Annotated in this window: 59 protein-coding genes (2 of these 59 cut by a window edge); 19 read left to right on the top strand and 40 right to left on the bottom strand. The window is 64.9% G+C overall.

From position 1 onward, the window contains the following. The 11 genes from DFS21_RS21235 to DFS21_RS21185 all read right to left on the bottom strand — a co-directional run. Window positions 1–20, bottom strand: the start of a protein-coding gene (locus tag DFS21_RS21235) for a SctK family type III secretion system sorting platform protein (protein WP_256591480.1). The gene continues 595 nt to the left of window position 1, outside the view; 20 of the gene's 615 nt are visible here — the first part of the coding sequence; the start codon lies at window positions 18–20; its stop codon lies off the left edge, out of view. A gap of 2 nt (window positions 21–22) precedes the next feature. Continuing rightward, window positions 23–757 carry a type III secretion system inner membrane ring lipoprotein SctJ gene (gene sctJ, locus DFS21_RS21230; protein ID WP_110700858.1) on the bottom strand — a complete coding sequence of 245 codons (735 nt, stop codon included), beginning with the start codon at window positions 755–757 and terminating at the stop codon, window positions 23–25. A 7-nt stretch (window positions 758–764) separates the two neighbouring features. Next, complete coding sequence (sctI, locus tag DFS21_RS21225) at window positions 765–1,103, bottom strand: type III secretion system inner rod subunit SctI (RefSeq protein WP_111533041.1); 339 nt, start codon at window positions 1,101–1,103, stop codon at window positions 765–767. Then, on the bottom strand, window positions 1,100–1,330 hold the full coding sequence (locus DFS21_RS26665; RefSeq protein WP_110700862.1) for a hypothetical protein: 231 nt from the start codon (window positions 1,328–1,330) through the stop codon (window positions 1,100–1,102). Before DFS21_RS26665 ends, sctI begins: the two co-directional genes overlap by 4 nt. Next, window positions 1,327–1,665 (bottom strand): YscG family type III secretion system chaperone, encoded by a 339-nt coding sequence (locus DFS21_RS21215; protein WP_256591477.1) that lies wholly within the window; start codon window positions 1,663–1,665, stop codon window positions 1,327–1,329. The genes DFS21_RS26665 and DFS21_RS21215 overlap by 4 nt, the downstream gene beginning before the upstream one ends. Before the next feature lie 14 nt (window positions 1,666–1,679). Continuing rightward, the gene (locus DFS21_RS21210; protein WP_110700866.1) at window positions 1,680–1,961 is read right to left on the bottom strand and encodes an EscF/YscF/HrpA family type III secretion system needle major subunit; all 282 of its coding nucleotides are present in this window, start codon (window positions 1,959–1,961) and stop codon (window positions 1,680–1,682) included. Beyond that, entirely contained in the window at window positions 1,951–2,148 is a 198-nt protein-coding gene (locus DFS21_RS21205) for an EscE/YscE/SsaE family type III secretion system needle protein co-chaperone (RefSeq protein ID WP_110700868.1), read from the bottom strand. The genes DFS21_RS21210 and DFS21_RS21205 overlap by 11 nt, the downstream gene beginning before the upstream one ends. Beyond that, entirely contained in the window at window positions 2,138–3,040 is a 903-nt protein-coding gene (locus DFS21_RS21200) for an FHA domain-containing protein (protein WP_110700871.1), read from the bottom strand. The genes DFS21_RS21205 and DFS21_RS21200 overlap by 11 nt, the downstream gene beginning before the upstream one ends. A 1-nt stretch (window position 3,041) precedes the next feature. Beyond that, on the bottom strand, window positions 3,042–4,607 hold the full coding sequence (sctC, locus tag DFS21_RS21195; protein ID WP_111533040.1) for a type III secretion system outer membrane ring subunit SctC: 1,566 nt from the start codon (window positions 4,605–4,607) through the stop codon (window positions 3,042–3,044). Next, window positions 4,595–4,978 (bottom strand): CesT family type III secretion system chaperone, encoded by a 384-nt coding sequence (locus DFS21_RS27400; RefSeq protein ID WP_371926905.1) that lies wholly within the window; start codon window positions 4,976–4,978, stop codon window positions 4,595–4,597. The genes sctC and DFS21_RS27400 overlap by 13 nt, the downstream gene beginning before the upstream one ends. A 79-nt stretch (window positions 4,979–5,057) precedes the next feature. Further along, window positions 5,058–5,924, bottom strand: a complete 867-nt coding sequence (locus DFS21_RS21185) for a helix-turn-helix transcriptional regulator (RefSeq protein ID WP_146230425.1) — start codon at window positions 5,922–5,924, stop codon at window positions 5,058–5,060. A gap of 270 nt (window positions 5,925–6,194) precedes the next feature. Here DFS21_RS21185 and DFS21_RS21180 point away from each other — a divergent pair, with 270 nt between their 5' ends. Continuing rightward, window positions 6,195–6,563, top strand: a complete 369-nt coding sequence (locus tag DFS21_RS21180) for a CesT family type III secretion system chaperone (protein WP_111533039.1) — start codon at window positions 6,195–6,197, stop codon at window positions 6,561–6,563. 7 nt (window positions 6,564–6,570) lie between these two features. Here the strand turns inward: DFS21_RS21180 and DFS21_RS21175 are convergent, their stop codons facing one another. The 6 genes from DFS21_RS21175 to DFS21_RS21150 all read right to left on the bottom strand — a co-directional run bounded on the left by DFS21_RS21175 (window position 6,571) and on the right by DFS21_RS21150 (window position 12,035). Beyond that, on the bottom strand, window positions 6,571–7,155 hold the full coding sequence (locus DFS21_RS21175; protein WP_110700881.1) for a DinB family protein: 585 nt from the start codon (window positions 7,153–7,155) through the stop codon (window positions 6,571–6,573). An 11-nt stretch (window positions 7,156–7,166) separates the two neighbouring features. Further along, entirely contained in the window at window positions 7,167–8,267 is a 1,101-nt protein-coding gene (gene zapE / locus DFS21_RS21170) for a cell division protein ZapE (RefSeq protein WP_110701006.1), read from the bottom strand. A 95-nt stretch (window positions 8,268–8,362) separates the two neighbouring features. After that, window positions 8,363–9,511, bottom strand: a complete 1,149-nt coding sequence (locus DFS21_RS21165; RefSeq protein WP_110700884.1) for a PQQ-dependent sugar dehydrogenase — start codon at window positions 9,509–9,511, stop codon at window positions 8,363–8,365. Window positions 9,512–9,532: 21 nt separating this feature from the next. Beyond that, window positions 9,533–9,853 carry a hypothetical protein gene (locus DFS21_RS21160; RefSeq protein WP_111533038.1) on the bottom strand — a complete coding sequence of 107 codons (321 nt, stop codon included), beginning with the start codon at window positions 9,851–9,853 and terminating at the stop codon, window positions 9,533–9,535. 122 nt (window positions 9,854–9,975) lie between these two features. Continuing rightward, window positions 9,976–10,932: an agmatinase gene (gene speB / locus DFS21_RS21155; protein WP_110700888.1), complete on the bottom strand. Its 957-nt coding sequence runs from the start codon at window positions 10,930–10,932 to the stop codon at window positions 9,976–9,978. Between the two features lie 23 nt (window positions 10,933–10,955). Then, window positions 10,956–12,035, bottom strand: coding sequence for an extracellular solute-binding protein (locus DFS21_RS21150; protein WP_110700890.1), 1,080 nt, complete (start codon window positions 12,033–12,035; stop codon window positions 10,956–10,958). Between the two features lie 102 nt (window positions 12,036–12,137). On the opposite strand from DFS21_RS21150, the gene DFS21_RS21145 reads away from it, so the two are divergent. After that, a complete protein-coding gene (locus DFS21_RS21145) occupies window positions 12,138–13,034 on the top strand; it encodes a LysR family transcriptional regulator (RefSeq protein ID WP_111533037.1) in 897 nt (298 codons plus the stop codon). Between the two features lie 86 nt (window positions 13,035–13,120). Further along, window positions 13,121–13,591: an LEA type 2 family protein gene (locus DFS21_RS21140; protein WP_111533036.1), complete on the top strand. Its 471-nt coding sequence runs from the start codon at window positions 13,121–13,123 to the stop codon at window positions 13,589–13,591. A 25-nt stretch (window positions 13,592–13,616) separates the two neighbouring features. Here the strand turns inward: DFS21_RS21140 and DFS21_RS21135 are convergent, their stop codons facing one another. After that, window positions 13,617–14,558 carry a carbon-nitrogen hydrolase family protein gene (locus tag DFS21_RS21135; protein WP_110700896.1) on the bottom strand — a complete coding sequence of 314 codons (942 nt, stop codon included), beginning with the start codon at window positions 14,556–14,558 and terminating at the stop codon, window positions 13,617–13,619. A gap of 67 nt (window positions 14,559–14,625) precedes the next feature. Further along, window positions 14,626–14,889: a hypothetical protein gene (locus DFS21_RS21130; RefSeq protein WP_023630897.1), complete on the bottom strand. Its 264-nt coding sequence runs from the start codon at window positions 14,887–14,889 to the stop codon at window positions 14,626–14,628. 130 nt (window positions 14,890–15,019) lie between these two features. Between DFS21_RS21130 and DFS21_RS21125 the strand changes: the two genes are divergently transcribed. Beyond that, a complete protein-coding gene (locus tag DFS21_RS21125) occupies window positions 15,020–15,340 on the top strand; it encodes a YqjD family protein (protein WP_110700898.1) in 321 nt (106 codons plus the stop codon). Window position 15,341: 1 nt separating this feature from the next. Here DFS21_RS21125 and DFS21_RS21120 read toward each other — a convergent pair whose 3' ends face one another. Then, the gene (locus DFS21_RS21120; protein WP_046854995.1) at window positions 15,342–15,959 is read right to left on the bottom strand and encodes a tRNA-(ms[2]io[6]A)-hydroxylase; all 618 of its coding nucleotides are present in this window, start codon (window positions 15,957–15,959) and stop codon (window positions 15,342–15,344) included. A gap of 157 nt (window positions 15,960–16,116) precedes the next feature. On the opposite strand from DFS21_RS21120, the gene DFS21_RS21115 reads away from it, so the two are divergent. Further along, window positions 16,117–16,980 carry a universal stress protein gene (locus DFS21_RS21115; RefSeq protein WP_111533035.1) on the top strand — a complete coding sequence of 288 codons (864 nt, stop codon included), beginning with the start codon at window positions 16,117–16,119 and terminating at the stop codon, window positions 16,978–16,980. Between the two features lie 65 nt (window positions 16,981–17,045). Next, on the top strand, window positions 17,046–17,912 hold the full coding sequence (locus DFS21_RS21110; protein WP_046854993.1) for a LysR family transcriptional regulator: 867 nt from the start codon (window positions 17,046–17,048) through the stop codon (window positions 17,910–17,912). On the opposite strand, the gene DFS21_RS21105 is transcribed toward DFS21_RS21110, so the two are convergent. The 5 genes from DFS21_RS21105 to DFS21_RS21085 all read right to left on the bottom strand — a co-directional run bounded on the left by DFS21_RS21105 (window position 17,886) and on the right by DFS21_RS21085 (window position 21,890). Beyond that, window positions 17,886–19,043, bottom strand: a complete 1,158-nt coding sequence (locus DFS21_RS21105) for an HPP family protein (RefSeq protein WP_111533034.1) — start codon at window positions 19,041–19,043, stop codon at window positions 17,886–17,888. The two genes, DFS21_RS21110 and DFS21_RS21105, sit on opposite strands and share 27 nt — an antisense overlap. Before the next feature lie 239 nt (window positions 19,044–19,282). Next, complete coding sequence (locus tag DFS21_RS21100) at window positions 19,283–20,602, bottom strand: sensor histidine kinase (RefSeq protein WP_111533033.1); 1,320 nt, start codon at window positions 20,600–20,602, stop codon at window positions 19,283–19,285. Beyond that, window positions 20,599–21,267 carry a response regulator transcription factor gene (locus DFS21_RS21095; RefSeq protein WP_102683274.1) on the bottom strand — a complete coding sequence of 223 codons (669 nt, stop codon included), beginning with the start codon at window positions 21,265–21,267 and terminating at the stop codon, window positions 20,599–20,601. Before DFS21_RS21095 ends, DFS21_RS21100 begins: the two co-directional genes overlap by 4 nt. Then, window positions 21,268–21,582, bottom strand: a complete 315-nt coding sequence (locus DFS21_RS21090) for a PepSY domain-containing protein (RefSeq protein WP_023632694.1) — start codon at window positions 21,580–21,582, stop codon at window positions 21,268–21,270. Next, window positions 21,582–21,890, bottom strand: a complete 309-nt coding sequence (locus tag DFS21_RS21085) for a PepSY domain-containing protein (RefSeq protein WP_046854989.1) — start codon at window positions 21,888–21,890, stop codon at window positions 21,582–21,584. Before DFS21_RS21085 ends, DFS21_RS21090 begins: the two co-directional genes overlap by 1 nt. A 194-nt stretch (window positions 21,891–22,084) precedes the next feature. Here DFS21_RS21085 and DFS21_RS21080 point away from each other — a divergent pair, with 194 nt between their 5' ends. Beyond that, window positions 22,085–23,164, top strand: coding sequence for a patatin-like phospholipase family protein (locus tag DFS21_RS21080; protein ID WP_111533032.1), 1,080 nt, complete (start codon window positions 22,085–22,087; stop codon window positions 23,162–23,164). A 53-nt stretch (window positions 23,165–23,217) separates the two neighbouring features. Next, on the top strand, window positions 23,218–23,574 hold the full coding sequence (gene queD, locus DFS21_RS21075) for a 6-carboxytetrahydropterin synthase QueD (protein WP_023630589.1): 357 nt from the start codon (window positions 23,218–23,220) through the stop codon (window positions 23,572–23,574). A 45-nt stretch (window positions 23,575–23,619) separates the two neighbouring features. Here the strand turns inward: queD and DFS21_RS21070 are convergent, their stop codons facing one another. After that, window positions 23,620–24,102, bottom strand: coding sequence for a DUF1289 domain-containing protein (locus DFS21_RS21070; RefSeq protein ID WP_110700908.1), 483 nt, complete (start codon window positions 24,100–24,102; stop codon window positions 23,620–23,622). Window positions 24,103–24,509: 407 nt separating this feature from the next. Between DFS21_RS21070 and acnB the strand changes: the two genes are divergently transcribed. Next, on the top strand, window positions 24,510–27,119 hold the full coding sequence (gene acnB, locus DFS21_RS21065) for a bifunctional aconitate hydratase 2/2-methylisocitrate dehydratase (RefSeq protein ID WP_110700910.1): 2,610 nt from the start codon (window positions 24,510–24,512) through the stop codon (window positions 27,117–27,119). A gap of 130 nt (window positions 27,120–27,249) precedes the next feature. On the opposite strand, the gene prpD is transcribed toward acnB, so the two are convergent. The 6 genes from prpD to DFS21_RS21035 all read right to left on the bottom strand — a co-directional run bounded on the left by prpD (window position 27,250) and on the right by DFS21_RS21035 (window position 35,689). Continuing rightward, entirely contained in the window at window positions 27,250–28,734 is a 1,485-nt protein-coding gene (gene prpD, locus DFS21_RS21060) for a 2-methylcitrate dehydratase (protein WP_111533031.1), read from the bottom strand. Between the two features lie 68 nt (window positions 28,735–28,802). Further along, on the bottom strand, window positions 28,803–29,993 hold the full coding sequence (prpF, locus tag DFS21_RS21055) for a 2-methylaconitate cis-trans isomerase PrpF (protein ID WP_111533030.1): 1,191 nt from the start codon (window positions 29,991–29,993) through the stop codon (window positions 28,803–28,805). Window positions 29,994–30,101: 108 nt separating this feature from the next. Then, window positions 30,102–32,690 (bottom strand): Fe/S-dependent 2-methylisocitrate dehydratase AcnD, encoded by a 2,589-nt coding sequence (gene acnD / locus DFS21_RS21050; protein ID WP_110700916.1) that lies wholly within the window; start codon window positions 32,688–32,690, stop codon window positions 30,102–30,104. 153 nt (window positions 32,691–32,843) lie between these two features. Beyond that, window positions 32,844–33,971, bottom strand: coding sequence for a 2-methylcitrate synthase (gene prpC / locus DFS21_RS21045; RefSeq protein WP_110700918.1), 1,128 nt, complete (start codon window positions 33,969–33,971; stop codon window positions 32,844–32,846). Between the two features lie 114 nt (window positions 33,972–34,085). Further along, window positions 34,086–34,976: a methylisocitrate lyase gene (prpB, locus tag DFS21_RS21040; protein ID WP_038706441.1), complete on the bottom strand. Its 891-nt coding sequence runs from the start codon at window positions 34,974–34,976 to the stop codon at window positions 34,086–34,088. After that, window positions 34,973–35,689, bottom strand: a complete 717-nt coding sequence (locus DFS21_RS21035) for a GntR family transcriptional regulator (RefSeq protein ID WP_102683264.1) — start codon at window positions 35,687–35,689, stop codon at window positions 34,973–34,975. Before DFS21_RS21035 ends, prpB begins: the two co-directional genes overlap by 4 nt. Before the next feature lie 285 nt (window positions 35,690–35,974). On the opposite strand from DFS21_RS21035, the gene DFS21_RS21030 reads away from it, so the two are divergent. From DFS21_RS21030 to DFS21_RS21010, 5 genes are all read left to right on the top strand, one after another. After that, window positions 35,975–36,511: an ATP-dependent zinc protease gene (locus DFS21_RS21030; RefSeq protein ID WP_110700920.1), complete on the top strand. Its 537-nt coding sequence runs from the start codon at window positions 35,975–35,977 to the stop codon at window positions 36,509–36,511. Between the two features lie 5 nt (window positions 36,512–36,516). Continuing rightward, window positions 36,517–38,052: an inactive transglutaminase family protein gene (locus DFS21_RS21025; RefSeq protein ID WP_046854910.1), complete on the top strand. Its 1,536-nt coding sequence runs from the start codon at window positions 36,517–36,519 to the stop codon at window positions 38,050–38,052. Further along, a complete protein-coding gene (locus DFS21_RS21020; RefSeq protein WP_102683261.1) occupies window positions 38,052–39,032 on the top strand; it encodes an alpha-L-glutamate ligase-like protein in 981 nt (326 codons plus the stop codon). The genes DFS21_RS21025 and DFS21_RS21020 overlap by 1 nt, the downstream gene beginning before the upstream one ends. A 181-nt stretch (window positions 39,033–39,213) precedes the next feature. After that, entirely contained in the window at window positions 39,214–40,557 is a 1,344-nt protein-coding gene (gene pabB, locus DFS21_RS21015; protein ID WP_111533029.1) for an aminodeoxychorismate synthase component I, read from the top strand. 113 nt (window positions 40,558–40,670) lie between these two features. Beyond that, window positions 40,671–41,405, top strand: a complete 735-nt coding sequence (locus DFS21_RS21010; protein ID WP_110700924.1) for a phosphoadenylyl-sulfate reductase — start codon at window positions 40,671–40,673, stop codon at window positions 41,403–41,405. Between the two features lie 37 nt (window positions 41,406–41,442). Here the strand turns inward: DFS21_RS21010 and cysB are convergent, their stop codons facing one another. From cysB to DFS21_RS20995, 3 genes are all read right to left on the bottom strand, one after another. Then, complete coding sequence (gene cysB / locus DFS21_RS21005; protein ID WP_011533140.1) at window positions 41,443–42,417, bottom strand: HTH-type transcriptional regulator CysB; 975 nt, start codon at window positions 42,415–42,417, stop codon at window positions 41,443–41,445. Window positions 42,418–42,543: 126 nt separating this feature from the next. Next, on the bottom strand, window positions 42,544–43,041 hold the full coding sequence (locus DFS21_RS21000) for a universal stress protein (RefSeq protein ID WP_046854907.1): 498 nt from the start codon (window positions 43,039–43,041) through the stop codon (window positions 42,544–42,546). 95 nt (window positions 43,042–43,136) lie between these two features. Beyond that, window positions 43,137–44,099, bottom strand: a complete 963-nt coding sequence (locus tag DFS21_RS20995; RefSeq protein ID WP_110700927.1) for a putative 2-dehydropantoate 2-reductase — start codon at window positions 44,097–44,099, stop codon at window positions 43,137–43,139. Window positions 44,100–44,358: 259 nt separating this feature from the next. Between DFS21_RS20995 and DFS21_RS20990 the strand changes: the two genes are divergently transcribed. Then, the gene (locus DFS21_RS20990) at window positions 44,359–45,435 is read left to right on the top strand and encodes a 3-deoxy-7-phosphoheptulonate synthase (RefSeq protein ID WP_011533136.1); all 1,077 of its coding nucleotides are present in this window, start codon (window positions 44,359–44,361) and stop codon (window positions 45,433–45,435) included. Window positions 45,436–45,497: 62 nt separating this feature from the next. Here DFS21_RS20990 and DFS21_RS20985 read toward each other — a convergent pair whose 3' ends face one another. Continuing rightward, the gene (locus DFS21_RS20985; RefSeq protein WP_031315036.1) at window positions 45,498–45,779 is read right to left on the bottom strand and encodes a GNAT family N-acetyltransferase; all 282 of its coding nucleotides are present in this window, start codon (window positions 45,777–45,779) and stop codon (window positions 45,498–45,500) included. A 490-nt stretch (window positions 45,780–46,269) separates the two neighbouring features. Between DFS21_RS20985 and oprI the strand changes: the two genes are divergently transcribed. Further along, window positions 46,270–46,521 carry an outer membrane lipoprotei OprI gene (gene oprI, locus DFS21_RS20980; protein WP_003259780.1) on the top strand — a complete coding sequence of 84 codons (252 nt, stop codon included), beginning with the start codon at window positions 46,270–46,272 and terminating at the stop codon, window positions 46,519–46,521. 247 nt (window positions 46,522–46,768) lie between these two features. Here oprI and DFS21_RS20975 read toward each other — a convergent pair whose 3' ends face one another. From DFS21_RS20975 to DFS21_RS20965, 3 genes are all read right to left on the bottom strand, one after another. Next, window positions 46,769–47,743 (bottom strand): L,D-transpeptidase family protein, encoded by a 975-nt coding sequence (locus tag DFS21_RS20975; RefSeq protein ID WP_046854905.1) that lies wholly within the window; start codon window positions 47,741–47,743, stop codon window positions 46,769–46,771. A gap of 95 nt (window positions 47,744–47,838) precedes the next feature. Next, a complete protein-coding gene (locus DFS21_RS20970) occupies window positions 47,839–48,120 on the bottom strand; it encodes a hypothetical protein (RefSeq protein WP_102683256.1) in 282 nt (93 codons plus the stop codon). A 58-nt stretch (window positions 48,121–48,178) separates the two neighbouring features. Continuing rightward, complete coding sequence (locus DFS21_RS20965) at window positions 48,179–48,784, bottom strand: arylesterase (protein ID WP_178082047.1); 606 nt, start codon at window positions 48,782–48,784, stop codon at window positions 48,179–48,181. A 10-nt stretch (window positions 48,785–48,794) separates the two neighbouring features. Between DFS21_RS20965 and DFS21_RS20960 the strand changes: the two genes are divergently transcribed. Together DFS21_RS20960 and DFS21_RS20955 are read left to right on the top strand one after the other, a co-directional pair. Further along, window positions 48,795–49,478: an ABC transporter ATP-binding protein gene (locus DFS21_RS20960; protein WP_110700931.1), complete on the top strand. Its 684-nt coding sequence runs from the start codon at window positions 48,795–48,797 to the stop codon at window positions 49,476–49,478. Next, window positions 49,478–51,985: an ABC transporter permease gene (locus DFS21_RS20955; protein ID WP_111533028.1), complete on the top strand. Its 2,508-nt coding sequence runs from the start codon at window positions 49,478–49,480 to the stop codon at window positions 51,983–51,985. Before DFS21_RS20960 ends, DFS21_RS20955 begins: the two co-directional genes overlap by 1 nt. A gap of 19 nt (window positions 51,986–52,004) precedes the next feature. Here DFS21_RS20955 and DFS21_RS20950 read toward each other — a convergent pair whose 3' ends face one another. Then, the gene (locus DFS21_RS20950; RefSeq protein WP_111533027.1) at window positions 52,005–53,207 is read right to left on the bottom strand and encodes an MFS transporter; all 1,203 of its coding nucleotides are present in this window, start codon (window positions 53,205–53,207) and stop codon (window positions 52,005–52,007) included. Between the two features lie 233 nt (window positions 53,208–53,440). On the opposite strand from DFS21_RS20950, the gene DFS21_RS20945 reads away from it, so the two are divergent. Further along, on the top strand, window positions 53,441–53,614 hold the start of the coding sequence (locus DFS21_RS20945; protein ID WP_158539566.1) for a PLP-dependent aminotransferase family protein. Its footprint extends 1,287 nt past the window's final position; the window shows 174 of its 1,461 coding nt (coding positions 1–174); its start codon is at window positions 53,441–53,443; the stop codon falls past the right edge of the window.

The raw sequence follows: 53,614 nt of genomic DNA, 5'->3' as shown, positions 1-53,614 counted from the left end.
CGAAGCTGAAATGGGGTCATGCTCATGCCCGCTGGCGCCACCACAGGTACTGCGCGAGATTGCTCAGCACCAGCAATCCCAGCAACGCCCCGACCAGCGCCAGAAGACGCAGGCGCGACCCCTCCAGTACGTGAATCGACAATAGCGTCGCATGACGCTCGCCCGGCCACAGCTGGCGAGCCTGCGTGGAAGGCACCAGCACCACACTGATGCGGTCGTAGTCGAGGCCTTCGATGCTGTTGCTCAACAGCTGCTTCATCTGCCCGATGTACAGGTCCAGCGCCGCGTCCGCCGCATGCTTGATGAAGATCGACGCCGAAGCCGCGCGTGCCGATGCCCGCAGGCTATCGCGGGGCTCAGGCAACACCACATGCACCCGCGCCACCAGCACGCCATCGATTTCCGACAGGGTGCGCGACAGTTCCTGGGACTTCACATAGGTCAGCCGCGCGTGCTCCTCCAGTGGCGACGAGATCAGGCTGTCCCGGGGGAACACATCACTGACTGTGGAGAAGATCTCCCGTGGATAGCCCTGACGCTTGAGCGCGGCCACCGCATGGCCGATGTCAGCCTCGCCGATCAGGATCTTCACCTTGCCGTCCTTGTCCTGCGCCTTCACCGCATCGATGCCCTCGGCATCCAGCACCGCGAGCATTTCGTTGGCTTCGCGCTGGCCGAGGCCCAGGTACAGCTCGACCTTGCACCCGCCCAGCACCAGTACTGTCACAAGCAGCAAGCACTGCCATGGGTTCTTCACGGGGTACCTACTGGGCTTTCATGAGGGTTTCGATATTCTGCGTGGTGCGTCCCACGCCCTTGGCAATCAGCTCGACCTGCAGGTTGGTACGTATCAATGCCCAATGGGCATCCAGCAATGCCATCGGATCACCTACGCCCGAGACCAGGCTGGCATGCGCGCCCTGCCTGGCTTCGGCATGCTGCTGGCCGAGCTGTGCGACTTTGTGCAACACCCCCTCCTCAGGGCTGCCGGCACTGCTGGATAGCGCCTGCTCGAACTCGGCCACCTGGCGGGAGTCGACGTCCGGTGCCACCAGGGACTGCAGATCGGTGACCACACGGGTCACCTCGGCAATGCCACTCATGTGTCGCTCTCCACTGTGAAGGAATCGTTGAGCAGGTCCATCGCCATGGCGAGCACCTGCAGACGCTGTTGCTCTGCCAATGCCGGGCCCCGCCTCTGCTCCGGGGCACCTGGCGCCTGCTCGACCAGGCATGCCTGAAACGCAGCAACGTCCCGATCCGCAGGAACGGGCTGCGGGATCGAAGCTACTTGCGCACTCGTCAACAGGGACATGGTCAACCCGTTCATGCCACCACCTGGGCGCGCATACCCTCGGCAAACCGGATCAGTTCGCAATCCTCGCTCTGCGCCATGCGCTCAAGGCGCCTTTCCAGCGCCGCCATGTAGCCCAGCTGGCGCTCGCACAGCGCCAGCCACGGGCCGAGGGATGGCCAGGAGGCCTGATTGCCTTCTGCCAGGGCCTCTTCGCAGCGTCCCGCCCCCATCAGGCCGGCGATACGTATCACACAGGCGGCTTCCCTGGTTTCCGGCTGCCGGGCCAGCCAACGCGCAATCGCCATCGCTTCGTCATGGTGATGGTGCTCGACACCCAGCAAGCCCAGGCGCGCCATCAGATTGTTCACCGAGTACTCCATGCTCAGAACTTCTGCAGGATGCTGCTGATGGTGTTCTTGAGGGTCTGGCCCATGGTCGCATCGACCTGAAGCGCGTTGGACCACATGGTCGTGCGATGGCGCAAGTCGGCCAGCGCCGCGGGGTCGTCGCCATTCACGTGGAGTTTATCGATCGACTCGAGGACGGCCTTGTGGGCCTTTCGCCCCTGCGAGATCATCCCGTTGTGGATCTTCTCCAAGGTGGCTTGGGGGCCGCCGTCGTGGAATCCGGTAGGTAGGTTCGTCAATAGCGCCTCAGTTTTCATTCAGTTTCTCCAGGATATTCAAGGCCGCTTCAAGGGCCGTTCGTTCGTCGTGCAACGCTTGGAATGCCGTGGGCGGCAAGGGGCGTGACATCTGCTCGGCGCGGGCCTGCCGCGCATGCTCCAGCACCCTGTACATCCGCGCGCGTATTGGTGGGTCACGTGTTTCCTGCAACAGCTCATCCATCATTGATGGGGTGCTCCTTCAGATTGATCGAGTAGTCCCGCCCACCTTTGCGCAATGTGATCGTCTGATCATCGATCGCCAGGATGCGGATACCGGAAGGCATCAGCGCGCCCACCGGATAGCGATGGTTGTCGGTCAGCGTCACGTAGGGCACCCGCCCCAATGACACCGCTCGCAGCGGGAAATCGAGTTTCCCGGGCACAAGTGCCCTGCCCTCATCGACCAGCTTCAACAGCGGATACTCGCCGAATGTCTGCCGAAACTGGCGCTGCAGGCTCAGGACGTCCTGATACTGGCGGTCATGCAGTGCCCCGCGCAGCACCAGGGTGTCACCGCGGTCCTCCAGGGTCAGGGCCTCCTCCAGTCCCCATTCGCGCAGCAGCTGGGCCAGGCGCGTCCGGGCCTGTGGAACGGGCAGGCTGTGTGACACGACCTGGGGATCGGCTGCGTTCGCCTTGCCCTGTGCTTCGGCCTCCGGGATCAGCAGGCGTGTGAGCAGCGCCAGCAACAGCAGCAAACCGGCGCCCGGGATCATGAACCAGCCGGCCCGCAATCCGGGCCGGGGGATCGACTCGGGAAGCCGCTCGGCAAACACTTCGCCCTCCGTACAGAATGCCCAGCACAACGGGCCACAACGCTGGATGGCCAGAGCCTGCAACTCGACATCTGCCGCTAACGTCACCCCGGCCTGTGTCGGTGGTTCGGTGGTGCCCCACTCCAGCAGGCGTACCCCGCCAGGCCCGACCATCAGCACCAGGTGGATAGCGGCGATCCCTGCGTCCACCAGCACCAGATCGGCTTGCGCCGGGTCGGCGCCGATGACTACCCGGCCAGGTGCCAGGGACACCTCGGCCCCCGCATTCAGGCCACTGTAGACCCGCAGTTTCCAAGTCATTTCAAGAGCGCTCGTCACGGGCAGGACCTGACTTCAAGCCATTGCCGACACTTGCGAGCCCCGAGTCAATCAGCTTCGGCTCGATCAGGAACAACCGAACCGATCGGCGCGTGCTGCTGGACTGATAACGAAACAAGGCGCCCAGGAACGGAATGTCCCCCAACAGCGGGACCTTGCGCAGGCTTTCGCTCGACTCGTCGCGGTGGATGCCACCAATCATCAGGCTCTGCCCCAGGTCGACCCGGGCCAGCGTGTCGATGACCGTGCGACTGATGGTGGGTATACCATCGGGCCCAGTACTGTTGGGCTTCTGGCTACCGTCCTCGATATGCAGGCTCAGGCTGATTTCGGGCCGGTCCGCACTGCGGATCAGACGTGGGGTCATCTTCAACAAGGTGCCGTAGGTGATCGCCTTGAGCTCGGCGACGCGTTCGCCCAGCACCCGCACATAATAGGTTTCGCTGTGGTCTATCACCGCCAGGGTGTTTTCCTGGGTCAGCAAGGTCGGTCGCGACACCACCTGGGCGCGCCCCTCGCCCTGCATCAACGTGACCTTGGCCAGCAGCCGGTCCACGCCCCGGCTGTCGACCAGGCTGCCGGCAAGCGTGCCCTGCGCCTGGCCTGCGCTGGTGCGAATGTCGATCAACTGGTGCTTGCCGGTACCTATGCCAACCTGCCACTCCACACCCAGCTCCGCCAGGTGCTCGGCGTTGATGTCGAGGATCGTCAGCCCCACCTCGATGCGCGCCGCCGGACGGTCCAGCGCCGCCACCAAACGCCGGTACATGGGCATGCGCTCTGGGTGATCACGCACGATGATGGCATTGAGCGACGCTTCGGCCTGGACAACGGCTTGACTGGAGCCTATAGGCGCACCCTGTGCCACAGCCTGACCTTCGACCGCGCGTACATCGGCGTTCGTCAGTACCCGAGAGAGGAGCGTGGCTACCCCGGGTACCGCCACCTTCTGGTCGCGATAATCGATTTCACGGTCTTCGGCCACCGCATGCCTGAGCGCGATCACCTCGACGCTCAGGTTGCCACCGCGTTCGTCCTGCAACACAGCCTGCTTCTCCAGGGCGTTGGCGGTCTGCTCGACGCGATCAAGGTAACGCGGCGGGCCCGAAACATACACCAGCTGCCCGCCCGCCGCGGCGCGCCAGGCGAAGCGCGACGTCCAACCGCCACCCTCCTGCAGGGCGGCACGCAATTGCGGCTCGCGCACTTTGTCCAGGTGAACAAGGCGGGTCTGTAGTTCGCTGGACTTGCCGACATATAGCACCGCGCCGTCGTAGTACCAGGCCAGGTTGAACAGTACGGCGACCTGCTCGAGAAACGCCTCCGGGTCCGGCTGCTCGAACGTGGCGTTCACCTGGTCCCTGACCTTGTCGCTGACCACCACCGCCCCCTGGTAGTTGGCGGCGAAGTTGCCCAGCAGGTCACGCAGGCTCTCGCCCTGGGCAACGTAGTGGAAAGGCTCCTGGGGCCAATCCAGTGACTCGCCCTGGGCCGCAAGGCTGGCCAACAGCGCCGTCAAACCGGCGGCAAGCGACCTCAAGGCAGCCATACGCGAGCTCCCCGGTGAGTCGCGGGCACTGGATCAGCATGTTGCTCGCACAGGAGAGCGAGCAGGTCGACCTGAGCACCCAGCACGTGATCCACGATGTCGAGATCGCCCTGGGCCAGGTCTACCTGCGCTTCAAGCAGCGGCTCTCCCGCAGGTGTCAGCGCCAGTCGCTGCGGACAGTGCTGCGCCCACACCGTCAGCATGCTCATCAAGCGGCGCAAGGCTTGCGGGTCGAGGCTGGCGCCTTGGCCCACCAGTGACGACAGCGAGCTGCGAACAACCAGTTGCGTGCCTTGCGGCTCGAGCGAAAGGGCACGCCCCTCGATCCACAATTGGTAGCCACCGCGCTCATTTGCCAACCAGGGAGGCATGCCCAACCGTCGGGCCATTTGCTGCAAAAGTGTGTTCATACGGGCATCGTCCGTGCAACGGAGGGAACAGAAGAGTTTGTCAGCCACGGCGAGCATCGCTGGGGGTGCGGCCGAACCGTCGGCGATAGCTCTGGCTGAAATACGACTGGCTGGAAAAGCCGCTTTCCATGGCGATGTCGACAATGCTCATACGCGTGTTAAGCAGCAGATGGTGCGCATGGACGATCCTGCGCTCGGTGATCCAGGCCCGTGGCGAGCAGTTGTAGAAGGTGTTGAACAAACTCTTGAACGCCGTCAGGCCCAAGCCGAAGGCCTGGGCGTACTGGTCCAGGCGCCAATCACGCAGATAGTGCTGTTCCATGAATGCGTGCAGGCGATCGACATGGCGATTGCCCTGTTGCCGCAGTGCCGCCAGCAAGGTCCGCCCCTGCGCGCCGAAAATGAGCAGCAGCAACAGCTCCTCCAGGCGCAGCATCGCCAGCATCGACGACGTGCCTTCGCCCCCGAGCGCCGCCAGGCGAGTCACACATTCCTGCGCCATCGTGCAGGGTCGCAGCCGGAGGGTACTCACACCTGGCTCGTCACAGCGTTCGAGGTGGGCAAGGTCATTGCCATGACGTTTCACGAACGCCTGCACGAAATTCACATCCAGCGGCAGCCAGAGCACTTCGCATGCCTGCCATTGGCTCGCCACCAGATAGGTGCCGCGCTTGACGAACAGCAGCTCGCCTGCCTGTAGGTGAATGATGTCGTCCTTTCCGCGAAGCGTCAGCTGCCCCACCATCACCGCGTAGAAGCCTTCCTGCCCCTGGGACGCGAACCCCGCCCCGACAACATCCAACTGCCGACCTTGCACACACCAGCCCTCAACTGGAGAAATCCCTATCACGCGAGGCCCTACTTCCCGTAGGACCCTATACGCATCGTCGGACAGCAGATCGTGCAAGATTGAGATGACCTTGCAGCCCTTGCCTCCGCGATGCAGACAAGGCCACAGACTACGGCGCCTTCCCACGAATGAACGCAGGGATTGTCCTCGCCGAGAGGGAGGCTATTCGCCATCACTTGTAGGAAATTCATCAGCTCTGTAAGGCAATGCGAAGCACGCCTGTGCCGAATAGCAGCAAGCACAGCAGCTAAAAAATGGCGACCACACCCGCTATCTTGCAGGCTATGCACTGACTACCGTGGCAAGCCCTTTGATCGAGAGCTCGCCATGTCAGGCACGAACTATGACTACGCATTGACCCAGCTGTACGCTGCCCTGAAGCTGGAGCCCCCCTTGACCTTCGAGCCGGTGATCAGCCTGCGCGTGGGGTCTTTTGTGTGCAACGTTACCGAGCACCCGGCGGACCACTTGCTGATGTTCATCGAACTCCCCGTAATCGACGACATACGCTGGGGTGAACAGAACCTGTTCTGCCAGGACACCTGCAAGCCTGTGATCGGTCTCGACCCGCTCACCAACATACAAATACTGTGGAATCGCCAGCCCCTGGCGCAGCTGGACCGCGCCATGGTGCATCACCAGCTCGAGCAACTGGTGCAGGCCGCCCACGATCTGGCAGGTGATGAAACAGCCTGAACGCCGCTCAGGGCTGCCCCCAGACCTGCGCCTCGCTCCAACCCAGCGCGGCAAAATCCTCGGATCGCAGTGAGGCCTCCTCTTCGCAGAAGAATTCGTCCAACTGCGGTGGCCTGATCGCCGTATCGCTGAGCATCGCGTGCACCTGGCCGCGATGGTGGATCTGGTGCTCGAACAGGTGTGACAGCAAGCGCAAACGTTGCTCCTGTTGCACCCGGTCCGGTCGCACGATGCTCACATAGCGCCGCAACTGGTCGTCGCGCAATTGCCGGCAATAGGCGATCAGGCGCTGGTCGGCCTGGGCCTGCTGGGCCTGCAGGTCGGTGCAGGTGGCGAAGGGCTGCTCGGGTTGGAAGAAGCGCTCGCCGTCCGGATCCGGCGTTTGGCCGCGTTGCTCGCACTCCAGTGCATCCAGATAGAACCAGTCCACCGTCAACAGGTGGTTGAGGGTGGCCTTGATCGACGGGAAGAAACTGCAGCGCGGGGCGACGAACTCATCCTGGGTCAGTTGCAGGCAAGCCTTGTACAGGCGGTGGTTGGCCCAGCCATTGTTGTAGGCCTGGGTCAGCAGATGATGCGACAGCGGCTCCATGGGCAGCTCCTTCAGGCGAAGCGTTGCAGTTGCATCTCCCGTAGCCGGCTCAGGGTCCGTTGGTACGGGAACGCCAGATACCCTTGAGTGTAGAGCGCTTCCAGCGGCACCTCGGCTTCCAGGTACAACAACACCCGACGGTCGTAGCATTCGTCCACCAGGGCGATGAAGCGCCGAACGCTGTCATCCTTCGGCGCCAGTGTCGGTAACTGGCGGTCCCCGGCCTCGACGCGGGCGGCCCCGTCCTCGGTACCGCGGGCAATGCGGCCGGCCTGCTGGAGGCCACCCAGGGCCGGAATGCCGCTGACCAGGATCGCCGGAAAGCGGTCGCACAAGGCCATGAAGTCCATGGCGGCCAGCGGCTGCTCGCACAGGGCACTAAAATGGCACCAAATGGCCTGCGTACTGCGGCGCAGCACGCCGATCTGCCGGGAGCCAAGCTGCAGCGGTTGGTCGTTGCCTGGGTCGTCCGGGCTCAACTGGCCGAACACCGCCTCGAGCGCGCTCGACCGCCCCGGCTGGCCGACCCAGTAGCGCTGCTGTTGCAGGCCGGGGTGCAAGCGGTGATCCTGCTCCCCCGCCACCGCCAGCACGCGCATGTGCCGCTCGATGGCGGCGATGGCCGGCAGGAACCGCTCGCGGTTGAAGCCATCGCGGTACAACTGGCAGGGCGGCTGGTTCGAGGTGGCGACGATCACCACACCGTGATCGAACAACACCTGGAACAGACGGCCGAGGATGATCGCATCGCCGATATCGCTGACGAACAGCTCGTCGAAACACAACACCCGTATCTCCTCGGCCAGCGCCCGGGCCAGGGCCGCGAGCGGGTCGGCGGTGCCATTGAGCTGGAACAGGCGCTGATGAACCCATGCCATGAAATGGTGGAAATGCTGGCGCCGGGCCGGCAATTGCAGGCTGCGATGGAACAGGTCCATCAACCAGGTCTTGCCACGGCCGACCGGGCCCCAGAGGTACAGGCCTTGCGTCGGCAGGCCCTGACGCAGGGCGTCGAAGCAGTCCTGCAACGCAGCCACAGCCGCTGCCTGGGCGGGATCGGCGACGTAGCCACGCTCGGCCAGCGCCTTGTGATAAAGGGATTCAGGGGTCATGCCGCGCATGGTACGCCATCGCTGGGCAAGCCCGCTTCCACAACATTGCCCCAGGGCAACTGTAGTAGCTTGCTCCAGGGCCTCCGCCGGGACGATCATCCCTCTGTCAGCCCCACCTTCAGCAAGGCGCCATCCTTGGCATCGGTCAGCACGTACAGATAGCCATCCGGCCCTACCCGCACGTCACGAATCCTGGCTTTCAGGTCAGCCAACAGCCGTTCTTCATGCACGACCTTGTCGCCATCGAGCTGCAGTCGGATCAACTCCTGTGTCGCCAGCGCACCGATGAACAGGTTGTGGTCCCAGGCCTTGAACGTGGGGCTGTCGTAGAACGCCATGCCGCTGATGCCCGGCGACTTTTCCCACACGTGGTGCGGATCGACCATGCCATCGACGTGCTTGCCCTTGGCCTCTGGGATCGGCAGCAGCGAGTAGTTGATGCCGTGGGTGGCGATCGGCCAGCCATAGTTCTTGCCCGCCTTGGGGATGTTGATCTCGTCGCCGCCACGCGGGCCATGCTCGTGGGTCCACAGCTTGCCGGTCCAGGGGTTCAGCGCCGCGCCCTGCTGGTTGCGGTGGCCGAACGACCAGATTTCCGGACGCACGTTGTCGCGCCCGACGAAGGGATTGTCCTTGGGTATCTCGCCGTCGGGCAGGATGCGCACGATCTTGCCCTGCAGCTTGTCCAGGTCCTGCGACGTGGCGCGCTGGTTGTTCTCGCCCAGGGCGATGAACAGGTAACCGTCACGGTCGAACACCAGCCGCGAGCCGAAGTGGTTGCCTTCGGACAGCTTGGGCTGCTGGCGGAAGATCACCGTGAAGTTCTCCAGGCGTGACTGGTCCTGGGTCAGCTGGCCACGACCGACCGCAGTACCGGCCTTGCCATCGCTGCCCTCCTCGGCATAGGACAGATATACGGTTCGATCCTTGGCGAACTCAGGCGAGAGCACCACGTCGAGCAGGCCGCCCTGCCCCTCGGCCCAGACCTTGGGTACACCGGACAGCGGCGGCCCGACCTTGCCCTCGGCGTTGACGATACGCAGGTTGCCGGGGCGTTCGGTGACCAGCATGTCCTTGCCGCCGGGCAGGAAGGCCAGCGCCCAGGGATTGCGCAGGCCGTCGGCAACAGTGCTGACGGTCAGCCGCCCCTCCTCGCTGGGGTACTGCTGCTCGGCGGCGGCCTGCGCCAGCAGGGGCAACAGGCTGGCAGCGGCCAGGGTGGTCAACCAGGTGCGTGGGGTCATGCTCGCTTCCTTTGCAAGGGCTCACGGCACACGTAGGGAGTCGCGTGGTGGCCGGGTGGGTTCCAGGTTCGGGGTCCGCTGCTCGCGGCGCAGGTTTTCACCGTTGCCGATACCGCGGTTGTCGAGGGTGGGCGGACGCGGGTTGGGTTGCGTGGACGGGCCGCGCACGGGCGGCATTGCCGGTACGCTGCCCTGCCGGCTGTTGGGGTTGGCGCGCATGATCGGGCTGTTGTAGGGGTTGTTGCTGTCGTTGGCGGCAATCAGTGGCGGCGCCAAGGGCGCGGCCTGCAGTGGCAACGCCAGCACCAGGCCGAGGCCCAGGATTGGCAGTGTGGGATTCATGCTTCACCTCCGGTACGAAAAGGCGCGCTCGAAGGTTGGATAGCCTACGGCGCGCAGGGTTCGACGCAAAAGGATGAATTTGGGTCCTGATGTTTCAGTATGCACCCCTCAGTTGCCTGGCGTTATCCCACCTTGTGCCGCGCTGCATACAGGCACAACATCTCCATCGCCAGGGTCGCGCCTGCCAGCGCAGTGATATCGGCATGGTCATAGGCGGGCGCCACCTCTACCAGGTCCATGCCCACCAGGTTGATCCCGCGCAACCCGCCGAGTATCTCCAGCGCCTGCACCGTGCTCAGGCCGCCGCATACCGGCGTGCCGGTGCCGGGTGCGAAGGCCGGGTCCAGGCAGTCGATATCGAAGGTCAGGTACACCGGCCGGTCGCCCACCCGCTGGCGGATGGCAGCGACGATCGCCTCGGTGCCCTGGCGATGCACCTGGCGGGCGTCGAGAATGGCGAAGCCCTGGCTGTCGTCGTTGGTAGTGCGCAGGCCGATCTGCACCGAGCGCGCCGGGTCCACCAGCCCTTCCCGCGCCGCGTGCCAGAACATCGTGCCATGGTCGATGCGCTGGCCCTCCTCGTCCGGCCAGGTGTCGCTGTGCGCGTCGAAGTGCACCAGCGCCAGCGGGCCATGGCGACGGGCATGGGCCTTGAGCAGCGGATAGCTGATGAAATGGTCCCCGCCCAAGGTGAGCATGGCGCAGCCAGCCTCGAGAATGTGCTCGGCATGCGCCTCGATGCTCTGCGGCACCGACTGCGGCGTACCGCTATCGAAAGCACAATCGCCGTAGTCGATCACCGCCAGGTGGTCGAACGGATCGAACGCCCAGGGCCAGTGCCGGGCCCAGGCCTGTTGCACCGAAGCGGCGCGAATCGCCCGCGGACCGAAGCGCGCGCCGGGTCGATTGCTGGTGGCGGTGTCGAACGGCACGCCACTGACCACCACGTCGACACCCCGCAAGTCACGGCTGTAGCGGCGCCGGGAAAAGCTGGTGATACCGGCATAAGTGCTCTCGGCGGCGGTGCCATAGAGGCTGCCACGGGTAATTGCCTGGTCGTTGTCCTGGGCGAGATCCACGGTGTTTCTCCTGTCGTTGTCGTTCACTGGCGGCTGCGGAAGGCGGTCCACAGGCGGTTGCGCTGGCGCAGGTCGGCCAGCGCCATGCTGCGGTCGGCGAACAGGCGCTGGCGCACCTCGGCCGACGGATAGATGTCCGGATCGTTGCGGATCGCCGCGTCCACCAGCGGGGTGGCGGCCTGGTTGGCGTTGGCGAAGAACAGCGTGTTGGTCAGTGCCGCCACCGAGTCGGGGCGCAGCATGAAAGCGATGAAGGCGCGGGCCGCCTCGGGATGCGGTGCGTCCTTGGGGATCACCAGGTTGTCCTGCCACACCAGCGTGCCCTCGCGGGGGATGCGGTAGATCAGCTCGAAGGGCTTGCCGGCGCGGCGCGCCTGGTCGGCGGCCATGGCGGCATCGCCGTTGTAGGTGAGCGCCAGGCATACGCTGCCGTTGGCCAGGTCGTTGATCTGGCGGCCATTGGCCACGTAGCTGATCGACGGTTGCAGTTGCTGCAACAGCGCCTGCGCCGCGTCCAGGTCGGCCTTGTCCTGGCTGTACGGGTCCTTGCCCAGGTAGTTGAGGGTCACGCCGATCACCTCCTGGGGCGAGTCCGGCATGGCGATGCCGCAGTCCTTCAGGCGGCTGGCGTACTCAGGCTTGAACAGCAGGTCGAGGCTGTCCAAGGGCACATCGCCCAGGCGCTGGCGTACGGCCTCGACGTTCACCCCCAGCCCCAGCGTGCCCCAGGTGTAAGGCACGGCATGGCGGTTGCCGGGGTCGGCCTCGGCCAGCTTGGCCAGCAGGTCCCGGTCTAGGTTGGCGTAGCCGGGCATCGCCTGCGCCTCGAGCGCCTGCAGAGCACCGGCCTTGAGGGCTCGAGCCAGCACCGTGGCCGACGGCACCACCACGTCGTAGCCACTGCCACCGGTGAGCAGCTTGGTCTCCAGCACCTCGGTGGTGTCGAAGGTGTCGTAGCGGACCTTGTAGCCGGTCTCCTTCTCGAAACGCTCCAGGGTCTGCGGGGCGACATAGTCGGCCCAGCTGTACAGGTTGACGACCTTCTCTTCGGCCTGCAGGGGCAGGGCGATCAGCAATGAAAGCAGGCACAACGTCGAACGCATGGCGGACACCTCGGCATAGGGGTGGATGCCGCCAGCATGCCTGCCGGGTTACATTGCAAAAATGGCAACTTTGCGAAGCTGACATTCACCAGGAGCAATGTGATGCTCGGACAATTGCACGACCCGGACCTGCACCTGCTGCGGCTGTTCGTCACTGTAGTCGAGGCCGGCGGCTTCAGCGCCGCCCAGGGGGTGCTGGGGCTCAGCCAGCCCAGCATCAGCCAGCAGATGGCGAAACTGGAGACCCGCCTGGGATATCGCCTGTGCAGCCGGGGCAAGGGCGGCTTCCGGCTGACCGAGAAAGGCGAGTTGCTGTTGCAGGCCACCCGCGGCCTGCTGCTGCAGATCGAGCAGTTCCGCCAGCAGGCCAATGGCGTGGCCGGGCGCTTGCTGGGCAGCGTGCGCATCGGCCTGGCCGAGAACCAGGACCGTGACGTCAGCCTGCGCCTGGCCCAGGCCATCGCGCGGTTTCGCCAGCGTGACGAGAGCGTGCGCCTGGAACTGACCAGCGCGCCACCGGCCGAACTCGAACGCTTGCTGCTGGAGCAACGCCTGGACTGCGCCATCAGCTACTTCTCCGGCAACCAGGCGGCGTTCGACTACCTGCCGCTGTTCGAGGAGCGCCAGAGGCTTTACTGCGGCAAGGGGCACGTCTTGTTCACCCAGGCCCAGGTAACCCGCGAGCAGTTGCTCGAGGCCGACCAAGTGAGCCACCCCTATCGTTTTCTCAAACAGGGCGAGCCCTTCCAGAGCCGCCACAGCATGGCGGTGGCAGAGCAGATCGACAGCGCCTTGACGTTCATCCTTTCAGGGCGACACATCGGCTTTCTGCCGTGCCACTGCGCCGCGCCCTGGGAAGCCCAAGGCCTGTTGCGGGCGTTGGATACCGCGCTGGATTTCGTGGTGCCGTTCACCCTGGCCAGGCATCGCGGGCAAACACCCGGCGAGGCGCAGCAAGCCTTCATGGAAGACCTGCGCATGACATTCGGCTCGCGCTAGGCCCGGAACGTCGGCAGGCCCCGCTTTCATCACCACCGCGCATTTGCGACACTGCCGACTCGCCCGTGCCACAAGGCCAGATCCCCATGTATGCCCGCATCTGCCTGATCCTGCTGCTGACCCTTGGCCTGAATGCCTGCGCCCTGTTCCAGGGTCGCGACCCGCTGAACATCAGCGTGATCGGCATCGACCCCCTGCCCGGCCAGGACCTGGAGCTGCGCATGGCCGTGAAGATCCGCGTGCAGAACCCCAACGAAACCCCGGTGGACTTCAACGGCATCGCCCTCAACCTGGAAGTCAACAACCAGCCCCTGGCAGCCGGGGTGAGCGACCAGCGCGGGCACATCGGCCGCTACGACGAAGCGGTGCTGGTGGTGCCGGTGAGCGTCACCGCCTTCGCCTTCCTGCGCCAGGCCTACGGCCTGCGCCGGGCGGACTCGCTGCAGGGCCTGCCCTATGTGTTGCGCGGCAAGCTGGCAGGAGGGCCGCTGGGTACCGTGCGCTTTACCGACAAAGGCAAGCTCGACCTGCCAACGGCCGCAGGCCCTGCCTGGTAACCCGCTTTACCGGCAGGCTGGCAGATCACTCACCTGCGCCGGATGAACCGACGAAACGTACTCCGGGCCGCGGACGCTCGTCCACGCTGAGCTCGAACACATCCGGCCGCGCATAGTGGCCGACCACGTCGAAGTCGTAGCGCGCACGCACCAGTTCATCGGTATCGACCTCGGCGCAAAGCAGGCCACGCTCACCCACCAGCGGTCCGGCCAGCACCTCCCCAAGCGGGCCGACGATCACGCTGCCGCCGTTGATCAATGGCCGTTCGGCCGGCCAGTTGGCCACCTCCAGGCCCAGTGCGGCGGGCGAGTCCTGCACCTGGCAGGCGCTGATGACAAAGCAGCGCCCCTCGGCGGCGATATGGCGCATGCTCACCTGCCAAAGCTCGCGCTCGTCCACTGTCGGTGCGCACCACAGTTGCACACCCTTGGCGTACATCGCAGTGCGCAGCAGCGGCATGTAGTTCTCCCAGCACACTGCCGCGCCGATGCGCCCGGCACGGCTTTCGATTACCGGCAGTGTGGAGCCGTCGCCCTTGCCCCAGATCAGCCGCTCGGTACCGGTGGGCATCAGCTTGCGGTGCTTGGCCACCAGGCCGGTGTGCGGCTCGAAGAACAGCACCGTGCAATACAGGGTATTGCCGCTGCGCTCGATCACGCCGATCACCAGGCTCGCTCCGGTACGCGCCGACAAGCCGGCCAAGGTGTCGGTCTCGGGCCCCGGTACATCAATGGCATTGGCGAAATAGCGGGCGAAGGCTTCACGCCCCTCGGGCAGGCGATAGCCGAGCTGGGTGCCGAACCCTTCGCCTTTCGGGTAGCCACCGAGCAAGGCCTCGGGCATCACCACCAGGCTGGCGCCGGCATCATGGATGGCCTGCTCGTAGTCGAGGATCTGCGCCAGGGTGGCGGCCTTCCCGCCAGGCAGCGAACCGATCTGCAGGGCGGCGACGATGGACTTGGGCATCGAGGGAACTCCAGTCTGGAAGGTCTGTTGGATTCTCCAGCGCAGGCGTTCGGGGTGTTCGCCTGGCTCAGCGGTTGGCGCTGGCGGCGGCCATCATCTTGTTCACTTCGCTGCGCACCAGCTGGTTGAACTCCGGCGGCGACATGCCGTCGAGTTCGGCACGTACCCATTCCGCCCACTTGCCCTTGCGCCGCGGCTTTTCTGCGATCAGCCGCGCCGCCTCGCCCTTGGCCTTGCCCAGGTTGTTCTGCCAGTAGTCGAACAAGCGGGCCTTTTCTGCCTCGATCTGCGCCCTTTCCTGGAAGCTCATGTTGGCCAGATTGAAACTCATCGGGTATTACCTGCCGCTGGAAAATGTGCCTATCTTACACTGCGTCGACGCGCCACCGGTACGCCACTGCAACTTTCGCGGCAGCGTGGCATCCATTGTTCAACGCCCAACCCTTCACGAGGATGTGTACATGGCCAGGAAAACCGCTGCGCAAGGCAACAACGACCAGATCAAGGATCAGGTGTTCAGCGAGCTGCAGGCATTGATCGAGGAATCCGAGAAGCTGCTCAGCGACAGTGCGGCGCTGGTCGGCGAGGAAGCCGAAGGCATGCGCGCGCAACTGGGGCTCAAGTTGCGCCAGGCGCGCGATGCCACCAGCCGCCTGGGCCAGAAGGCGCAGCCGGTGGTCGAGGCGACCCAGGAGTATATCGGTGGCCACCCCTGGCAGACCGTGGCGATTTCCGCAGGCCTCGGCCTGGTGGTCGGGTTGCTGCTCGGTCGCCGGCAATAACTCAGGCGGCTTGCGCCTGGGGAATACCGCTGTGGAAACGCAGTTCCTGGTCGGGCGAGGTGATCAGCCCGACCTCCGCTTCGCGCACCTGCTCCACAACCCTGGCAATGTCCGCTTCGTCGCCATACTGGTGAGCCAGCTTCAGATAACCTTGATAGTGTCGCGCCTCGCTCTTGAGCAGGCCGTGATAGAAGGTGCCCAGCTCCTCGTCCAGGTGCGGCACCAGGGCGGCGAAGCGTTCGCAGCTGCGCGCCTCGATGAAAGCCCCCACTACCAGGGTGTCCACCAGCTTCACCGGCTCGTGCGCCCGCACCAGCCGCCGCAGCCCAGAGGCATAGCGCCCTGCCGACACCGGCCGTAGCGGCACGCCGCGGCGCTTCATCAGACGCAGCACTTGCTCGTGGTGCACCAGTTCCTCGCGGGCCAGGCGCGACATCATGTTGATCAGGTCGAGATGGGTGTTGTACTTGGCGATCAGGCTCAGCGCCGTGCTGGCGGCCTTGAACTCGCAATTCTTGTGATCGATCAGCAGGGTTTCCTGGTCGGCCAGTGCCGCCTCGATCCAGGCGTCGGGGGTGCGGCAACCCAGGAAGGCATCGATTTCAGGAATCAGGGACATGGTACTCACAATCACACGGGACATCGGCGGGACCGGCGATTATACCGGCGGCGCTGGCAAGCGCCAGTGACTATGCTTGATGCAGGTCAACCGGCGGCAGTCGCCGCGCCGTCTATAGTCAGGCATTGGTCGCCATCCGAGAAAGGAGTTCACGCCCATGCAAGCCGTGCGCAGCATCCTCGTCGTCCTCGACCCCGAGCACGCCCATAGCCGGGCCCTGACCCGGGCCAAACTGATTGCCGGGGTGACCGGTGCGCGCCTGCACCTGCTGATGTGCGACAAGAAGCAGGACCACAGCGCGCTGTTGAGCCTGCTAAGCAGCCAGTTGCATGACGATGGCTACGACAATGTCACCCATGAACAGAAGTGGAAGGACAGCCTGCACCAGTCGATCATCCATGTGCAGCAAGCTGAAGGCTGTGAACTGGTGATCAAGGAGCACCGCCCGGACAATCCCTTGCGCAAGGCACTGCTGACCCCCAGTGACTGGAAGCTGCTGCGCGAGTGCCCCTGTGCGGTGCTGATGGTCAAGAGCGAACGCCCCTGGACCGGCGGCGTGATCCTGGCGGCGGTGGATGTGGGCAACCAGGACGAGGCCCATCGCCTGTTGCATGCCAGCATCATCGACCACGGCTATGACATCGCCAGCCTGGCCAAAGGCCAACTGCACGTGATCAGCGCCCATCCATCGCCGATGCTGTCGGCTTCCGACCCGGTCTATCAGCTCACGGAGACCATCGAGAAACGCTATCGCGAGGCGTGCACGGCGTTCCAGGCGGAATTCGATATCACCGATGACAGGCTGCATATCGCCGAAGGGCCGGCCGACGTACTGATTCCCTATACCGAGAAGAAACTCGACGCGGTGGTGACCATCGTCGGTACCGTGGCCCGCACCGGTATCTCCGGGGCGCTGATCGGCAACACGGCGGAAGTGGTCCTGGATGCGCTGGAAGGTGATGTGCTGGTGCTCAAGAGCGAAGAGGCCACGGCACATCTGGCTGAGCTGGCGCGTGGCTGAACCAGCGCCCCAAACAGGTGCAATGGCTCTAGAATAGGCGCCTCTCCAGCCACAGAAGCAGCACCATGGACATCGATCAGGCCCGTACCTTCCTGGAAATCGTCCGCTGCGGCAGCCTGGTCGCCGCCGCCGAACGCCTGTTCGTCTCGCAGACGGCGATCAGCGCCCGTGTGCAGCGCCTGGAGCAGCAACTGGGCTGCCAGCTGTTCGTGCGCAGCCGCAACGGCGCCAGCCTGACCGCCGATGGCGAGGCGTTCGTCAGCTATGCCAACCAGCTGGTGCAGACCTGGGAAGCGGCGCGCCGTGACCTGCCGCTGCCCCAGGGCTGCCAGCAGGTGCTGCATGTGGGCGCCGAGGTGAGCCTGGGCAACCCGATGCTGCTCGATTGGGTCAGCGCCCTGCACCAGGAACTACCCAGCCATGCCATCCGCAGCGAGGTCAGCGATGGCGAAGCGCTGCTGCGCAAGGTGGAGATGGGCTTGCTCGACGCCGCACTGGTCTACCAACCGACCTATGGCCCCGGCCTGCAGGTCGAACAGCTGATGGAAGAGAAGCTGATCCGCGTGCGCCGGGTCGATGCGCCCGATCCGTACATCTACATCGACTGGGGCGAAGCGTTCCGCCGCCAGCATGACGCCGCCCTGCCCGACCTGTCGCGCCCGGCCCTGAGCTTCAACCTCGGGCCCCTGGCCCTGCAGTTCATTCTCGAGCACGGCGGCAGTGGCTATTTCCGCACCCGGGTGGTCCAGGCCTACCTGCAAAGCGGGGTGTTCGAGCGCGTGCCCCAGGCGCCGGAGTTCACCTACCCGACCTTCCTGGTGCATGCCCGCGAACGCGACAGCGAGGCGTTGCAGCAGGCCTTCAGCGTGTTGCGCCGGCTGGTGGCCGCTGGCGAAAGCGACTGGTCACAGCGCTGGGACCCGGTGATCTGAGCCCTGCGCCGCGGCAGTGAGCAGGTGCCGCTTGAGGCCGGCGATCAAGTCGGTCTGGGTGATCACCCCCACCAGCTTTTCGTCGTCGAGCACCGGCAGGCAGTGCAGCCCCTGTTCACTGAGCAACGGCAACAGGCGCTCCAGCGGATGCTGGCTGCCGACACTGACCACCCGGCGGCTCATCACCTGCTCCAGGCGCACGACCTTGCGCCGGAACAGGCCGCGCCAGCTGAAACGCCCACGTTCCATGGCCGGGCCGACCAGATCGCTGAGGCTGACGATCCCCACCAGGCGTCCCTCTTCCAGTACCGGCAGGGTCTTGAGGTGATGGCCAGACAACAGCTTCCAGGCCTGTTCGAGGGTGGTGCGCGGCGTTGCCCACTGCACGTCGCGGGACATCACCGAGCTGGCGGTGATGCCGCCCAGGCTGCGGTGCAGGGCGTGCTGCTCGGTGGCCAGGATGATCCGCTCCAGCTCGTCACGGGTGACATCGACGAACTCGCCGATCTCCTCCAGGGCCTGATCCAGGTCCCCGGCGCTGATGCCGACCCGCTCGCCCGGCAGCGGGTCGTGGGTGTGGTGCAAGTCGCGGCGCGGGGTCGCGCCCTTGGGGTAGCGCACGCCGGTCAGACGGTTGTAGAGCACGGCCACGCCGACCAGGATCAGCGCATTGAGCATTACCGGCTCGAGCAGGTGGTCACCCATGGCCACCAGCCCCGGATCGGCCAGCACCGCGCTGGCCGCCACGCCGCCACCGGGCGGGTGCAGGCAGCGCAGCAGGCACATTGCCAGGATGGCGATGCCCAACGCCGCCGCCGCGACCCACAACCCATCGCCGAATGCGTGACGCATGGCCAGGCCCACGGCAGCCGCCAACGCATAACTGCCCAGTACGGGCCAGGGCTGGGCCAACGGGCCCGAGTGCACGGCGAACACCAGCACCGCGGAGGCTGCCAGCGGCCCCAGCAAATGCAGGGCGATCGATGGCCCATAGGCCAGGCTGCACAGGTAACCCGCAAGAAACAGTCCAAGCAGCGCGCCTAGGCCTGCTCGCAACCATTCTCGGGGAGGGATGTTCAGGGGCGCCGGCAGCAGGCGCTGCAGGCGGGATTCGGGACGCGAGGCAGACATCGAGGTGACTTGATCGTGTTCTTCTGATTGTAAAAAGAAAGCCCAGCGCGACCGGCCTGGGCCCTGTGTTGCGCAATGGAGTGGCGCAAGGGGGCTCCGTCCTTGGAGAGATGGAAACCGCAAGGTTTCGTGGCCGGCATTGTGCCGGGCGCAGGTGGCGCTGGGCCAATTCAAAAAACTGCGGCTGTACTGCAATTTTTTTGCACGGTTGATCCGCCCCGCGATTGGGCCGGCGCCGATCAACGCCCCTTGCGCGGCAGCTCGATACTCACTCGCAACCCGCCCTGCGGGCTTTCCAGCAGTGCGATGCGCCCACCCCAGGCCTCGACGATATCGCGCACGATGCCCAGCCCCAGGCCATGGCCATCGACCTGCTCGTCCAGCCGCGAGCCACGCTCGAGCACTTGCAGGCGTTGCGCCTCAGGGATGCCCGGGCCATCGTCATCGACCCACAGCTGGTAACCCCCGGTGGTTGGCGCGATGCCCAGGCGCACCTCGCTGTCGGCCCATTTGCAGGCGTTGTCCAGCAGGTTGCCGAGCAGTTCCAGCAAATCCTCGCGGTCCCAGGGCAGCAACAAGCCCGAAGGCACGTCGCGCTCCAGCAGCAGGCCTTTGCCATGAATCATCCCCAGCGTCGCCAACAGCCCGGGCAGTTCGCCATCGCAATCGAACTGCGCGCCGGGCAAGGCATCGCCGGCCAGGCGCGCGCGGTTGAGTTCGCGGGCCAGGCGTTGCTGGATCTGCTCCAGTTGCTCGCGCATCTGCGCGCGCACCTCGGGCAACGCCTGCAGGCGTTCGCTGGCAGCCAGGCTGACAAGCACCGCCAGCGGCGTCTTCAAGGCATGACCGAGGTTGCCCAGGGCATTGCGCGAACGGCGCAAACTGTCTTCGGTATGGGTCAGCAGGTGGTTGATCTGGTCCACCAGCGGTTGCAGTTCGCTGGGCACTTCGGCGTCCAGTTGCGAGCGCTGGCCCTGCTGCAACTGGGCGATCTGCTGGCGCGCCCGCTCCAGCGGGCGCAACGAGCGGGTCACGGTGAGGCGTTGCAGCACCAGGACCAATATCAACGCCACCAGCCCCAGGCCCAGGCCGATCTGTTGCATGCGCCGAAAGCCCTCGCGCACCGGTGAGTAGTCCTGGGCCACGCTGATCGAGATGTCCTGGCCGAGCCGCCGGTAGTCCCCACGATAGGCCAGCAGTTGCTGGCCCTCGGGGCCCAGTTCGTGACCGTCGTCCAGGCCGGGCTTGCCGGGCTTGGGCATGTCCATGTCCCATAACGAACGGGAGCGCCAGGTACCCTGGTCGAAATCAATGCGGAAGTAGTAGCCCGAGAACGGCTGCTGGTAGGCTGCCGACAGCCGTCGCTCGTCCAACTGCAGGCCGGACGGGCCACGCACCAGCGCCACCAGCAGGTTCTCGCTTTCCTTGCGCAGGCCAGCTTCCAGGTAACGCTGCAGGCCGGCCTCGAACAGCCAGAGGGTCAACTGCGCCAGGGCCAACCCCACCACTACCAGCACCGCCACCAGGCCCAGGCTCAGGCGCGCCTGGATCGACTTCACGCAGCACTCCCGGCGTACACGTAGCCCTGGCCGCGGCGGGTCTCGATCACGCTGCGCCCCAGTTTGCGCCGCAGGTGGTTGACGTGCACTTCCAGCACGTTGGAGTCGCGTTCGGTTTCGCCGTCATAGAGGTGCTCGGCCAGGTGGCTCTTGGACAGCACCTGCCCCGGATGCAGCATGAAATAGCGCAACAGACGGAACTCGGCGGCGGTGAGCTGGACATCGACACCTTCTCGGCTCACGCACTGGCGCGACTCGTCCAGGTGCAGGCCAGCCGCTTCCAGTTTCGGCTGGTTGGCCAGCCCCTTGGCCCGGCGCAACAGGGCCTGGATGCGCAGTTGCAGCTCCTCGGGGTGGAAGGGCTTGCTCAGGTAGTCGTCGGCCCCGGCCTTGAGGCCTTCGATACGCTCGGCCCAGGAGCCACGGGCGGTGAGGATCAGCACCGGGGTGGCCAGGCCGCTCGCGCGCCATTGCCCCAGCACTTCGAGCCCCGGCAGCCCGGGCAGGCCCAGGTCGAGGATGATCAGGTCGTAGGGTTCGCTCTGGCCCTGGTAAACCGCATCGCGGCCATCGGCCAGCCAGTCCACGGCATAACCCTGGCGCTGCAGGGTGGCGGTCAGTTCATCGGCCAGGGGGACATTGTCCTCGACAAGCAGCAGGCGCATTCAGTCGTCTTCCTCGTCTTTGAGCAGCGCGCCGGTGCGGGCGTCGAGCTTGATCTCGCGCACCACGCCTGCCGGGGTCAGCAGTTCGACCTCGTACTCGTAGCGCTCGTGCTTCTCTTCCAGTTCCGCCTCCAGCAGCCGTGCCCCGGGGTAACGCCCCAGGGCGGCTTCGAGCAATTGCTCCAGCGGCAGGATGATGCCCTTTTGCCGAAGCTCCAGGGCTTCATCCTGGTCCAGGTCGCGCGCGGCGGCCAACGAACAGACGGTCAACAGGGCCAAGGCCAGGTAGCGTGCCGTTCGCGGTAGTGCAGGCATCAGTTGTCTCGCTCGTCCTTCAGGACTTCACCGGTCTTGGCGTCCAGGGCCACGTCCCATTCGACGTTCTGGGCATCACGCAGGTCGACCTTGTAGATGTAGCGGCCGTACTCATCCTCGAGTTCCGAGTCGGTCACGGTGGCGCCGGGGTGCTTGGCCACGGCGGCGGCCTTCAGTTCGTCCAGCGACTTGATGGTCTTGGCGTTCACCAGCTTGACCACTTCATCGGGCTGCACATCCTTGGCGAAGGCGGCATTGGCACCGAAAGCGAGGGCGGCGGCGGTGAACAGGGCAGTCAAAGTTTTCATGAGGTTCTCTCCAGCGAGATGTGCAATTTGTCTACGGGGTTAAGATTAACCACCGGTCCTTAACTCAACCTGAAAACAGCTGGCCGCATGATAGCGCAGCTTGCGGCCTTGTCGCGGCCACGTGGGGCGGTGATGGCATCGCCGCCTCGCGATAAAGCCCTATACTGCCCACCTGCCCTGCCCGAGACCCCGCCATGAGCGCCATCCACATCAAGTACCCCGCCCTGACCTTCAAGGCCGGCCAGCGCGCCTTGCGGCAGATTCGCGAGCGCGGCCTGCTGGCCGCCGATGTCGGCGTGCTGCCGGGCGCCGCCGGTGGCCCCAAGCCCTTGGGAATCCAGGGCCTGGACCTGGCGCTGTTCGGTGAATGGCTGCCGACGGCACCACGGCAACGGGCATTGATCGGCGCCTCGATCGGCTCCTGGCGTTTCGCCAGTGCCTGCCTCGACGACCCGGTGGCCGGCATCCGCCGCCTGGGCGAGCTGTATACCGAGCAGGATTTCGCCAAGGGCGTGACCCCCAGGGAAATCAGCCAGAGCTGCCAACGCATGCTCGACGACCTGCTGCAGGGCCGCGATGGGCAGATCCTCGCCAACCCGCACTATCGCCTGAACATCCTGGTGGTGAAGAGCCACGGCCAGCTCGCCCACGACCACCGTGGCCGCCTGGGCGTGGGTCTGGGCTCGGTGATCGCCAGCAACCTGCTGGGCCGCTCGCGCCTGGCCCGGCACTTCGAGCGGGTGATCCTGCACGATGAACGTGCCGCGCCACCGCTGGAGGCGCTCACCGACTTCCCTTCGCGCAGCCTGCCGCTGGACCTGGCCAACCTGCGCCACGCCCCGCTCGCCTCGGGTTCGATCCCGATGGTCATGGAGGGTGTACGCGACATTCCCGGCGCGGGTGCCGGCACCTACCGCGACGGCGGCTTGCTCGACTACCATCTGGACCTGCCCTACCGCGGCGACGACCTGGTGCTCTACCCGCACTTCACCGACAAGGTGGTGCCCGGCTGGTTCGACAAGGCCCTGCCCTGGCGCAAGGGCGATGCCACGCGCCTGCAGAACGTACTGCTGATGACCCCGTCGCCGCAGTACCTGGCCACCCTGCCCTACGGCAAGCTGCCGGATCGCAACGACTTCAAGCGTTTCATGGGCGATGCGCCGAGCCGCAAGCGTTACTGGTACAAGGCCATCGCCGAAAGCCGGCGCCTGGGCGACGAACTGCTGGAGCTGATCGCCACCGGGCGGTTGCAGGATCAGTTGCAAGCCTTGTAGCGGGCATGCTGGTAGACTGCGCGCATCGTTGATTCACACAGAGTTATGCCAGCGTGGAAATCTTTAAGGAATTTACCTTCGAATCGGCTCACCGCCTGCCCAACGTCCCGGCCGGGCACAAGTGCGGCCGCCTGCATGGCCATTCGTTCAAGGTCGCCCTGCACCTGACCGGCCCGCTCGATCCGCACACCGGCTGGATCCGCGACTTCTCCGAGATCAAGGCGATCTTCAAGCCGATCTACGAACAACTGGACCATAACTACCTGAACGATATTCCCGGCCTGGAAAACCCCACCAGCGAAGTGATCGCCAAGTGGATCTGGGATCAGGTCAAGCCGCTGCTGCCGGAACTGTCGAAGGTGCGCATTCACGAGACCTGCACCAGCGGGTGCGAGTACACCGGCGACTGATCGAATGCCCTGTCGCGGATAAATCCGCGACAGGGCCGCAAGACCTCAGCCCTGCTGCCCGCTCTCCAAGGCATCACGCAGAAAGCTCGGGGCGATATAGCGCTGGTAATGCGCCTCGGAAAGCAAAAAGAATTCCCGATCGATGGCGTCGCGCAGCTGTGGCAGCTCCCAGTCGCGGAACTCCGGCAGCAAGGCCATCCCGTAGGCCTCCAGGTCGCGAATCATCCGCGCCCCGCGGGCGATCAGCTGGTAGGCCCAGCAATATTCCGACTGCTGTGCCACATAGCGGATCGAACGCTGTTCGAGCTGCTCGCGCAAGCGCGCTTTGTCGAACACTTCCAGCTTGGCCATCATCACCTGCACCAGCAGTTGCTCCAGGCGCAGCCACACGGCGCGCTTCTGCTCGTCGTCGTAGCCGTTCCAGTGGATCACTTCGTGGTGGAAGCGCTTGCAGCCGCGGCACACCAGGTCTCCATACACGGTGGAGCAGAGGCCGACGCAAGGCGTCTTGATGGATTGGTTGGACATGTAAAAACAACGGCTTGGCGGTGGAACACGGCCCCATGTTAGCCCTTTGTCTAACCAGGGTCACCCGTTAAAGTCTTCTTCGCCGCCTTACTTTCGGCTAATTTTTGCCGTAGAATCACTCCGCCTTTTCAAGGCAACCATGTCCGTTGGAAGCTGTTTTCAAAGCGTCACGAGCACAGTTCATCCGGTAGAACGGCGTTGGCCCTGTCCATGCGAACGCATGGCCACGGCCAACCCCTCATCAGCCTCCCGTTCTACAGGCGTAAAACTTTGAAAACAGCTTCTGTAAGGATTCTCTGCGACCCTGGCTTGCCGGCTCAAAAAGCCGTCTTAAGCGCATGGGTGCAGGAGAATGCTGGATGAGCGTCCCGGACTCCCTTTAGGGACCACTGATGAGGGTAATAACTGTGCTTGAAGCCTACCGCAAACATATCGAAGAGCGTGCCGCTCTGGGTATCGTGCCCCAGCCGCTGAACGCCGAACAAACTGCAGGCCTGGTCGAGCTGCTGAAAAACCCGCCGGCCGGCGAAGAAGCCTTCCTCGTAGACCTGATCACCAACCGCGTTCCGCCAGGAGTCGACGAAGCCGCCTACGTCAAGGCCGCTTTCCTCTCCGCTGTCGCCAAGGGTGAAGCCAAGTCGCCACTGATCGACCGCAAGCACGCCACCGAGCTGCTGGGTACCATGCAGGGCGGCTACAACATCGAAACGCTGGTCGCGCTGCTGGACGACGCCGAACTGGGCGCCGTCGCGGCCGAACAGCTCAAGCACACCCTGCTGATGTTCGATGCCTTCCACGACGTGGCCGAAAAAGCCAAGGCGGGCAATGCCCACGCCAAGGCCGTGCTGGAATCCTGGGCTGCCGGCGAGTGGTTCACCTCGCGCCCGGCGATCGCCGACAAGTACACCCTGACCGTGTTCAAGGTGCCTGGCGAAACCAACACCGACGACCTGTCCCCTGCCCCGGACGCCTGGTCGCGCCCAGACATCCCGCTGCATGCCCTGGCCATGCTGAAAATGGCCCGCGACGGCATCGAGCCTTCGCAGCCTGGTTCGGTCGGCCCGCTGGCGCAGATCGAAGCGGTCAAGGCCAAGGGCTTCCCGGTCGCCTACGTCGGTGACGTGGTCGGTACCGGTTCCTCGCGTAAATCGGCCACCAACTCGGTGCTGTGGTTCTTCGGCGACGACATCCCGTACGTGCCGAACAAGCGCGCCGGTGGCTTCTGCTTCGGCACCAAGATCGCTCCGATCTTCTACAACACCATGGAAGACGCCGGCGCCCTGCCGATCGAATTCGACTGCACCAACCTGGGCATGGGCGACGTCATCGACGTTTACCCTTACAAAGGTGAAGTACGCCGTCACGGCAGCGACGAACTGGTCACCAACTTCGAGCTGAAAACCGAAGTGCTGCTGGACGAAGTCCGCGCTGGTGGTCGTATCCCGCTGATCGTCGGCCGTGGCCTGACCGAGAAAGCGCGTGCCGAGCTGGGCCTGGCCCCATCGGACCTGTTCAAGAAGCCTGAGCAACCTGCTGCTTCGACCAAAGGCTTCACCCTGGCGCAGAAGATGGTCGGCCGCGCCTGCGGTCTGCCGGAAGGCCAGGGCGTGCGCCCAGGTGCCTACTGCGAGCCGAAGATGACCACCGTCGGCTCCCAGGACACCACTGGCCCGATGACCCGCGACGAGCTGAAAGACCTGGCGTGCCTGGGCTTCTCCGCCGACCTAGTAATGCAGTCGTTCTGCCACACTGCGGCCTATCCGAAGCCGATCGACGTCACCACCCACCACACCCTGCCAGACTTCATCCGCACCCGTGGCGGCGTGTCGCTGCGCCCGGGCGACGGCATCATCCACAGCTGGCTGAACCGCATGCTGATGCCTGACACCGTCGGCACCGGTGGCGACTCGCACACCCGCTTCCCGATCGGCATCTCGTTCCCGGCAGGCTCGGGCCTGGTGGCCTTCGCCGCTGCCACCGGCGTCATGCCGCTGGACATGCCGGAGTCGATCCTGGTGCGCTTCAAGGGCAAGCTGCAGCCTGGCATCACCCTGCGTGACCTGGTCCATGCCATCCCTTACTACGCCATCCAGAAAGGCCTGCTGACCGTCGAGAAGAAAGGCAAGAAGAACGCCTTCTCCGGCCGCATCCTGGAGATCGAAGGCCTCAACGACCTGACCGTCGAGCAAGCCTTCGAGCTGTCCGACGCCTCGGCCGAACGCTCCGCCGCCGGTTGCACCATCAAGCTGCCGGAGAAGGCCATCGCCGAGTACCTGCAGTCCAACATCACCCTGCTGCGCTGGATGATCGGCGAAGGCTACGGCGATGCCCGTACCCTGGAGCGCCGCGCCCAGGCCATGGAAGCCTGGCTGGCCAAGCCTGAGCTGCTGTCGGCCGACGCCGATGCCGAATACGCCGAAATCATCGAAATCGACCTGGCCGACGTCAAGGAGCCTGTGCTCTGCGCGCCGAACGACCCGGACGACGCCCGCCTGCTGTCCTCGGTACAGGGCGAGAAGATCGACGAAGTGTTCATCGGTTCGTGCATGACCAACATTGGTCACTTCCGCGCCGCCGGCAAGCTGCTGGACAAGGTCAAGGGCGGTATCCCGACCCGTCTGTGGCTGGCCCCGCCAACCAAGATGGACGCTCACCAGCTGACCGAAGAAGGCTACTACGGCATCTACGGCAAGGCTGGCGCGCGCATGGAAATGCCAGGCTGCTCGCTGTGCATGGGTAACCAGGCACGTGTGCAGACCGGTTCGACCGTGGTCTCCACCTCGACCCGCAACTTCCCGAACCGCCTGGGCGACGCCACCAACGTGTACCTGGCCTCGGCCGAGCTGGCTGCTGTCGCTTCGATCATCGGCAAGCTGCCGACCGTCGAGGAATATATGCAGTACGCCAAGGACATCGACAGCATGGCTGCCGACGTCTACCGCTACCTGAGCTTCGACCAGATCGCCGAGTTCCGCGAAGCCGCGGCCAACGCCAAGATCCCGGTGGTTCAGGCGTAAGCAGCTGCAAGTGGTAAGTTACAAGCTGTAAGAAGAAGCCCCGGTAGCGATACCGGGGCTTCTTCGTTGGTGCCGCCGCCCTCATCGCGGGGCAAGTCGGGTCGCCGCGATGAGGACGACACAGCGAACATCACATCACGAACAGATCGACAAACCTGTGCACGGGCATGGCCTCCAGCCTCGCCTGGTCCTTGCACAACGCAACGATCTCCTCACAGCGCTGGCGCACGAAGCGCGTCGCCAGGTTCTCCCTGAACTTCGCCTCCAGCAAAGGCATCCCCTCCTCCCGCCGGCGTCGATGCCCGATCGGGTACTCCACCACCACCTGCGGCGTGTGACTGCCATCCTTGAAGAACACCTGCACGCCATTGGCAATGGAACGCTTGTCGGCCTCCAGGTACTCGCGGCTGAAGCGCGGTTCCTCGACGATCACCATCTTCTCGCGCAGGCGGTCGATGCTCGGGTGCGCGGCATGGAAGGCATCTTCGTAATGCTCGGCCACCAGGTCACCGAATATCAACGGCACCGCCGTCATGTATTGCAGGCAGTGGTCGCGGTCCGCGGCATTGGCCAGCGGCCCTTCCTTGGAAATGATGCGAATCGCCGATTCGTGGGTGGTGATGACGATGCGGTCTATCTCGTGCAGGCGGTTGCGCACCTGCGGGTGCAGGATCACCGCAGCTTCGCAGGCCGTCTGGGCATGAAATTCGGCGGGGAAGCTGATCTTGAACAGCACGTTTTCCATCACATAGCTGCCCAGCGGCTGCGGCAGGCGCAGTTCCCGCTGCGCCTCGGGCTTGAGTGCCAGGTCCTTGTTGGTGTGGCTGAACGACACGTCGTAGAACCCCCACTGCCTGGCGGTCAGCGCACCGGGCACACCCATCTCGCCGCGCAGCGCGATATCGGCCAGGCGCACGCCACGACTGGAGGCATCCCCCGCCGCCCACGACTTGCGCGAGCCGGCGTTGGGCGCATGACGGTAGGTGCGCAGGGCCTGGCCATCGACGAAGGCGTGAGAGAGTGCCGAAAGCAATTGTTCGCGGCTGGCGCCCATGAGCTTGGCACACACTGCTGTCGAGGCGACCTTGACCAACAGCACATGGTCCAGGCCAACCCGGTTGAAGGAGTTTTCCAGCGCCAGCACGCCCTGGATCTCGTGGGCCATGACCATGGCATCGAGCACCTCGCGCATGGCCAGGGCCGCCTCGCCATTGGCCACGCGCTTTTGCGACAGGTGATCGGTGACCGCCAGGATGCCACCAAGGTTGTCCGAAGGATGGCCCCACTCCGCCGCCAGCCAGGTGTCGTTGTAGTCCAGCCAGCGGACGATGCAGCCGATGTCCCAGGCCGCCTTGACCGGGTCGAGGCGGTAGCTGGTGCCTGGCACGCGGGCGCCATGGGGGACGATCGTGCCTTCGACCAACGGGCCAAGATGCTTGGTACATTCGGGAAAACGCAGGGCCAGCAGGCCGCAGCCCAGGGTGTCCATCAGGCAGTGGCGGGCGGTGTTCAGCGCCTCGGAGGACTTGACGCGGTAGCCGAGCACATAGTCGGCGAGGGTCTGCAGGACCTGGTCGTAGTCGGGACGGGTGTTGAGGTCTACGTTTGCGCTCATTCGTGGCTCCTTGATAACAGGGGCCGCAAAGCGGCCCCGCTCAACGAATGCCGAGCACTACTGATGCCTTAGAAACTATCACCGGGCACGCGCACCCAGCCCTCCATCAGCACCCGAGCGCTTCGGCTCATGATTGCCTTGGTCACGGTCCATTGCCCGTCCACCTGACGCGCCTCGGCCCCGACCCGCAGTGTCCCGGACGGATGGCCGAAACGCACGGCACTTCGTTCTCCGCCACCGGCAGCCAGGTTGACCAGCGTCCCGGGAATCGCCGCGGCGGTACCGATGGCCACCGCTGCGGTGCCCATCATCGCGTGGTGCAGCTTGCCCATCGACAGCGCACGCACCAGCAAGTCGATCTCTTCGGCAGGCACGGCTTTGCCACTGGAGGCAGTGTAGGTGCTCGGCGCCGCGACGAAGGCCACTTTCGGCGTGTGCTGGCGCCCGGCGGCCTGATCGATATGTTCGATCAGCCCCATGCGCACGGCGCCATGGGCACGGATGGTCTCGAAACGCTGCAACGCGGCGGCATCGCCGTTGATGGCGTCCTGCAACTCGCTGCCGGTATAACCGATATCGGCGGCATTGACGAAGATGGTCGGGATACCGGCATTGATCAAGGTCGCCTTGAAGGTACCGACGCCCGGGACCTCGAGGTCGTCGACCAGGTTGCCGGTGGGGAACATCGCCCCGCCCCCGCCCTCCTCGTCGGCGGCCGGGTCAAGGAACTCAAGCTGCACCTCGGCGGCCGGGAAGGTCACGCCGTCGAGCTCGAAATCGCCGGTTTCCTGCACCTCGCCTTCGGTGACCGGCACATGGGCGATGATGGTCTTGCCAATGTTGGCCTGCCAGATCCGCACGGTAGCGATGCCATTGCGTGGAATGCGGCTTGCATCGACCAGCCCGCCGCTGACGGCGAACGAGCCGACCGCGGCGGACAGGTTGCCGCAGTTGCCGCTCCAGTCGACGAAGGCCTTGTCGATCGAGACCTGGCCGAACAGGTAGTCGACGTCGTGTTCGGGCTTGAGGCTTTTCGACAGGATCACCGTCTTGCTGGTGCTGGAGGTGGCGCCACCCATGCCGTCGATCTGCTTGCCATACGGGTCGGGGCTGCCGATCACCCGCAGCAGCAGGGCGTCGCGGGCCGGGCCTGGGACCTGCGCGCGCTCGGGCAAGTCTTGCAGGCGGAAGAACACGCCTTTGCTGGTACCGCCACGGATGTAGGTGGCGGGGATTTTTACCTGTGGTGCATGTGCCATGGTTGTTGTTCCTTTTCCGTCCGTGGGAGCGGGCTTGCCCCGCGATGGCGATGTCTTGGCCATCGCGGGGCAAGCCCGCTCCCACGGACCGCTATGCATTCATCTGCGTTATGCCGTGCCTTCCAGGAAGTCCTGGGCAAAGCGCTGCAACACCCCACCCGCCTCATAGATCGATACCTCTTCGGCGGTATCCAGGCGGCAGGTCACCGGCACCTCGACGCGCTCGCCGTTGCGCCGCGTGACCACCAGGGTCAGCGTCGCGCGCGGCTTGCGCTCGCCCAGCACGTCGTAGGTTTCGCTGCCGTCCAGGCCCAAGGTCTTGCGGTCGGTACCCGCCTTGAACTCCAGCGGCAGCACGCCCATGCCCACCAGGTTGGTACGGTGGATGCGCTCGAAGCCCTCGGCGACAATCGCCTCGACGCCCGCCAGACGCACGCCCTTGGCCGCCCAGTCACGGGACGAACCCTGGCCGTAGTCGGCACCAGCAACGATAATCAGCGGCTGCTTGCGCTGCATATAGGTCTCGATGGCCTCCCACATGCGGGTCACCTTGCCTTCCGGCTCGATGCGCGCCAGCGAACCCTGCTTCACGCTGCCGTCGTCGTTGCGCACCATCTCGTTGTACAGCTTGGGGTTGGCGAAGGTGGCGCGCTGCGCGGTCAGGTGGTCGCCACGGTGGGTGGCGTAGGAGTTGAAGTCTTCCTCCGGCAGGCCCATCTTCGCCAGGTATTCACCGGCGGCGCTATCCAGCAGGATGGCGTTGGACGGCGACAGGTGGTCGGTGGTGATGTTGTCCGGCAGCACCGCCAGCGGGCGCATGCCGCGCAGGGTACGCTCACCGGCCAGGGCGCCTTCCCAGTACGGCGGGCGGCGGATGTAGGTGCTCATCGGTCGCCAGTCGTACAGCGGCGCGACCTTCGGCCCCTTGTCTTCCTCGATGGCGAACATCGGGATGTACACCTGGCGGAACTGCTCGGGTTTGACCGAGGCGCGCACCACGGCGTCGATTTCCTCGTCGCTCGGCCAGATGTCCTTGAGGCGGATTTCCTTGCCGTCGACCACGCCCAGCACGTCCTTCTCGATGTCGAAACGGATGGTACCGGCGATGGCGTAGGCCACCACCAGCGGCGGCGACGCGAGGAACGCCTGCTTGGCGTAGGGATGGATACGCCCGTCGAAGTTGCGGTTGCCCGACAGCACGGCGGTGGCGTACAGGTCGCGATCGATGATCTCCTGCTGGATCAACGGGTCCAGCGCGCCGGACATGCCGTTGCAGGTGGTGCAGGCGAAGGCGACGATGCCGAAGCCCAGTTGCTCCAGCTCCTGCTCCAGGCCGGCTTCCTTCAGGTACAGCTGCACCGCCTTGGAGCCCGGCGCGAGCGACGACTTGACCCACGGTTTGCGCACCAGGCCAAGCTTGTTGGCGTTGCGTGCGATAAGGCCAGCGGCGATCACGTTGCGCGGGTTGCTGGTGTTGGTGCAGCTGGTGATGGCGGCAATGATCACCGCGCCATCCGGCATCTGCCCCGGCACCTCTTGCCATTGTCCAGCAATGCCCTTGGCTGCCAGGTCGCTGGTGGCCACGCGGGCATGCGGGTTGGACGGGCCTGCCATGTTACGCACCACGCTCGACAGGTCGAAGCTCAGGGTGCGCTCATACTCGGCCTTGGCCAGGCTGTCGGCCCACAGGCCGGCGACCTTGGCGTAGGTTTCCACCAACTGCACCTGCTGGTCATCGCGGCCGGTCAGCTTGAGGTAGTCGATGGTCTGCTGGTCGATGGCGAACATCGCCGCGGTGGCGCCGTACTCCGGGGCCATGTTGGAGATGGTGGCACGGTCGCCCAGGGTCAGCGCGCTGGCGCCAGCACCGTGGAATTCGAGGTAGGCGCCGACCACCTTCTGCTTGCGCAGGAACTCGGTCAAGGCCAGTACCAGGTCGGTAGCGGTGATGTTCGGCGCCAAACGCCCGGTCAGCTCGACGCCGACGATCTCCGGCAGGCGCATCCACGAGGCGCGGCCGAGCATGACGTTTTCGGCCTCCAGGCCACCGACACCGATGGCGATCACGCCCAGGGCGTCGACATGCGGGGTATGGCTGTCGGTGCCGACGCAGGTGTCCGGGTAGGCCACGCCGCGGTCGTTGTGGATCACCGGCGACATCTTCTCCAGGTTGATCTGGTGCATGATGCCGTTGCCCGGCTGGATCACATCGACGTTCTTGAACGCCTGCTTGGTCCAGTTGATGAAGTGGAAACGGTCCTCATTGCGGCGGTCTTCGATGGCGCGGTTCTTGTCGAACGCCTGCGGGTCGAAGCCGCCGCATTCCACGGCAAGCGAATGGTCGACGATCAGTTGCACCGGCACCACCGGATTGACCGCGGCCGGGTCGCCGCCTTTGTCGGCGATGGCGTCACGCAGCCCGGCGAGGTCGACCAGGGCGGTCTGGCCAAGGATGTCGTGGCACACCACGCGGGCCGGGAACCAGGGGAAGTCGAGGTCGCGCTTGCGCTCGATCAGTTGCTCGAGCGATGCATCGAGGGTGGCCGGATCGCAGCGGCGCACCAGGTTTTCGGCCAGTACGCGGGAGGTATAAGGCAAGCCGTCGTAAGCGCCGGGCTTGATCGCCTCGACCGCGGCACGGGCGTCGAAGTAGTCCAGGGCGGTGCCTGGCAGGTTCTTGCGGAATGCGGTGTTCATATCGTTATCAGGCTCACGGTATTCGGTTTGCAGGTCAGGCCTTGGGGCGCTGCGCACCCCATCGCCGGCAAGCCGGCTCCCACAGCAACGCATGGACATTGGGAGCTGGCTCGCCGGCGAAAGGGCTGCATGGCAGCCCCAGCGGTCGTTGCCTCAGCGCTGCTCGATCGGCACGAACTGGCGCTGCTCGACGCCGGTGTACTCGGCACTCGGGCGGATGATGCGGTTGTTGGCGCGCTGCTCGAACACGTGCGCGGCCCAGCCGGTCAGGCGCGAGCAGACGAAGATCGGGGTGAACAGCTTGGTCGGGATGCCCATGAAGTGGTACGCCGAAGCATGGTAGAAGTCGGCATTGGGGAACAGGCGCTTCTGCTCCCACATGGTCTTGTCGATGGCTTCGGAGACCGGGTACAGAACCTTGTCGCCCACCTCGTCGGCCAACTGCTTCGCCCAGCCCTTGATCACTTCGTTGCGCGGGTCGGACTCTTTGTAGATGGCGTGGCCGAAGCCCATGATCTTGTCCTTGCGCTCGAGCATGCGCAGCAGCTCGGCAGTGGCTTCCTGCGGGCTCTGGAAGCGCTCGATCAGCTCCATGGCGGCTTCGTTGGCGCCACCGTGCAGCGGGCCGCGCAGCGAGCCGATGGCGGCGGTGACGCAGGAGTACAGGTCGGACAGGGTCGAGGCACAGACCCGGGCGGTGAAGGTCGAGGCGTTGAATTCGTGCTCGGCGTAGAGGATCAGCGAGACGTTCATCACCTTGACGTGCAGCTCGCTTGGCTTCTTGCCGTGCAGCAGGTGCAGGAAGTGGCCGCCGAGGGTGTCTTCGTCGCTGCTGCAGTCGATACGCACGCCGTGGTGGGTGTAGCGGTACCAGTAGCACATCACCGCCGGGAACAACGCCAGCAGGCGGTCGGTCTTGTCGCGCTGGGCGTCGAAGGTCAGCTCCGGCTCCAAGGTGCCGAGCACCGAGCAACCGGTACGCATCACGTCCATCGGGTGGGCATCGCGCGGAATGCGCTCGAGCACTTCCTTCAAGGCTTGCGGCAGGTCGCGCAGGCCCTTGAGCTTGTGCTTGTAATCGGCCAGCTCTGCCTTGCTCGGCAGCTCGCCGTAGAGCAGCAGGTAGGCCACTTCCTCGAACTCGGCGCCTGCGGCCAGGTCGCGCACGTCATAGCCGCGGTAGGTCAGGCCGGCGCCGGCCTGGCCGACGGTCGACAGCGCGGTCTGGCCGGCCACCTGGCCACGCAGGCCCGCGCCACTGAGTACTTTTGCTTCGGCCATGGTGTTTCTCCTTTCTTGAATTTGTTATCGAAGTCTTGCTGGCTAATCCTGGCGGGTTGTACCGGCCTGATGGCGGGGCAAGCCCGCTCTCACGAGGCCAGTACGGGCATTCGCTTACCCTTTCTTCTGCGCGAACAACGCATCGAGGCTCTGCTCGAAGGCGTGATAGCCGATGGCATCGTAGAGCTCCATGCGGGTCTGCATGGTGTCGATCACGTTCTTCTGCGTGCCGTCGCGGCGCAGCGCGGTGTAGACGTTCTCTGCCGCCTTGTTCATGGCGCGGAAGGCCGACAGCGGGTAGAGCACCAGCGACACGTCGACCGACGCCAATTCCTCGGTGGTGTACAGCGGCGTGGCGCCGAACTCGGTGATATTGGCCAGGATCGGCGCCTTCACCCGGTCAGCGAAGGTCTTGTACATGTGCAACTCGGTGATTGCCTCGGGGAAGATCATGTCGGCGCCGGCCTCGATGCAGGCGGCGGCGCGATCCAGCGCGGCGTTCAGGCCTTCCACCGCCAGGGCGTCGGTACGGGCCATGATCACGAAGCTGTCGTCGCTGCGTGCATCCACGGCCGCCTTGATGCGGTCGACCATCTCCTGCTGCGAGACGATCTCCTTGTTCGGGCGGTGACCGCAGCGCTTGGCGCCGACCTGGTCCTCGATATGGATGGCGGCGGCGCCGAACTTGCTCATCGACTTGACAGTGCGGGCGACGTTGAAGGCCGAAGCGCCAAAGCCGGTGTCGACATCCACCAGCAGCGGCAAGTCGCACACATCGGTGATGCGCCGCACGTCGGTGAGCACATCGTCCAGGCCACTGATGCCCAGGTCCGGCAGCCCCAGGGAGCCGGCGGCGACACCACCACCGGAGAGGTAGATGGCCTTGAAACCGGCGCGCTTGGCCAGCAGGGCGTGGTTGGCGTTGATGGTCCCGACCACCTGCAGCGGATGTTCGGCGGCGACCGCGTCACGGAAACGCTGGCCGGGCGTGCTCTTCACTGTCATGACTCACCTCGTGGGCTATTGTTGTCGGCACCCTGGTAGTGGCGCTCGATATTGCGTTTGGACGCGCCGATGTGGCGGCGCATCAGGAGTTCTGCAAGCTCACCGTCGCGGGCTTCGATGGCATCGAGGATACGGTGGTGCTCGGCGAAGGCCTGGCGCGGGCGGTTGGGCGTGGAGGAGAACTGGATGCGGTACATGCGCACCAGCTGGTACAGCTCGCCGCAGAGCATCTTGTACAAGGTCTGGTTGCCGCTGCCCTGGATGATCCGGTAGTGGAAGTCGTAGTCGCCTTCCTGCTGGTAATAGCCCTGCCCGGCCTGGAACGCGGCATCGCGCTCATGGGTATCGAGCACATGGCGCAGCTCGTCGATGGCGGCCTGGCTCATGCGCTCGGCGGCCAGGCGGCAGGCCATGCCTTCGAGCGATTCGCGGATTTCGTACAGCTCGATCAGCTCGGCGTGGCTTAGCGACACCACCCGAGCGCCGACATGGGGCACGCGCACCAGCAGGCGTTGGCCTTCGAGGCGGTGAATGGCTTCGCGCAGCGGGCCACGGCTGATGCCGTAGGTACGCGCAAGCTCAGGCTCGGAAATCTTGCTGCCGGGGGCGATCTCGCCCTTGACGATGGCGGCCTGGATACGCCGGAAGACATGCTCCGAGAGGGTCTCGGTCTCGTCCTGCGGCAGTGCCACGGCCTGGGATGCATCCAGCATGATTGTCGACACCTTGCAAATCAATGACGGCAAAACTAGCTAAACAGAGAGCCACAGTCAAAGACAAAAAGAACATTGTCGACAATCGTCTAATAACGAACTAACCAAGCCTAGCCGCGGTCAGATCGCGGGCGCGCTGGCGTCAAGGCACCGGCGTGATAGAATGCCGCGCTCCTTCGGGAGCATGGATAGTGTGTCTGTCATCCTTTCATGCCCATGACAGATCAATGAGGACGCTTGGCCAGTCGCCTTGCCCTGAACTTTGCACAGCACCGCGCCAGGATTATGAGACTCAAACCCGCTTCATTGCTGCTCTGCCTGACCCTGCTGCCGGCACTCGCGCCCGCGGCCGAAAAGACCGTGTACGGTCTCAATGAATACGCCCGCCTGGGCGACCTTGACCTGGAAGTGGCAGCCAAGCTCGACACCGGCGCCAAGACCGCCTCGCTCAGCGCCCGCGACATCAAGCGCTTCAAGCGCAACGGCGAGAGCTGGGTGCGCTTCTACCTGGCCATCGACGCCGCGCACCAGCACCCCATCGAACGCCCTCTGGCCCGCGTCAGCAAGATCAAGCGCCGCGCCGGGGACTATGACGCCGATTCGGGCAAGGCCTACACTGCCCGCCCGGTCATCGAACTCGACATCTGCATGGGCCAGACGCGACGCACCATCGAGGTCAACCTCACCGACCGCAGCGCCTTCCAGTTCCCGCTGCTGATCGGCTCCGAGGCCCTCAAGCACTTCGGTGCGCTGGTCGACCCAAGCCTTAAATACGCGGCCGGCAAACCTGCCTGTGCCACCGAAGCTACCAAAGCAGAGTAATCCCGATGCGCTCTCTTACCCTCCACCTGAAAGTCCTGATCACCGTCCTGGTGGTGCTGGGCATCGCGATCACGGCCTACCAGATCTTCGCCCTCGGCATCCCGGTGACCGAGGACGAGACCGATGACCTGTGGAACATCGACGCCAAGGTCGAGTTCGTTGCCAGCGCCAAGGACCCGGTCAAGGTGCAGATGTTCGTGCCCCCGCTGAACCGTGACTACGTGAGCCTCAACGAGAGCTTCATCTCCAACAACTACGGGGTCAGCGTCAACCGCGCCGACGGCAACCGCAAGGTGACCTGGTCGGCCCGTCGCGCCAGCGGCAACCAGACCCTCTACTACCGCCTGGTGCTGACCAAGCGCTACAGCACCGAGAAGGCCAAGATCAAGGGCCCGACCTTCCGCGACAGCCTGGCCGTCGAAGGCCCGGAGAAGATTGCCGCCGAAGCGCTGATGGCACCGATTCGCCAGCATTCGGCTGACGTCGAGACCTTCGTCAGCGAGACCATCAAGCGGGTCAACAACGCCAACGACGACAACGCCAAGCTGCTGCTGGCCGGCGACAACTCGCCGCTGAAGAAAGCCCAGGTCATCGACCTGCTGCTGTCCATCGCCCACGTTCCGCTGGAGAAGGTCCACACCATCCGCCTGGTGGCCGACACCCCGCAGAGCCCTGAGCTATGGCTGCGCAGCTTCAACGGCAACGACTGGCTGTACTTCAACCCGGAGACCGGCGAACAGGGCCTGCCCAGCGACCGCCTGCTGTGGTGGACCGGCGATGACAACCTGATCACCGTCGATGGCGGCAAGAAGGCCACCGTCACCTTCAGCATGAACAACAGCGAGATGAACGCCATCCGCCTGGCCAAGCTGACCGACGAAAACACCGACGCCGACTTCCTCGAGTACTCGCTGTACGGCCTGCCGCTACAGACCCAGCAGACCTTCATGATCATGGTGATGATCCCGATCGGTGTACTGGTGATCCTGGTGCTGCGCAACCTGATCGGCATCCAGACCCTGGGCACCTTCACCCCGGTACTGATCGCCCTGGCCTTCCGCGAGACGCAACTGGGCTTCGGCATCATCCTGTTCACGGTGATCACCGCCCTGGGCCTGTCGCTGCGCTCGTACCTGGAACACCTCAAGCTGCAGATGCTGCCGCGCCTGTCGGTGGTGCTGACCTTCGTCGTGGTGCTGATCGCCGCCATCAGCCTGTTCAGCCACAAGCTTGGCCTGGAGCGCGGGCTGTCGGTAGCGCTGTTCCCGATGGTGATCCTGACCATGACCATCGAACGCCTGTCGATCACCTGGGAAGAGCGTGGCGGCGGCCATGCCATGAAAGTGGCCGTCGGCACCCTGTTCGCCGCCTCCATCGCGCACCTGCTGATGACCGTGCCGGAAGCCGTGTACTTCGTCTTCACCTTCCCGGCGGTGCTGCTGATCCTGGTGGGCTTCATGCTGGCGATGGGTCGCTACCGCGGCTACCGCCTGACCGAGCTCGTGCGCTTCAAGGCATTCCTGAAGAAGGCTGACGCCTGATGTTCGGCCTGATCAAGACCTGGAAAGCCCTGGAGGCCCGGGGCATCATGGGTATCAACCGGCGCAACGCGGACTACGTGTTGAAGTACAACAAGCGCCACCTGTACCCGATCGTCGACGACAAGATCATCACCAAGGAGCGCGCCTTGGCGGCCGGGATCCATGTCCCGGAGATGTACGGCATCATCGAGACCGAGAAGCAGATCGAGAAGCTCGACGAGATCATCGGCGGGCGCAGCGACTTCGTCATCAAGCCGGCCCAGGGCGCCGGCGGTGACGGCATCCTGGTGATCGCCGACCGCTTCGAGGACCGCTACCGCACGGTCTCGGGCAAGATCATCAGCCATGAGGAGATCGAGCACCAGATCTCCAGCATCCTTACCGGCCTGTATTCGCTGGGCGGGCACCGCGACCGGGCGCTGATCGAGTACCGGGTCACTCCGGACCAGATCTTCAAGAGCATCAGCTACGAGGGGGTGCCCGACATCCGCATCATCGTGCTGATGGGCTATCCGGTGATGGCCATGCTGCGCCTGCCGACCCGCCAGTCCGGCGGCAAGGCCAACCTGCACCAGGGCGCCATCGGCGTCGGTGTGGACCTGGCCACCGGCCTGACACTGCGCGGCACCTGGCTGAACAAGATCATCAGCAAGCACCCCGACACCACCAACGCAGTGGACGGCGTGCAACTGCCGAACTGGGACGGTTTCATGAAGCTTGCGGCCAGCTGCTACGAGCTGTGCGGCCTGGGCTATATAGGCGTGGACATGGTGCTGGACCAGGACAAGGGCCCGCTGATCCTCGAACTCAACGCCCGCCCCGGCCTGAACATCCAGATCGCCAACGACTGCGGGCTCACGCAACGCACCCACGCCATCGAGGCGCACCTGGAGATGCTGGCCAAGGAAGGTCGCAGCGAGGATGCCGAGCAGCGCGTGAAGGTCTCGCAAGGCCTGTTCGGGCACGTTCATCCAGGCTGAAACCTCGTAGGAGCGGGCTTGCCCCGCGATTGGCATAAAGGCAGCCTGCGCTATCGCGGGGCAAGCCCGCTCCCACGACCCCTGTCTTTGCGCAACATCTAAATGTCGCTGCCAGCGCTAGGCGCATCCCCCCCACAGGTCTACAATCGCCCTCCTCGCTTTTTCATCGCCGTCCACTCTGATGCCGACCTGTACGCTACACCCCCTGCCCTACCAGCCCGACCCCGCCTTCTACTTCGAACGCCTGCGCCGCGCGCCCGGCGCGATCCTGCTCGACAGCGCCCGTCCGGGGGCCGAACGCGGTCGCTACGATCTGCTCAGCGCCTGGCCCCTGCAACAGCTGCAGGCACGCAGCGATGAAGACGGCCAGGCTTACCTGCAACGCCTGCGCCAGGGACTGGCGGACCTTGGGGAAGCGCAACTGCCCGAGGGCATCGAGCTGCCCTTCGCCGGCGGCCTGATCGGCTACCTGAGCTACGACTTTGGCCGGCGCCTGGAGCAATTGCCGACATACGCGGTCGACGACCTCGGCCTGTCCGACGCCCGGCTGGGGCTGTATGCCTGGGCACTGGTGTCCGACCATCGGCTGTGCAGCAGCCAGCTGGTGTTCCACCCGCGCCTGCCCGAGGACGAACGGCAACGGCTCATCGCGTTGTTCGAGGCCAGCCCCCCGGGCGATAGCGGTGACTTCCACCTGCTAGCGCCCATGACCGGCGACCTTCGCCCCGAGCAGTACCGGGCGGCGTTCGACCAGGTGCAGCGCTACATCCAGGCCGGTGACTGCTACCAGATCAACCTCACCCAGCGCTTCCGCGCCCCCTGCCAGGGCGACCCATGGCGCGCCTACCAAGCCCTGCGCGCCGCCTGCCCGACGCCTTTCTCCGGCTACCAGCAGCTGGATGAAGGCACGGCGCTGCTGAGCTTCTCGCCCGAGCGTTTCATCCGTGTCAGCCAGGGCGAGGTCGAGACCCGCCCGATCAAGGGCACCCGCCCACGCGCCGCCGATCCGGCCGAGGACGCCCGCAATGCCGCCGAGCTGTTGGCCAGCCCCAAGGACCGCTCGGAAAACCTGATGATCGTCGACCTGCTGCGCAACGATATCGGCCGTACCTGCCAGACCGGCTCGGTGAAGGTACCGGAGCTGTTCAGCCTGGAGAGCTACCCCAACGTCCATCACCTGGTCAGCAGCGTGGTCGGCCAGCTGGCCGCCGGCAAGGACGCCCTGGACCTGATCGCCGGCAGCTTCCCCGGCGGCTCGATCACCGGCGCCCCGAAGATCCGCGCCATGCAGATCATCGACGAGCTGGAGCCGACGCGCCGGGCGCTGTACTGCGGCTCTCTGCTGTACCTCGACGTGCGCGGCGAGATGGACAGCTCGATCGCCATCCGCAGCCTGCTGGTCAAGGACGGCCAGGTCAGTTGCTGGGGCGGCGGCGCGGTGGTAGCCGATTCGGATTGGCAGGCCGAATACGAAGAGTCGATCGCCAAGGTGCGCGTGCTGATGGAAACGCTGCAAGCCTTGTAAAACTCCGCGGGAGCGAACCTGCCCCGCGTTCGCCAGGCGTCTGCCCCGCCATTTTTTGTTACCATCTGAACACTACGAGCGCACAGCGCCACTCACCCGATGGAAACCGCCTGATGAGCCAACCCTTCGACGTCGCCGCCCTGGCCGCGACCTACGCCAGCAAGTCCCCGCAGGAGATCCTCAAGCTCGCCTTCGAACACTTCGGCGACGACCTGTGGATCTCCTTCAGTGGCGCCGAGGATGTGGTGCTGGTGGACATGGCCTGGAAACTGAACAAGCAGGTCAAGGTGTTCAGCCTCGATACCGGTCGTCTGCACCCGGAAACCTACCGTTTCATCGACCAGGTGCGCGAGCAGTACAACCTGCCGATCGAAATACTCAGCCCGGACCGCGCCAAGCTCGACCCGTTCGTCAAGGAAAAGGGCCTGTTCAGCTTCTACAAGGACGGCCACGGCGAGTGCTGCGGCATCCGCAAGATCGAACCGCTGCGCCGCAAGCTGGCCACCGTCAGCGCCTGGGCCACCGGCCAGCGTCGCGACCAGAGCCCCGGCACCCGCAGCCAGGTAGCGGCTCTGGAGATCGACAGCGCCTTCTCAACTCCCGAACGCCCCCTGTACAAGTTCAACCCATTGGCGCAGATGACCAGCGAGGAAGTCTGGGGCTACATCCGCATGCTCGAACTACCCTACAACAGCCTGCACGAGCGTGGCTTCATCAGCATTGGTTGCGAGCCGTGCACCCGGCCGGTGCTGCCGAACCAGCATGAGCGCGAGGGACGTTGGTGGTGGGAGGAGTCGACCCAGAAGGAATGCGGGTTGCACGCGGGCAACCTGATCAGCAAGGCATAAACGACTGGGGCCGCAAAGCGGCCCCAGTTATTTCAGGTCAGTGCACCGGCAGCTCGACACCCTCGAACAGCTCTTCGAGTTCCTGCTTGTTATGGCACTGGATCGCCTTGGCCATCACCTCACGGGTCAGGTGCGGCGCGAACTTCTCGATGAAGTCGCACATGAAGCCACGCAGGAAGGTGCCGCGACGGAAGCCGATCTTGGTGATGCTGGCCTCGAACAACTCGCTGGCATCCAGGCACACCAAGTCGCTGTCTAGCTTCGGGTCCACCGCCATCTTGGCGACAATACCCACGCCCAGGCCCAGCCGTACATAAGTCTTGATCACGTCGGCGTCGGCCGCGGTGAACACCACCTTCGGCGTCAGGCCACGGTGGTTGAACGCCTCGTCGAGCTTGGAACGGCCAGTGAAGCCGAATACATAGGTGACGATCGGGTACTCGGCCACCGCCTCCAGGGTCAGCTTCGGCAGCTTGGTCAGCGGGTGCCCCTGAGGCACTACCACGCAACGGTTCCACTTGTAGCACGGCATCATGATCAGGTCGCCGAACAGCTCCAGCGCCTCGGTGGCGATGGCGAAATCGACGGTGCCGTCAGCTGCCATCTCGGCGATCTGCATGGGCGAGCCCTGATGCATGTGCAGGGCGACTTCCGGGTATTGCTTGATGAAATTGCTGATCACCGGCGGCAGCGCATAGCGCGCCTGGGTGTGGGTGGTGGCGATCGACAGGGTGCCCTTTTTCTCGTTGGAGAATTCCTGGGCGATCTGCTTGATGCTCTCGACCTTGCGCAGGATCTCACCGGCAGTATTGATGATGCGCTCGCCCGCCGGGGTTACGCGGGTCAGGTGCTTGCCACTGCGGGCGAAGACTTCGACGCCCAGCTCGTCCTCGAGCAGGCGGATCTGCTTGCTGATCCCGGGCTGGGAGGTGTACAGGCTCTGCGCCGTCGCGGAAACGTTGAGGTCATGGTGCGCCACTTCCCAGATGTAGCGCAGTTGCTGAAGCTTCATAGATATCCCTCAAAGGCGGTAGGTCACCGGCGCGCCGGCAGCGACGAGTTATAACTATATTAGTGGCTAGAGAAATAAATCTAGAACTATTTTGTTACGTTCGCAGGAAAAACCCTACCGCCAGACTCACACTTTCCTACGCCCAAGATGCTGGGCCAACGGCACCATGTACACCGGCACTGGCGACAATTGCAGCAGCCGCACCGCCGTGCGACCGATCGGCACGTCCACCCCGGCCCCCGCGCTGTGACTGCCGAAGATCAGCAGGTCGACCGCCAGGCGCTGGGCCTGCTCGAGGATCACCTGCGCCGGGTCGCCTTGACGCACCCGTACCGCACGGATCAGCGCCAGATCGGCGACCTCGCCCAGTTCCTCGCGAAAGTTTTCCAGCACCCGCTGCTCGATATTGGCCATGACCGTCGTCACGCCTTCACTGTGCAATGCATCGAGGGTCTGCTCATCGAGGTAGCTCTGCAGCAAGGATTCGGCGAACTGGCCCATCGGCTCCACGGCATGGATCACATACAGCTCCGCGTTGAAGGTCCGCGCCAGGGCCAAGGCGTGCTGCATGACGAAGGGCGCGTAAACACCGAGGTCTGTAGCGAACAGCATGGAACGGATCATTCGACCTCCTCGACTGCCGCTTCGGCAGAGCAAGCTTGAGCTTAGCAGCGCCATGGGCCGTCGCCTGGCCGTCCGGCGCACAGCCGCTGCGGCTTTCAGGCCTGCCGGTTACGCCGGTCAAGAAACGCCAGTGCCTGGTACAACGCCTCCATGCGCGACAACTCGCACCCCGCCGCGCGTGCGCGGGCCAAGGGCTCGGCGTAGATCGCCTGCAGCTCCAGCGGCCGCTGCAAGGCATGGTCGTGGTACATGCTTGGCCAATAGTCCGGCATTTTCTCGGTAACCCGGAACAGGTGTTCGGCATAGCCTTGCGGCAACTCAAGGCCACAGGCCCTGGCGCCGGCCACCACTTCCGCCATCAGAGCCTGGATCAGCGCACGGCTGTCGGCATCGCCCATCAGGGGTGTGGTGCTGGCCTGCAGCAGCACCGAAAGGCCGTTGTAGGGCACATTCCACACCAACTTCTGCCAACGCGCCTGGACGAGGTCGGCCATGGCCTGGGAGTCGATGCCCGCGGCCCTGAACAGCGCCGCGCCCTCCTCCACCACGACCGCTGCATCATCTTGTGCGGGCCCACTGTGATAGCCCAGGTTCACCGCGCCCAACGACTGGTGACGAATCACACCGGGGCGCTCGCGGTTGACACAGATGAAGCACAGCCCGCCCAGCAGGTGCATGTCCGGGCGCAAGGCCGGGCGCAGTTGCTCCTCGACCCCAAGGCCATTCTGCAGCAATACCACCCTGGCCTGCGGCGCTGCGGCTTGCACGATCAAGGGCGCCAGCTCGGCATTGCTGGTGGCCTTGGCCCCCACCAGCAGCCAGTCGCAAAGCGGCATGTCGGCGGCAGAGGCGTAGGCCTGCACGGGCATGCGCACCTGGCCATGCACAGCGCTGTCGAGCTGCAGCCCCTGTTCATGCACGGCCTGGTATTCACTGCGCAACAGAAAGTGCACGTCGAAGCCGGCGCGGGCGAGCATCAGGCCATAGAAGCCACCGATTGCGCCGCTGCCAATGATGCCGATACGGGGATTGCCAACCTGAGGGTCGAGGGACGCCATGCCGTGCTCCTGATCAAGAGTCATTGTTATGGGTCAGCACTATACGCAGGTGTTGCTGCCACGGTGAAATCGTCCCGCCAGGCCGCAAGCTCGCGCCCAAATGCCGCTTGGCGGGCAAAAACCCCGTATCGACGGGGCCCAGCCCATTGTCGCGCCCCCGCTAACGCGCTAAGGTTCGGCCTCCCCGCTGCGAACAATCTGCTGCTGGGCCGCACGGGGATTGCTGGCGGCCGGCACCCGTGACCTGACGAGTAACACGATGGCTGATTTACCGATCGATGACCTTAACGTTGCCTCCAACGAGACCTTGATCACCCCTGATCAGCTCAAGAAGGAAATCCCCCTCAGCGCCAAGGCCCTGCAGACCGTGACTGCCGGCCGTGAAGTGGTGCGCAATATCCTCGACGGCAAGGACCATCGCCTGTTCGTGGTGGTCGGCCCGTGCTCGATCCACGACATCAAGGCCGCCCACGAGTACGCCGAGCGCCTGAAGGTATTGGCCGAGGAAGTTTCCGACACCCTGTACCTGGTCATGCGCGTGTACTTCGAGAAGCCACGCACAACCGTCGGCTGGAAAGGCCTGATCAACGACCCGTACCTCGATGACTCGTTCAAGATCCAGGACGGCCTGCACATCGGCCGCCAGTTGCTGCTGGACCTGGCCGAGAAGGGCCTGCCCACCGCCACCGAAGCACTCGACCCGATCTCCCCGCAGTACCTGCAGGACCTGATCAGCTGGTCGGCCATCGGCGCCCGCACCACCGAATCCCAGACCCACCGCGAGATGGCCTCCGGCCTGTCCTCGGCGGTCGGCTTCAAGAACGGTACCGATGGCGGCCTGACCGTGGCGATCAACGCCCTGCAGTCGGTGTCCAAGCCGCACCGCTTCCTGGGCATCAACCAGGAAGGTGGGGTGTCCATCGTCACCACCAAGGGCAACGCCTACGGCCACGTGGTGCTGCGCGGCGGCAACGGCAAGCCCAACTATGACTCGGTGAGTGTCGCCCTGTGCGAACAGGACCTGGCCAAGGCGAAGATCAAGCCGAACATCATGGTCGACTGCAGCCACGCCAACTCCAACAAGGATCCGGCCCTGCAGCCACTGGTCATGGAGAACGTGGCCAACCAGATCCTCGAAGGTAACCAGTCGATCATCGGCCTGATGGTCGAGAGCCACCTGAACTGGGGCTGCCAGGCCATTCCGAAGAACCTCGACGAGCTGCAGTATGGCGTGTCGGTCACCGACGCCTGCATCGACTGGGCCGCCACCGAGAAGACCCTGCGCAGCATGCACGCCAAGCTCAAGGATGTGCTGCCCAAGCGTCAGCGCGGCTGAGAAATCGCGCAAACGAAAACGCCGGGCAATGCCCGGCGTTTTCATGTGTGCGCGCTGCCAGGTCAGGCCTTGCTCGAATGACGCTGCTGGCGCTCCATGTAGCGCTCGACATAAGAGCACGACGGGATGACCGTATAGCCCATCTGCTCGGCGTACTCCAGGGCCTTTTCGGTCAGCGCGGCGGCAATCCCACGCCCGCGCAGGGCGTTGGGAACGAAGGTGCGATAGATGTCCAGCGTCTGCTTGCCCAGGTCCATGTACGTCAGGTACGCCCGGTGACCGTCCACGGTGGTCTCGAACTGATGACCGGCCTGGTCATGGTGGATGGTCAGCGTTTCGCTCATCACTACTCCTCGCAGGTCTTGTCGGCAGACCCTTACCTTACCGATGTGGTTTATCCGGCGGAGGAACCTCCACGCCACCTGTGCCCCTTGGACAGCAGCACGGTTTGGATCGTTCTGCGCCGATGGCACCCTCAAATAGTAGGCGGCGCCAGCAAGAATGCTCAAGCTGCCCTGAATGAAAATGCTGACAGCAACGTCTGCACCGCCTGGCAACAGCAACCGGATGTTGTAGGGCTATGACGCTGAAGGACAGTTAAAGTCACCCTTAGTTCAACAAAAAAGTTCCTGTACTACAATCGCTTGCGAACGCTGCCCGGGGTTTTCACAGTTCGTTTACAAACCCCGTCGCCGGAGGCCTTGGCAGCATTTTTTTTGCAGTTCTTGCGCTCAGTCAGTTTACTTACTACAAGTAATGGGTACTATGTACGCCGGCCAGTTTCTCTTTTCCGAGAGATGGCTATTTAATAGAAAGTCCTTGAAGGGGAACACGATGAACAACGTTCTGAAATTCTCTGCTCTGGCTCTGGCCGCAGTTCTGGCTACCGGTTGCAGCAGCGTATCCAAAGAAACCGAAGCTCGCCTGACTGCTACCGAAGACGCAGCAGCTCGCGCCCAGGCTCGTGCAGACGAAGCCTACCGCAAAGCTGACGACGCTCTGGCAGCCGCTCAGAAGGCTCAGCAGACCGCTGACGAAGCCAACGAGCGCGCTCTGCGTATGCTGGACAAAGCCAGCCGCAAGTAATAATCCTCACGGATTGTTATGGAGCCGACCCACTTGTGGGTCGGCTTTTTTATTGCCTCGAAGAAAGCCTGTTGCTGCAAGGCCAAACAACAGGGGCCGCTTTGCGCCCCATCGCTAGGACAAGCCCACTCCTACAGCGCAACGCACGCATACCTGTAGGAGCGGGCTTTTCCCGCGATGGGCCGCAAGGCGGCCACTAGGATTGTACGAAAAGTGCACTGCTAGTTAGTTACCCGTGGGCAATCGCTTACTGCAATTCCGGTGGAATGCTCGACACCATCGGCGCGCTTGCACCATTGGTGGGCACGGCGATCTCGACCGGCATGCCATCTTCGGCAGCGACCACATCGCGAACCATGTCCCAGTTCATGCGCAAGTTGTTGGCCAGGTCTTCACGCTTGAGCAGCGCGTTGATGACGGCGGTGTGCTTGTCGACCACCGACGGATTGCCGTGATCGTCCAGCGGCGTGTGGGCTTCCAGATAGACTTTGCCAGCACTGATACCGAACTTGTACGGCTCGTTGATAATGCGTACCGGCGTGCCCACCGGGACCATCTTCGACAGCGTCAGCACATTGTTGTTGAGCATGCGGAAGCAGCCGTGGCTGGTGCGCATGCCGATACCGAACTTCTTGTTCGAGCCATGGATCAGGTAGCCCGGCACCCCAAGGGTGAACTTGAACGGCCCCAGCGGGTTGTCCGGCCCGGCCGGCACCACGGTCGGCAGGATGTCGCCATCGGCGGCGTGCTCGGCACGGATCGAGGCCGGCGGGGTCCAGGTCGGATTAGGCGTCTTGGCGGTGATCTTGGTGTTCGCGATCGGCGACCCCCAACCCTCGCGACCAATACCCAGCGGGAAGGTATGCACCACGTTCTGCCCTTTCGGGTAGTAGTAGAGGCGGTACTCGGCCAGGTTGATGACAATGCCTTCGCGCGGCCCTGGCGGCAGGATGTAGCGGGTCGGCAGGATGATCTCGGTACCGGCGCCCGGCAGCCATGGGTCGACGCCGGGGTTGGCGGCGATCATCTCCAGGTAGCCCAGGTCGTTGGCGGTGCCGATATCGGCGAAAGTGTCTTCGTACTTGGCCTGGATGGTGTGGACCTGGCCGACGACGTCCTCACCGGGGGGTGGCAACGGCAGTTCCAGCGCAACAGCGGGGCCTGTCGCCAGCAAGGCGGCCAGGGTCAGGCTACGGGTGACGGCGGGAAAGCGCGGCAACATCCGGGAAATCCTTCGAAAGGTCAGTCAAGGGAATCGATTGTACACCCGCGCCGAAACAAGCGGGAGGCGCAAGCCTTTCAGATGATGAAAGGCGCTCAGAGTTCCGGCCACACCGGGCGCATGCCACGCCGCTGGGCATCGAGGATTGCCTTGCACAACTCACACAGGCGCTCGTCACGGTAGATGGCCCGCTCGACACTCGACCAGCGCGGCTGCGCGGGCAGCAGGCCACCGCACAAGGTGCGGTCGACAGGCACGCCGAGCTCGAGCTGGCGGGCGGCGAGGTGGATGCGCACTTCCTGGCAGGCAAACAGGTCGAGCTGCTCGTCGGGCTCGATCAGTTGGTAGGCGTACAGGGACCAGGCAGGGCGCGGCATCGGGGGCACTCGAAACGGGGGGCGCAACATTAGCCGAAAGCGGCCCCCGATAAAAGCATCACAGCAAGGGTTTTATCGCCGGCCAGGCATTTTCCAGCAAGCGCTGCTGGGCGGCGGCTGCAGGGTGGATGCCATCGGCCTGCATCAGCTCCGGCACCCCGCCCACGCCTTCGAGGAAAAACGGCACCAGCGGCACCTTTTTCTCCTTGGCCAGTTGCTCGTAGACCTGGGCGAACGCCGTGGTGTAGCGCACACCGTAGTTGGGGGGCAGGCGCATGCCCAGCAGCACGACCTTGGCCCCCGCATCGCGGGACTGGTCGATCATTGCCGCAAGATTCTGTTGCAATTGCTGCGGTGGCTGCCCGCGCAGGCCATCGTTGCCACCTAACTCCAGCACCACCAGGTCCGGCTTGTGCGCTGCAAGCAGCGCCGACAGCCGCGCCTGGCCGCCCGCGCTGGTGTCGCCGCTGATGGAGGCATTGACCACCTGGTCGTCAAAACCCTCCTTGCGCAGTTGCTGTTGCAGCAGGTTGACCCAACCCTGACGGGTATCCAGGCCAAAACCGGCGCTGATACTATCGCCCACGACCAGCAATGTTCCCGCCGCCGCGCCCTGGGCCAGGCAACACAGGGCCAGACCGGCACTCAACCACCACATTCGCATCGGATTCTCCATGAGCCCCAGCATTCTCGTTGCGCAGAACCTTAGCAAAGTGGTCCCCAGCGCGGAAGGCGACCTGACCATCCTCCACGCCCTCTCCCTCGACCTCGCCCAAGGCGACAGCCTGGCCATCGTCGGTGCCTCCGGTTCCGGCAAGTCCACGCTGTTGGGCCTGCTCGCCGGGCTCGACCGGCCGAGTGCCGGCAAGGTGATACTGGCCGGACACGACCTCGGCCCCCTCGACGAGGACCAGCGCGCCCGGGTGCGCGCCGAGCACGTCGGCTTCGTGTTCCAGTCGTTCCAACTGCTCGACAGCCTCAACGCCCTGGAGAACGTCATGCTGCCGCTGGAGCTCGACGGTCGCCGCGATGCCCGCGAGCACGCTCGCGATCTGCTCGAGCGGGTCGGCCTGGGCAAACGCCTGAGCCACACGCCGCGCCAGCTCTCCGGCGGCGAGCAGCAGCGGGTGGCGATCGCCCGCGCCTTCGCCGCGCAACCGGCCGTGCTGTTCGCCGACGAGCCCACCGGCAACCTCGACAGCCACACCGGCGAGCGCATCAGCGACCTCTTGTTCGAACTGAACCAGGAGCGCGGCACGACACTGGTGCTGGTAACCCACGACGAACGCCTGGCCAAGCGCTGCCGCCGCCTGATCCGCCTGGATGCCGGACGCCTGGTGACGCCCCTGGAGCCCTGATGACCCGCCTATCGTTCCCACGCCTGTGCACCCTTGCTCTGCGCCAGTTGCTGCGTGACGCGCGCGCCAGCGAAGTCCGCGTGCTGTTCTTCGCCCTGCTGGTTGCGGTGGCGGCCAGCACCGCCATCGGCTACTTCGGCGCTCGCCTGAACGGCGCCATGCAGTTGCGCGCCAGCGAGTTCCTCGGCGCCGACCTGGTCCTGCAGGGCAGTGCCCCACCCGCCGCGCAGCAGATCGCCAGCGGCACCGCGCTGGGCCTGCGTCATGCGCGGGTGGTGGAGTTCACCAGCGTGGTTGGCGGCGACAGCGGCATCCAGCTTTCCAGCATCAAGGCGGCCGACTCCGCCTACCCGCTGCGCGGCCAATTGCGCAGCGCCCCGGCGCCCTATACCGCAGAGACGCCCGGTGGCGGCCCGGCGCCGGGAGAGGCCTGGGTCGAACCGCGCCTGCTCGCGGCGCTCGGCCTGGCCATCGGCGACAGCATCGACGTCGGCATGAAGACCCTGCGCATGAGCCGCGTGCTGACCTACGAGCCCGACCGCGCCGGCAACTTCTACAGCCTGACCCCTCGGGTGCTGATGAACCTCGCCGACCTGGACGCCACTGGCGTCATCCAGCCGGGCAGCCGGGTCAGCTACCGCGACCTGTGGCGCGGTGATATCGACGCCTTGCAAACATACCGGCAGGCGGCGGAAAAAAGCCTGGCCGCCAACCAGCGCCTGCTCGACACCCGCGATGGTAACCGGCAGATCGGGGGCGCACTGGGCAAGGCCGAGCGTTACCTGAACATGGCGAGCCTGGTGGCGGTGCTGCTGGCCGGCGTCGCCGTGGCCTTGTCGGCCAGCCGCTACGCCGCGCGGCGCCTGGATGCCAGTGCTCTGCTGCGCTGCCTGGGCCTGTCCCGGCACCAGGCCCTTGGCCTTTACAGCCTGCAACTGGCAATGCTCGGTGTCGCCGCTGCAGTCATCGGCGCACTGCTCGGCTGGATCGCCCAGCTGGGGTTGTTCCGCCTGCTCGAAGGCCTGCTGCCCAGCCAGGTGCCGCCCGGTGGACTCACCCCGGCGCTGGCCGGCATCGGCACCGGATTGGTAGCCCTGGCCGGCTTCGCCTTGCCGCCCCTGGCAGCCCTGGGTCGCGTGCCGCCGCTACGGGTCCTGCGCCGCGACCTATTGCCACTGCCACCGAGCAGCTGGTTGGTGTACGGCGCCGCACTGCTCGCCCTGGGCCTGATCATGTGGCGCCTGAGCCTGGACTTGCTGCTGACCTTCGCCCTGCTCGGCGGCGGGCTGATCGCCGCCTTGCTGCTGGGGGGGTTACTGTTGCTCGGCCTGCGCAGCCTGCGCCGGCTGCTGGCCGGCGCGCCGCTGGCCTGGCGGTTGGGGCTCGGGCAGTTGCTGCGTCACCCGCTGGCCGCCGCCGGCCAGGCCCTGGCCTTCGGCCTGATCCTCCTGGCAATGGGCCTGGTCGCCCTGCTGCGGGCGGAACTGCTCGACACCTGGCAGGCGCAGTTGCCCAAGGACGCGCCCAATCATTTCGCCCTGAACATCCTGCCCGACGAGCGCCAGCCGTTCGCCGAGCGCCTGGCCCAGATCAACGCCACCGCCGCGCCGCTGTACCCGGTGATTCCCGGCCGCCTGACCCATATCAACGAGCAGCCGGTGCGCCAGCTGGTCAGCAAGGAATCCACTGGCGAGCGCGCCATCCAGCGCGACCTCAGCCTGACCTGGGCCGCCGAGCTGCCCCAGGGCAATGCCCTGAGCGCCGGCCAATGGTGGCAGCAGGCACCCGCCAACGATGAAGCCCCCGGGGTTTCCGTGGAGGCGGAGCTGGCGCAGAGCCTGCACCTGCAACTGGGCGACCTGCTGACCTTCGACATCGGCGGCCAGCAACGCCAGGCCCGGGTCAGCAGCCTGCGCAGCGTGCATTGGGACAGCTTCCAGCCAAACTTCTACATGATCTTCCAGCCGGGCACCTTGCAAGGCCTGCCCACCACCTACCTCACCAGCTTCTACCTGGCGCCGGGCCACGACCAGGAAATCGTCGCGCTGTCCCGGGCGTTCCCGGCGGTGACCGTGCTGCAGGTCGATGCGCTGCTCGCCCAGCTGCGCAGCATCCTCGCCCAAGTCACCCTGGCGGTGGAGTACGTGCTGTTGTTCGTGCTGGCTGCGGGGCTGGCGGTACTGTTTGCCGGCCTGCAGGCGACCCTCGACGAACGCATCCGCCAAGGTGCCCTGCTGCGGGCGCTGGGAGCGGCACGCCCGCTGCTGGTAAAGGCACGACGCATCGAGTTCGGCCTGCTCGGCGCCGCCAGCGGCCTGCTCGCGGCACTCGGCTGCGAGCTGATCACCTTGGGCCTATACCGCCATGCCTTCGACCTGGCCTGGGCGCCGCACCCAGCGCTGCTCCTGCTGCCGCTGCTGGGCGCGCTGCTGATCGGCGCCGCCGGTGGCTATGGCACCCGGCGGGCACTGAACAGCAGCCCGCTGACCGTGCTGCGCGAGGGTTGAGCCCTGCGCAGGCCAGGGTTCAGGGCTGGCTGGCCTGTAGGCGGCCGCGCAGGCGCAGCCGGCCCACCACCCCCGCCATGAGTACTATCGGGGCAGCGACGGCGATCGCCAGATGGTTCAGGTACAGCGGCGGGATGCAACTGAGGAACAGTGAGTACAGGGCGCCGGCCATCATCTGCAGAAAGAAGAACTGCCCCGACGACATGCCGACGTCCTGGCTGACGCAACGCAACAACCCTGCCTGCGTGATCGGAATGACCATACCGGTACAGACCAGCAGCGCGATCATCGGCAGCAGGAACAACAGTGTACCCGGGCCCACCAACAGCAGCCCCAGGGACAGGCCTATGCAACCTCCCAAGCCGATCATCGCGGCGAGCGCCAGCAGCGCGTCCAGGTCGTGGGTCTGGCTCAGGCGCCGCGCGATGGTGCTGCCCGCCACATAGCCACAGGCACAGGCGCCGATCAGCGCGCCATACTCCAGCTCACTGAAACCCAGCACCTGCTGGAAGGCATGGGACGACGACGACAGCAGGGCGAAGTAGCTCATCCACACCAGGCTGATGCAGGCCGCATTGCGCCGATAGCCAGGGTTGCCCATATTGCGCCGGTACACGCGCCAGATGGCGCCAACCGATCCGATCGGCTGCCCGCCGCCTGCCGTGGGCCGGGTAAAGCCGACGAACACCAGCAACACCAGCAGGTTGAATGCACCGGCACACAGCAGCACCCCGCGCCACCCCAGCCCAGGCAGCACAGCACCGGCCAGCAATGGCACCACGCATGGCGTGACGGCAGTGGCCGAGGCCAGGGTGCTCAGAACCGGCAGACGCTGCGCTTCGGGATATACCTCCCTGACGACCAGGCGTGTGGTCACGGTACTGACGCAGCCGCCCAGTGATTGCAGCAAACGGCCGAGGATGAACAGCGTGAAGCCCTCAGCGCTGGCCGCCAGCAAGGCGCCGACCAGCGCCAGCGCCAGACCGCCCAACTGCACGGCCCTGGGGCCGAACCGATCGGAAAGCAGCCCAGCCATGATCACCGATACGGCGTAACCGACCATGTACACCACAAGCGTGTTCTGTACGCTCGCCCCCCCCACATGGAGGTCCTGGGCCAACCGCGCCGATGCCGGCACCATCACGCCCAGCCCCAACTGCGGCACCACGACGGCGCTCAACAGCGCCAGGGTCAACCAGGGACTCGCGCTCGGCGTACTCATGCCCGCATCACCTGTTCGTAGTGCGGGGCCAGCAACATGGGCAACCACTGCAGAACCGTCATGACTCGTTGACTCCTTGCAAAGAATGAATACCGGTTCCGTCTACGCCTGGGCGCACAATGGAATCGGGTGCGCTTCTTTGCGCACCGCAACAAGTTGTTACGTGGATTGAGCTTAGGGATTGCGCTGGCTACCATGAAGGTCCATTAAGCCTTCCTGCATGTGGACCACTTATGGCCAGAGGCAAACAACCGCTTGCCCTTGACCTTGCCCTGCCGTTCGAGCTGTGCGCCAAACCTTCGGCCCGCAAGCACCAACTGCTCTATGCCTTCCTGCAAGATCTGCTCGCCTGTGGCCATCTGACGCCCGGCACACGCCTGCCCTCCACCCGTACCCTCGCCCAGCGG

The organism is Pseudomonas sp. 2848, from assembly GCF_003253945.1.
Lineage (GTDB): Bacteria > Pseudomonadota > Gammaproteobacteria > Pseudomonadales > Pseudomonadaceae > Aquipseudomonas.
This window is presented reverse-complemented; position numbering and strand designations above follow the sequence as displayed.

What these genes read in the sequence shown, in the direction of transcription:
- DFS21_RS21205 (WP_110700868.1), bottom strand. Translation starts at nt 2,148, where the DNA reads ATGATGGATGAGCTGTTGCAGGAAACACGTGACCCACCAATACGCGCG.
- DFS21_RS21000 (WP_046854907.1), bottom strand. Translation starts at nt 43,041, where the DNA reads ATGATCCGTTCCATGCTGTTCGCTACAGACCTCGGTGTTTACGCGCCC.
- DFS21_RS20955 (WP_111533028.1), top strand. Translation starts at nt 49,478, where the DNA reads ATGACCCGCCTATCGTTCCCACGCCTGTGCACCCTTGCTCTGCGCCAG.
- DFS21_RS27400 (WP_371926905.1), bottom strand. Translation starts at nt 4,978, where the DNA reads ATGCCTCCCTGGTTGGCAAATGAGCGCGGTGGCTACCAATTGTGGATC.
- DFS21_RS21090 (WP_023632694.1), bottom strand. Translation starts at nt 21,582, where the DNA reads ATGCCTGCACTACCGCGAACGGCACGCTACCTGGCCTTGGCCCTGTTG.
- DFS21_RS21130 (WP_023630897.1), bottom strand. Translation starts at nt 14,889, where the DNA reads ATGAGTTTCAATCTGGCCAACATGAGCTTCCAGGAAAGGGCGCAGATC.
- DFS21_RS21165 (WP_110700884.1), bottom strand. Translation starts at nt 9,511, where the DNA reads ATGACCCCACGCACCTGGTTGACCACCCTGGCCGCTGCCAGCCTGTTG.
- DFS21_RS20985 (WP_031315036.1), bottom strand. Translation starts at nt 45,779, where the DNA reads ATGAGCGAAACGCTGACCATCCACCATGACCAGGCCGGTCATCAGTTC.
- sctC (WP_111533040.1), bottom strand. Translation starts at nt 4,607, where the DNA reads ATGGCTGCCTTGAGGTCGCTTGCCGCCGGTTTGACGGCGCTGTTGGCC.
- DFS21_RS21105 (WP_111533034.1), bottom strand. Translation starts at nt 19,043, where the DNA reads ATGTCTGCCTCGCGTCCCGAATCCCGCCTGCAGCGCCTGCTGCCGGCG.
- DFS21_RS21115 (WP_111533035.1), top strand. Translation starts at nt 16,117, where the DNA reads ATGCAAGCCGTGCGCAGCATCCTCGTCGTCCTCGACCCCGAGCACGCC.
- DFS21_RS21035 (WP_102683264.1), bottom strand. Translation starts at nt 35,689, where the DNA reads ATGCTGGATGCATCCCAGGCCGTGGCACTGCCGCAGGACGAGACCGAG.
- sctI (WP_111533041.1), bottom strand. Translation starts at nt 1,103, where the DNA reads ATGAGTGGCATTGCCGAGGTGACCCGTGTGGTCACCGATCTGCAGTCC.
- prpB (WP_038706441.1), bottom strand. Translation starts at nt 34,976, where the DNA reads ATGACAGTGAAGAGCACGCCCGGCCAGCGTTTCCGTGACGCGGTCGCC.
- DFS21_RS21140 (WP_111533036.1), top strand. Translation starts at nt 13,121, where the DNA reads ATGTATGCCCGCATCTGCCTGATCCTGCTGCTGACCCTTGGCCTGAAT.
- prpC (WP_110700918.1), bottom strand. Translation starts at nt 33,971, where the DNA reads ATGGCCGAAGCAAAAGTACTCAGTGGCGCGGGCCTGCGTGGCCAGGTG.
- cysB (WP_011533140.1), bottom strand. Translation starts at nt 42,417, where the DNA reads ATGAAGCTTCAGCAACTGCGCTACATCTGGGAAGTGGCGCACCATGAC.
- oprI (WP_003259780.1), top strand. Translation starts at nt 46,270, where the DNA reads ATGAACAACGTTCTGAAATTCTCTGCTCTGGCTCTGGCCGCAGTTCTG.
- DFS21_RS21160 (WP_111533038.1), bottom strand. Translation starts at nt 9,853, where the DNA reads ATGAATCCCACACTGCCAATCCTGGGCCTCGGCCTGGTGCTGGCGTTG.
- DFS21_RS20960 (WP_110700931.1), top strand. Translation starts at nt 48,795, where the DNA reads ATGAGCCCCAGCATTCTCGTTGCGCAGAACCTTAGCAAAGTGGTCCCC.
- zapE (WP_110701006.1), bottom strand. Translation starts at nt 8,267, where the DNA reads ATGACCCCTGAATCCCTTTATCACAAGGCGCTGGCCGAGCGTGGCTAC.
- DFS21_RS21150 (WP_110700890.1), bottom strand. Translation starts at nt 12,035, where the DNA reads ATGCGTTCGACGTTGTGCCTGCTTTCATTGCTGATCGCCCTGCCCCTG.
- DFS21_RS21085 (WP_046854989.1), bottom strand. Translation starts at nt 21,890, where the DNA reads ATGAAAACTTTGACTGCCCTGTTCACCGCCGCCGCCCTCGCTTTCGGT.
- DFS21_RS21020 (WP_102683261.1), top strand. Translation starts at nt 38,052, where the DNA reads ATGTTCGGCCTGATCAAGACCTGGAAAGCCCTGGAGGCCCGGGGCATC.
- DFS21_RS21010 (WP_110700924.1), top strand. Translation starts at nt 40,671, where the DNA reads ATGAGCCAACCCTTCGACGTCGCCGCCCTGGCCGCGACCTACGCCAGC.
- DFS21_RS20965 (WP_178082047.1), bottom strand. Translation starts at nt 48,784, where the DNA reads ATGCGAATGTGGTGGTTGAGTGCCGGTCTGGCCCTGTGTTGCCTGGCC.
- DFS21_RS21120 (WP_046854995.1), bottom strand. Translation starts at nt 15,959, where the DNA reads ATGTCCCTGATTCCTGAAATCGATGCCTTCCTGGGTTGCCGCACCCCC.
- DFS21_RS21210 (WP_110700866.1), bottom strand. Translation starts at nt 1,961, where the DNA reads ATGAAAACTGAGGCGCTATTGACGAACCTACCTACCGGATTCCACGAC.
- DFS21_RS20975 (WP_046854905.1), bottom strand. Translation starts at nt 47,743, where the DNA reads ATGTTGCCGCGCTTTCCCGCCGTCACCCGTAGCCTGACCCTGGCCGCC.
- DFS21_RS21180 (WP_111533039.1), top strand. Translation starts at nt 6,195, where the DNA reads ATGTCAGGCACGAACTATGACTACGCATTGACCCAGCTGTACGCTGCC.
- DFS21_RS26665 (WP_110700862.1), bottom strand. Translation starts at nt 1,330, where the DNA reads ATGAACGGGTTGACCATGTCCCTGTTGACGAGTGCGCAAGTAGCTTCG.
- DFS21_RS21030 (WP_110700920.1), top strand. Translation starts at nt 35,975, where the DNA reads ATGAGACTCAAACCCGCTTCATTGCTGCTCTGCCTGACCCTGCTGCCG.
- DFS21_RS20995 (WP_110700927.1), bottom strand. Translation starts at nt 44,099, where the DNA reads ATGGCGTCCCTCGACCCTCAGGTTGGCAATCCCCGTATCGGCATCATT.
- acnD (WP_110700916.1), bottom strand. Translation starts at nt 32,690, where the DNA reads ATGAACACCGCATTCCGCAAGAACCTGCCAGGCACCGCCCTGGACTAC.
- prpF (WP_111533030.1), bottom strand. Translation starts at nt 29,993, where the DNA reads ATGGCACATGCACCACAGGTAAAAATCCCCGCCACCTACATCCGTGGC.
- DFS21_RS21175 (WP_110700881.1), bottom strand. Translation starts at nt 7,155, where the DNA reads ATGGAGCCGCTGTCGCATCATCTGCTGACCCAGGCCTACAACAATGGC.
- DFS21_RS20950 (WP_111533027.1), bottom strand. Translation starts at nt 53,207, where the DNA reads ATGAGTACGCCGAGCGCGAGTCCCTGGTTGACCCTGGCGCTGTTGAGC.
- DFS21_RS21095 (WP_102683274.1), bottom strand. Translation starts at nt 21,267, where the DNA reads ATGCGCCTGCTGCTTGTCGAGGACAATGTCCCCCTGGCCGATGAACTG.
- DFS21_RS20990 (WP_011533136.1), top strand. Translation starts at nt 44,359, where the DNA reads ATGGCTGATTTACCGATCGATGACCTTAACGTTGCCTCCAACGAGACC.
- DFS21_RS21125 (WP_110700898.1), top strand. Translation starts at nt 15,020, where the DNA reads ATGGCCAGGAAAACCGCTGCGCAAGGCAACAACGACCAGATCAAGGAT.
- DFS21_RS21200 (WP_110700871.1), bottom strand. Translation starts at nt 3,040, where the DNA reads ATGACTTGGAAACTGCGGGTCTACAGTGGCCTGAATGCGGGGGCCGAG.
- DFS21_RS21025 (WP_046854910.1), top strand. Translation starts at nt 36,517, where the DNA reads ATGCGCTCTCTTACCCTCCACCTGAAAGTCCTGATCACCGTCCTGGTG.
- pabB (WP_111533029.1), top strand. Translation starts at nt 39,214, where the DNA reads ATGCCGACCTGTACGCTACACCCCCTGCCCTACCAGCCCGACCCCGCC.
- DFS21_RS21070 (WP_110700908.1), bottom strand. Translation starts at nt 24,102, where the DNA reads ATGTCCAACCAATCCATCAAGACGCCTTGCGTCGGCCTCTGCTCCACC.
- prpD (WP_111533031.1), bottom strand. Translation starts at nt 28,734, where the DNA reads ATGAGCGCAAACGTAGACCTCAACACCCGTCCCGACTACGACCAGGTC.
- DFS21_RS21080 (WP_111533032.1), top strand. Translation starts at nt 22,085, where the DNA reads ATGAGCGCCATCCACATCAAGTACCCCGCCCTGACCTTCAAGGCCGGC.
- DFS21_RS21110 (WP_046854993.1), top strand. Translation starts at nt 17,046, where the DNA reads ATGGACATCGATCAGGCCCGTACCTTCCTGGAAATCGTCCGCTGCGGC.
- DFS21_RS21135 (WP_110700896.1), bottom strand. Translation starts at nt 14,558, where the DNA reads ATGCCCAAGTCCATCGTCGCCGCCCTGCAGATCGGTTCGCTGCCTGGC.
- DFS21_RS20970 (WP_102683256.1), bottom strand. Translation starts at nt 48,120, where the DNA reads ATGCCGCGCCCTGCCTGGTCCCTGTACGCCTACCAACTGATCGAGCCC.
- DFS21_RS21145 (WP_111533037.1), top strand. Translation starts at nt 12,138, where the DNA reads ATGCTCGGACAATTGCACGACCCGGACCTGCACCTGCTGCGGCTGTTC.